Consider the following 57,671-nt stretch of genomic DNA (forward strand, 5'->3'; position numbering starts at 1 on the left):
CGATGCCCGCATCCAGCAGGCGCAAGCGCAGACTGCGGCCTTCCAGGCTCTGTCGCACATCGTCGGGCAATTGGGGCGCCAGCAGGCGGTTCAGCCCCTGCACGAACAGCCAGGACGCCGGATACGGCGGCAGCTTCGACAGCAATTCGGCCAGCGGTTCCGGCAGCCGGTAAGCCAGCGGTCCCTTCGGCAGGCCCGCCCTGGCCTGGGCGGGGGCCGGCACGGGGACGGGCAATCGTTCCAGTTGATCTTGCATGGTGTGTCCTTTCGATGCGTTCAATGAGCGGCGTGCTGTTCCATGCCGGGCTGGCCATGCCAGTAGCCGTCGCAGGCGCCGGCCGGCTGGCAGGCCGCCAGCTGGGCCTGCGCACCGACGCCGCTGACCAGGCCGCGCCGCGCGCGGTCGAAAATGGCGATGACCTGGTCCGTATGCATGGCTTGCGGGCTGAGGCGCGCGACGGACACGCCCATGGCGTGCATGGCGTCGAGTTCGCGCACCAGGTTGTAGACCAGCGCCGACTGTGTCTGCGTGCCGTTGAGCACGAGGAACGGCACTTCGTCGCGCGTGCGCAGCAGCAGGCCATCCGGTTCTTCCAGGCAGCTGTAGCCGCAATCGTCCTTCGGCAGGTTGCGGTTACGCGCCGTGAAGCAGCGCGCGGAAAACGCCAGCGGCATGCGGCCATAGGCAAAGACTTCCGTTTCCAGCCCTTCCGGTTTCTGGCGCTGCATCTCGGCCAGTGCTTCCTGGCCCATTTCCAGCGGCATCACCCAGCGCCGGGCGCCCAGGCGCGCCAGCAATTGCAGGCTGGGACCATTGAACAGGTTCAGGTGCGGGCCGGCGATGAAAGGCGCGCCCTTCGCCATGCAATGCACGGCGCCCATGTCGTTCGCCTCGACCGCATAGCGGCCATTGCCCGTGATGCGGCGCAGGGTCGCCAGTTCGGCGCCCGCCTCGATCAGCGCCTGCGTCGACAGCACCACTTCCTTGCCGGCTGCAGCCAGCATGTCGGCGATATCGAGCCAGTCGGCCAGGCGCAGTTCATGCCGGCGCGAGCACACGGTTTCGCCCAGGTAGACGATATCGACGGCGGTGCCGGCGATCTGCTGGTAAAACTCGAACACGGTGGCGCGCGGCCAGTAGTACAGCAAGGGGCCCAAAGAGAGTTTCAGCATGTTCATCCTTTATTTCCAGGAGCGGTGGTAAGCGCCCAACGTGTGCTGCTGGCCCTCGGCCAGCTTGTCCATGGCCGCCATCCAGCCCGGCTTGACGGCGTAGCGCGCATTGCCTTCGCGGCAGGCGTCGATCGCTTCGCGCCACACGCGCGTCACCTGCGCCACGTAGGCGGGGCTGCGCTGGCGCCCTTCGATCTTCACGGCGCGCACGCCCATGGCGATCAATTGCGGCAGCAGCGCCAGGGTATTCAGGCTGGCCGGCTCCTCGATCGCGTAATACTCTTCGTCGTTGACTTCGAAACGTCCCTTGCACAGGGTCGGGTAGCTGGCGTTCTCGCCCGGCGCGTAACGGTCGATCAGCACGCCGTTCAGGCGCGATTCCAGGCCGTTCGGCGTCTCCAGCCAGCGCACGGCCTTGGCCGGCGAGCACACGCCGTGGGTATTCGGCGCCTCGCCCGTCGCATACGAGGACAGCGCGCAGCGGCCCTCGACCATCACGCACAGGCTGCCGAAGCCGAAGACCTCGATCTCGACATCCGTCTTGGCGATCAATTGCTCGACCTGCGCCATCGACAGCACGCGCGGCAGCACGGCGCGGGCGATGCCGAAGTGTTCATGGTAAAAATTGATGGCCTCGTAATTGGTGGCCGACCCCTGCACGGACAGGTGCAGGCGCAGCTGCGGCTGGTGCTGGGCCGCATACGCCATCAGGCCCGGATCGGCGACGATCATGGCGTCGATGCCGGCCTGCGCGGCGCGGTCGATGGCGCTGCGCCATACGGCCCAGTTGTGCGGCTGCGGATAGGTATTCAAGGCCAGCAAGACCTTGCGTCCATACTGGTGGGCGTAGCGCACGCCCTCGGCGATGGCCTTCTCGTCGAAATTGAGGCCGGCGAAATTGCGCGCGTTGGTGGCGTCGCGAAAACCCAGGTACACGGTGTCGGCGCCATTGTCGACGGCCGCCTTCAGGGCGGGCAGGCTGCCGGCGGGACAGACCAGTTCCAGCGGTCCGGCCACGCGGGTGGCGGTGGTTGCTTCAAGCATCATGATATTCACATTCCTGTGTCGGCTCAGGGTGCAGACTATAGCCCCGCCCATGGCGCCCAGTCCTTGACCCAGGTGAAGGAATGCATGCATGGCCGGCACGCGCGCGAATTGCTTGACCTGGCTGTAAAATGCCCGTCCCGTTACCCGATTCCACCGACCGCCATGCCCCGCAAACCGCTGCTGATCTTCCTGCTGACCCTGTTCCTCACCGTGCTGCAGGTGCAGTGGGCGGCGCCGGCCGACGGCCTTGACGCCGAGACGCTGTCCATCCTGTCGCCCGAGGTGCTGGGCGCGTATCCGGGCGTGCTGCTGCTGTTCCTGCTGGCCGTCTTGGCGCGCCGCGCCATGTCCGTGCCGCGCCAGGCGGCCATCTGCACGGGCCTGCTGGCCGTCTACTGGCTGCTGGCGAACTACGTCACCTTCGACTTGCGCGTCGCCAGCTGGAGCACGTTCTCGCCGCTGGAAATCTGGGCGCACGTGCTGCCTGCCTCCCTCCTCAGCATCGCCGTCTGCGGCGCCGCCTGGTTCGGTCTGAGCTGCTTCATCCTGCGCCAGGGACGCGCGAAAAAGTAAACGGGGGCGCTTTTTTCACCTGCGTCAAGGATTTGACAGGCAACTGCACGCCCCCTTTGACGTCACTACATTTAGTGATTAATCTCCATGAAAACACCGCATGTTGTGTTTATTGGAGATTCCATGTCAACTACAGCACCAGCAAGAACAGCCCCCGGCCAGGTCGATGTCGCCGCGTCCGTCAATGAATATCTGGACCGGCGCGACTGGCGCGTCAACGCCAACGCCAACCAGGGTTATTCCCTGGGCGGCCTGATCCTCAACGTCTCGGGCAAGGTCATCGCCAACTACTGGCTCGACCAGGTGTACCCGCCGGCTGTGGGCGCGGCGCACCGCGAAGCGGCCCTGCACATCCACGACCTCGACATGCTGGCCGGCTATTGCGCCGGCTGGTCGCTGCGCACCCTGTTGCACGAAGGCTTGAATGGCGTGCCGGGCAAGATCGAATCGAGCCCGCCGAAGCATATGTCGAGCGCCATCGGCCAGATCGTCAACTTCCTCGGCACGCTGCAAAACGAATGGGCCGGCGCGCAGGCGTTCAGCTCCTTCGACACCTACATGGCGCCCTTCATCCGCAAGGACAGCCTGCGCTACGAGGACATGCGCCAGTACATGCAGGAGCTGATCTTCAACCTCAACGTGCCATCGCGCTGGGGCACGCAGACGCCGTTCACCAACCTCACCTTCGACTGGGTCTGCCCGGACGACCTGCGCGAGCAGATCCCCGTCATCGCCGGCCAGGAGATGGATTTCAGCTATGGCGAGCTGCAGGCCGAGATGGACATGATCAACCGCGCCTACATCGAGATCATGATGGCGGGCGACGCCAAGGGCCGCGTCTTCACGTTTCCCATCCCGACCTACAACATCACCGAGGACTTCGACTGGCATAGCGAGAACGCCGAACGCCTGTTCGAGATGACGGCCCGCTACGGCCTGCCCTACTTCCAGAATTTCATCAATTCGGAACTCAAGCCGAACATGATCCGCTCCATGTGCTGCCGATTGCAGCTGGACTTGCGCGAACTGCTGAAACGCGGCAACGGCCTGTTCGGCTCGGCCGAGCAGACCGGTTCCCTCGGCGTGGTGACGGTCAACTGCGCGCGCCTGGGCCATTTGTGGCGCGGCGACGAGAAAGCGCTGCTGGCGGACCTGGACCGCCTGCTGGAACTGGGCAAGACCAGCCTGGAAATCAAGCGCACCACCATCGAGGAACTGATGCAGCAAGGCCTGTTCCCCTACACGAAACGCTACCTGGGCACCCTGCGCAACCACTTTTCCACGCTGGGCGTGAACGGCATCAACGAGATGATCCGCAATTTCAGCGGCGACGCCTATGACATCACGGCGCCCGAAGGCCATGCGCTGGCCGTGCGCCTGCTCGACCACGTGCGCGCCCGCATGCTGGCATTCCAGGAAGAGACGGGGCATATGTACAACCTGGAAGCGACGCCGGCCGAGGGCACGACCTACCGCTTCGCCCGCGAAGACCGCAAGCGCTTCCCCGCCATCCTGCAGGCGGGCACGCCGGACAACCCCTATTACACGAATTCCTCGCAGCTGCCCGTCGGCCATACGGACGACCCGTTCGAGGCGCTGGAACTGCAGGACGCGCTGCAGCGCAAGTACACGGGCGGCACGGTGCTGCACCTGTACATGACGGAAGCGCTGTCGGACGCCAACGCCTGCCGCGAACTCGTGAAGCGCGCCCTGAGCCGCTTCTCGCTGCCCTACATCACGGTCACGCCCACGTTTTCCATCTGCCCGCGCCACGGCTACCTGGCCGGCAAGCACGAATTCTGTCCCACCTGCGACGCGGAGCTCATCGCCCGCAAGCAGGCCCACCCTGTTGCATCTCTTGAGGAAACGCCATGAACGCACGTCCCGACTTCACTCCCGCCATCACCCTCGTCGACAGCGAACGCCAGCGCTGCGAAATCTGGACCCGCGTGATGGGCTATCACCGTCCCGTCGCCTCGTTCAACATCGGCAAGCAGGGCGAATTCCACGAGCGCCAGTACTTTACGGAAACGGGCGCCCGGCTTGGCCAGCCCGCCTGCCATGGCGGCTGAACTGAAAGTGGGCGGCCTGACGCCCTTTTCCGCCAGCGACTATCCGGGCAAGCTGGCGGCCGTGGTCTTCGTGCAGGGCTGCCCGTGGCGCTGCGGCTATTGCCACAATCCGCACCTGCAGGCGCGCACGCCGGACGGCGCGATGCCCTGGCGCGACGTCCTGACCTGGCTGCGCCGCCGCGTGGGCCTGGTCGACGCCGTCGTCTTCAGCGGCGGCGAGGCCTGCATGGACCCGGCGCTGGGACGCGCCATCGGCGAGGTCAAGGCGCTGGGCTTCGGCATCGGCCTGCATACGGCCTGCATCTATCCGCAGCGCCTGACCGAGGTGCTGCCCCTGCTCGACTGGGTGGGCTTCGACATCAAGGCGCCGTTTGCCGACTATCGTCATGTGACCCGCGTCGCCGGCAGCGGCGATCCGGCGCGCGCCTGCCTGGACGCCATCCTGGCCAGCGGCGTCGCCTACGAATGCCGCACCACGGCCCACCCGGACCTGCTGCCCGATGAACAGCTGCTGGCCCTGGCCGCCACCCTGGCCGGCAAAGGCGTCAGCAACTACGTGCTGCAGCAGTTCCGCGCCGACGGCTGCCTCGATGCGGCGCTGGCCGGCCGCCCCCTGCACGGCTATCCGGCGGCGCAGACCCTGGCGCAACTGGGCGCCATGTTTCCCCGTTTTACATTCCGTAACCATGGCAATTGAGCCTGCAGCCACATAATTGCTGAAAGCCCCACAAAATTCCCCGTTCTGCAACGCTGAAATGCCCTGCTTGCTGTAATGTATCAACTGCGCCGCGCACCACGCGCGGCCCGTCTGATCCATCACACAGCACTACAGATAAGCGTCATCCATGAACGATTTCACCGCAGCCAGCCCAGGCACCCCCTCCACCCACGCCGACATCCTGTACGGTCCGCCGCGACCGGATTTGCTGCGCGAGGAAGTGCTGGCCGACCTGCTGGAAGCGACGGCGCGCCGCTGCCCGCAGCAAGTCGCCCTGATCGACGGCGCGCGCCGCATCACCTATGCGGAACTCGATGCCCAGGCCGGCCTGGCGGCGGCGCGCCTGGTGGCGGCCGGCGTCCAGCCCGGCGATATCGTGGGGCTGTGGCTGCCGCGCGGCGCCCACCTGCTGCTGATGCAGGCGGCCATCGCCAAGGCGGGCGCCGCCTGGCTGCCCGTCGACGAAGACACGCCCGTCGAGCGTCTGCAAGTGTGCCTCGACGACGCCAATGGGGCCGGCGTCGTCAGCTGCGCGCAATTTGCGCCGCGCCTGGAAGCTGCCGGAGTCCGACGCCCCGTATGGACGGCGGAAAGCCTGCTGGCGCCCGCCACGCCGGGCGAACGCTTGCCCGCGCGCGGCGCCGTGCAGCCCGACCACCCCGCGTATGTGATCTACACGTCCGGTTCCACGGGCAAGCCGAAGGGCATCCTGATCAGCCAGCGCAGCATCTGCCACTTCCTGCGCAGCGAAAACGCCGTGCTCGAAGTGCGGCAGGACGACACCGTCTACCAGGGCTTTTCCGTGGCCTTCGACATGTCGTTCGAGGAAGTCTGGATCGCCTACCTGGTGGGCGCCACCCTGTGGCTGGGCCCCAAGGACATCTCGGGCGACCCGGAAGTGCTGCCGCGCGCGCTGGCGGCCAACCACGTCACCGTGCTGCATGCCGTGCCGACCCTGCTGGCCCTGTTCGCGGAGGACGTGCCGAGCCTGCGCCTGATCAACCTGGGCGGCGAAATGTGCCCGGAATCGCTGGTCGAGCGCTGGTCGCGCCCGGGCCGCGCCATGTTCAACACCTATGGCCCCACCGAGGCCACCGTGTCGTGCAGCCTGGCCCGCCTGCGGCCGGGAGAGCCCGTCACCATCGGCACGCCGCTGCCCAATTACGGCTTGCTGGTGCTGCAGGTGGCCGAGGCGGGAGAAAACCGTCCATTGGCCCTGCTGCCACGCGGCGAGACGGGAGAGCTGTGCATCATCGGCCCCGGCCTGGCCGAGGGTTACCTGGGCCGGCCCGACCTGACGCTGGAAAAATTCCTGCCCAATCCGTGGAGCACCTGTCCCGACGATGCGCGCCTGTACCGCACGGGCGACCTGGCGCGCATCGATCCTGACGGCCAGGTGCTGTGCCTGGGCCGCGCCGACGACCAGGTGAAGATCCGCGGTTTTCGCGTCGAGCTGGGCGAGATCGAAGCCGTGCTGGCACAGCAGCCCGGCGTGGGCACGGTGGCCGTGTTGCTGCGCAAGGACGACGGCATCGACCAGCTGGTGGCCTACATCGTCGGCAGCGACGATGCGCAGGAAGACGCGCTGGCGGCGAAAACCCTGCGCGCAGCCTTGAACCTGCACCTGCCGCCGTACATGGTGCCGGGCCGCTTCGAACTGCTGCCGCTGATGCCGCGCCTCACTTCCGGCAAGATCGACCGCAAAGCGTTGAAAGCCATGCCTTTGTCCGCCCCGCCGCCGGGCGAAGCCGGTGCATCGGACGTGCCGGAAACGCCGGCCGAGGCAGCCCTGTTCGCGGCACTGGCGCAGCTCTTCCCCGGCCAGGCGATACTGCGCCAGCTCGATTTCTTCAGCGACCTCGGTGGCCACTCGTTCCTGGCCGCGCGCCTGGCGTCCAGCCTGCGCGCCAATCCGGCCTACGCGCACATGACGGTGCGCGACATTTACCAGAACCGCCAGATCGGCAAGATCGCCGCCGTGCTCAATGAAGCGCCCGCACTGGCCACGCCGGAAGCCGAGTGGACGCCGCCCTCGACGTGGAAACGCTGGATCTGCGGCGCGGCGCAGGCGGCGGCCGTGCCGGGCCTGGTGACCCTGCGCATGGCGCAATGGCTGGCGCCCTTCTTCACCTACCACTTCTTCACGGGCGACGCGGGCGACACGGTGCCGCGCGCCGTCGCCGCCTCGATCGGCGTCTTCCTGCTGGCGACACTGGCCGAATTTGCCATCGCCATCGGCGGCAAGTGGCTGATCGCCGGACGCCTGAAAGCGGGCAGCTATCCGCTGTGGGGCGTCACGTATTACCGCTGGTGGCTGGCCGACCGCCTGGTCGAATCGGCGCCCACCTACCTGCTCAGCGGCTCGTCGCTGAACAGCTGGTGGCTGCGCGCGCTGGGCGCGAAAGTGGGCAAGGAAGTCGTCATCGGCTCGATGACCCTGCGCGCGCCCGATTTGCTGGACATCGGCGACAACGTCAGCGTGGGTAATGCCGTCAACTTCGAAAACGCCCGGGTCGAACGGGGTCGGCTGCTGCTGGGCCAGATCCGCATCGCCGACGATTGCTGCATCAGCTCCTACGCGATCATGGAGGGCAATACCAGCATGGCTGCCTTCGCCCACCTGGAAGGGCAGTCGGCGCTGGCCGACGGCGTGGCCGTGCCGGCGGGCCGCATCTGGACCGGTTCGCCCGCGCGCGACATCGGCCCCTACGACCCGGCCAGCCAGCCGCCGCGTCCTGCCGTCTCGCGCCTGCGCCTGATGGGCGAAACCGTGTTCTTCTGCTACGGCATGGTGCTCATCGCCGTGCTGTTCTTCATGCCCGTCTTCCCCAGCTTCGTGCTGATCGACTGGTTCGACGAACGCGAAATGATGCCGTGGCTGCAGGGCCGCGACGTGACGACGCAGCTGGCCCGCTACTTTGTGCTGGCCTTCCCCGCCAGCGCCGTGCTGATCGTGCTGACGGCACTGCTGTCGGCGGCCATCCGCTGGGGTGCGCTGCCGCGCCTGAAGCCGGGCAGCTCGCCAGTGCACAGCAATATCTATTGCGCCAAGTGGCTCGTCAGCCACATCCAGGAATCGAGCCTGAACGTGCTGCACGGCATTTACGCCACCGTGTACGCGCCGTACTGGTACCGGCTGCTGGGCGCCAAGGTGGGCAAGGGCGCCGAGATTTCCACGGCGCTGGGCGTGGTGCCCGACATGCTGACCCTGGGCGACGACACCTTCATCGCCGACGCCGTCATGCTCGGCGACGAACAGATCGACGGCGGCTGGATGACCATGCGCCCCACCGTCATCTCGCACCGCAGCTTCGTCGGCAACGGCAGCTACATCCCGGACGGCACCGTCCTGCCCGAGCATGTGCTGATCGGCGTGCACACGCACGCGCCGCGCAACGAACAGATGCACAGCGGCGACACCTGGCTCGGTTCTCCGCCCATGCACCTGCCGGCGCGCGAGCAGGTCAGCGGCTTTGCCGAGCACCTGACCTTCAAGCCATCCATCCTGCGCCGCCTGGGCCGCAGCCTGATCGAAGCGTTCCGCATCGTCGCGCCACACGCGGTGGTGATCGCCGTCGGCTACACGCTGGTGCTCGACGTGATGCCGATCGCCGGCGCCGGACGCTGGGGCGAAGTGGTGGGCGACCTGGCGATTGCCGGCATCGCTTACGGCATCGGCAATTTCGTCGTCGTCCTGCTGTTCAAGTGGCTGCTGCTGGGACGCTACCGCAAGCACGCGGCGCCCATGTGGACGCCGTTCGTGTGGGTATCGGAAGGCGTGACGAATCTGTACGAAGGCATCGCCGTGCCCAACTTCATGCGCTACCTGCGCGGCACGCCGTGGCTGCCGCTGGCCTTCCGCCTGTTCGGCTGCAAGATCGGCCGCGGCGTCTACATGGACACCACCGACATCACGGAATTCGACTGCGTGCACATCGGCGACTACAGCGAATTGAACGCCCTCACCTGTCCCCAGACGCATCTGTTCGAAGACCGCGTGATGAAGATCGACCACGTGGAGATCGGCAAGCGCGTCTACATGGGCCCGCGCAGCTCCGTGCTGTACAGCGCCAGGGTGGGCGACAATGCGCGCCTGGGCCCGCTGACCCTGGTGATGAAGGGCGAACACATCCCCGCCGGCAGCAACTGGGCCGGCTGCCCGGCCGCGCCGCTGCGGACGTGATGGAAGCGACGCAGTACTGGTCCGGGGATGGATTGCTGGTGATCGGCATCCCTGCCCCGACCTCGCGCCCCGAGGCACGACGGCGGTTGCGGCTAGCCGTGCGCGAGGCCGTGGCGCGGTGGCTGAAGCTGGACATCGCCGCCATCGCGCTGGAATCGACGCCAGGCAACCCTCCCCGTTTGCTGCTGGCCGGCCGAACTGCGGGCCTGTCGTTCAGCCATGACGAGGGCATCTCGCTGGCCGCCATCGGCCTGCATGGCGCCGTCGGCATCGACGTCATGCGCGTGCAGGACATTCCCGACTGGGCGAATCTGGCACGCGACTACCTGGGGCCGCTGGTGACGCGGGAACTGGCCGCCTGCCCCGCCGCGCAGCGCCCGCTGCGGCTGGCGCAGGCCTGGACGGCGCGCGAGGCGGCGCTCAAGTGCGCGGGCTTGCCGCTGGCGGAGTGGAACGCGGCCGCGCCAGCTTGCCGCCTGCAGGCGCTGACGTTGCCGGCACCGCATGTGGCGACCCTGGCATACTAATCTTCCTTGCCCCCGGCCGCCCCGCCGACCTGGACGAAAATCAGTTTTACGATAATACTGACGAACAGCCCCAGTAGCCCGATCAATTCCAGCATGGTCTTTCCTTTGCAGTGACAGCAGACCAGTCCACTGTAGCGTGCTTGCGGGACCCAGGCTAATATCAAATCAGGCAGTCAACGATCTCGAAAAGGCATACGATTGATTTCCCTCAAACAGTTCAAGTACTTTGTCGAGATTGTCGATGCGGGCAGCTACTCGCGCGCGGCGGAAAAGCTGTATATCGCCCAGTCGGCCCTGAGCCGGCAAATCAAGGAGCTGGAAAACGAGGTGCAGGCGCTGCTGCTCACGCGCGACGCGCGCCATATCGAGCTCACGCCGGCCGGCCAGGTATTTTATGAACGCGCCAGGCGCATCCTCGAAGATATCGAGGAGACCGTGCGCCAGACGCGCCACGTGGGACAAGGGGCGCAAGGCATCATCCGCCTGCTGCATTCAAGCTCGGTCACGCTCACGCCCGCCATCGGCGCCGTGCTGAACCGGCTGCTGGCGCAGTTTCCCGGCGTCTCGCTCGATATCTCGAAAGGCTCGTCGGAAAACCAGGCGGCCGACATCGAGGAAGGCCGTGCCGACCTGGGCCTAGTGCGCCTGCCCACCCTGCGCAAGCACGCCAACATCGTCGTGCGCGAACTGTACGCGGAAAAGCTGGTGGTGGCCGTGTCGGCGGCGTCGCCGCTGGCGGTGCTGCAGAGCACAACCATTGCCGCCCTGCGCGACGAAGCATTCGTCTCGATCCCGCACAAGGACCGCGGCGGCCTCAGCTACCTGGTGGCGGGCCTGTGCCTGGCGCAGGGCTTCTTTCCGAAGGCGGCGCGCGCCCTGTCGCGCAAGACGTCGCAGCTGAACCTGATCGAAGCCAACATGGGCATCGCCATCGTCCCCGACAGCATGCGCCTGGTGGCGCCGCCCGGCGTGCGTTTTATCGCCCTGCCCGACGACGAGTCGCATTCCGTCGTCGGCCTGATCTCGCCGCGCGCGGCCAGCGGCATGGTGGCCGCGTTCACGGAAGCGTTCGTGCGCGAGATGAACGGGCTGCAGGCGGCGGATTAACCTTCCGCGTACAGCGCCGCATCGGCCTCGCGCACGGCCGCCATCAGCAAGGCCAGTTTCATGACATCGAGCTTGCCGTCGGTGCGCACGCGCGAGCACAGGTCGATGCCGTACGGGCGCACCTGGCGCAGCGCGTCCGTCACATTGGCCGCATCGAGGCCGCCAGCCAGGAAGACGGGACGCGGGCTGGCGCGCACGAAACGCGCGCTGATGCCCCAGTCGTGCGTGCGGCCCGTGCCGCCCAGTTCCGGGACAGGCGCGCCGGGGCGGCCCGAGTCGAGCAAAAAGGCATGCACATGGGGCGCGTAGGCGGGAATCAGCTCCAGCGCCTCGTCTCCCTCCACATGGATCACCTGCACGCGCCGCACGTGGGGCAGCAGGCGCGCCAGTTCGGCGACTTCGCCAGGCTCGACATGGCCGACGATCTGCACGGTGGACGGCTGCGTGGCGCGCACGTGCCCGGCGATGCGCTGCGCCGTCGTTTCGGATGTCAGCAGGAAGGTGGACACGGGCGGCGGCGTCCACGCGGCGATCTGCGCGATGCGCGCATCCGGGATAGGGCCTGGGCCCGATGGCATGGCGCCCACCAGCCCCAGCGCGTCGGCGCCGGCCGCAATCGCCAGTTGCGCCTCGTCGATGGAAGCGATGCAGCAGATCTTGATGCGGGTTCTCATGGTCTTGGGTCGTCAGTATGAATGATCAACATTACAACACAGGGAGAGTGCGCACGCCAAGGCACGCGGTCAAGCGCGCATGCAATTGTGTGCCAGAATGGGGCCATCGCACACTTCCAGAGGAACCCATGGCCGACTACAAGAATCCCAGCTACGTGGCCCGCTCCATGCATCCGCGCTTCGACGAACTGACGTCGCCCGGCGAAGCCGTGCCGTATTCGGGCATCTACCGCTGCGATGGCTGCGCGCATGAAATCGTCTCGACGGAAGGCCACGTCATGCCGCCGCAAAACCACCATCAGCACAGCAGCGAGCAGGGCGCGATCCGCTGGCGCCTGATCGTCAGCCCCCGCTGACGGCGGCGCGCGATTGTGCGTGGATTGTGCGGCGCAGATTGACAGGTGCCGGGCGCCGGCCGATACTTGATTCATCCCGGATCGCCAATAGAACGCCACTGGAACGCCCGCATGCGCATCGTCGATTTTGAAGTCCGCAAGGAGTGCCCGCCGCAGCTGTGCGACTGCGAGCGCGAGCGGCTGCTCGACGATCCGCAGGCGGACGTCACCATCCTGCGCCTGAACCTGACGGAAGAAAAGCGCCTGCTCGCGCATATCGACGGCATTGCCACGTATGCGCAGCTGAAACAGCTGCAGCAGCGCCTGCAAGCCAACCTGGGAGTGGAACTGCAGATTGCGCCGGGCGGCGGCGAAGTGCGCACCGTGCGCGGCTTCCAGATCCGCCTGCTCGAGCGTCCGGGCCTGTGCCGCAAGACGCGCGCCGCCATCCCCGCCGCCGTGCGGCGCTGCCTGGCCGCGCATCCCGAGATCGCGTTTGCAATACTGAACGAAAACGATTTGCTGGGTGGGGTGTGAACCGGGCAGGTCGGATTAGCGGGCACCGCGTAATCCGACACCATTGTTGGCGTATGTGCGAATGTCGGATTACGCTCCGCTAATCCGGCCTACGCCGTCACGCCGGCGCGGATGGGAATGACCTTGCCTTTCGCCTCGCGCGCGCGTAGCTGCCCGCATCCGCCCTCCACGTCCTGCCCGGCCGAATCGCGCAATTTGGTCAGCACGCCGCGCTCGTGCAGGGCGGCGGCGATGGCCCGCGCCTTGTCCCAGCTGGGGCGCCGGAACGGCAGGTCGTCGATGGTGTTATACGGGATCATGTTGAGCACCGCGTACTTGCCCTTCAAGAGTGCGACGATGCCGTCCATCTCGTCGTCGCCATCGTTGACGCCTTCCATCAGGGTCCATTGATATTGCACCGGATAGCCGGTCAGGCGCGCATACGACTCGCCGAAGTCCACCAGTTCGCGCGGCGTGAGCCTGGGGGCGCGCGGCAGCAGCTGTTTGCGCAGTTCCCGCTTCGTGGTGTGCAGCGACAGCGCCAGCGCGGGCTTCACCCGTCCCTGCGGCAGGCGCTCGAAGGCGCGCGGGTCGCCCACGGTGGAAAACACGAGGTTCTTGTGGCCGATATTACCCTCGGTGCCCAGCAACTCGATCGCTTCCATCACATTATTCAGGTTATGCGCCGGTTCGCCCATGCCCATGAAGACGACCTTCTTCACGGGGCGCAGCGTGCGCGCCAGCACCACCTGCGCGACGATCTCGCCGCTCGTCACCTGGCGGATCAGGCCATCGCGGCCCGTCATGCAGAACTGGCAGCCGACGGCGCAGCCGACCTGGCTGGAGACGCACAGGCCGTCGCGCGGCAGCAGCACGCTTTCCACCGTCTGGCCGTCATGCAGTCCCACCAGCAGGCGCGCCGAGCCGTCCGCGCCCGGATGGGTGCTGAGCAGCTTGAGCATGCCCTGCAATTCGAGGTCCAGCGTAGGCAAGGCTAGCCGCACGGGCAGCGGCAGGAAATCCTCGGCGCGGCGCCGGCCTTGGTCATGCGGCTGCGCCTGTATCCAGTCGCGCAGCACGCGCTGTTCGTGCAGGGGCTTGGCGCCGAGCGCGCGCAGGCGCTGGCGGAGGTGGTCGATTTGCATGGCGTCTGAATAAGAAAACGGCGCGCAGGAATGAAGCCCGGCGCGCCGTATTACGGGTAAAAGCGTTAGACTTTTTTGACGAATTCCGTCTTCAGGCTCATCGAGCCGAAGCCGTCGATCTTGCAGTCGATGTCATGGTCGGCATCGACCAGGCGGATGTTCTTGACCTTGGTGCCCATCTTGACGACACCGCCGCCGCCCTTCAGCTTCAAGTCCTTGATGACGCTGACTGTGTCGCCGTCCTGCAGGATATTGCCGGCCGCGTCGCGGTACACCTTGGCGCCCTCTTCCACCGCATCGCCAGCCGTGGCCGACCATTCATGCGCGCATTCAGGGCAGATCAACTGGCTGCCATCTTCGTACGTGAATTCGGATTTGCATTGCGGGCATGGTGGTAATGTGCTCATACTTCTCTCTGTCTGGTGAACAGCACTGTGCTGTAAAAGCCGACAGTATACTGCCTACGCCCCGCATCAGCGTGCTTTTTTAGCCATCATTATCAAGTGCGGCGCACAATTTCGATGGTGCTGTGGACGATTTCCTCGTGGACGCCGATACGCGCGCGCAGCTCGGCGGCCGTCAAGGCCGGATCGCGGCTGACGACGGACAAGGCGCACGAATACAGTTGCTTGCCCACGCGCCAGACGTGCAGGTCGACGATGCGCGGCGTGTCGCCGGCGCTGTCCACCTCCACCGCTTCGCGGATTTCCTGCACCACGGGGTGGTCCATTTCGCGGTCCAGCAAGACCTTGCCCGTCTCCTGCATCAGCTTTTTCGCCCACAGCGCCACCAGCACGGCGCCGATGATGCCCATCACGGGATCGAGCCAGCGCCAGCCATACAGCCAGGCGCCCGCCAGCGCGACGATGGCCAGCACGGACGTGGCGGCATCGGCCAGCACGTGGACATACGCGGCCTTCATGTTCAGGTCTTCGCCATGGTGGTGGCCGTGGTACTCGTGATGCTCATGCCCATGGTGGTGGCCGTGGTCATGGTGGCCGCCGAGTATCAGCGCGCACGCCAGGTTCACCAGCAAGCCAAAGGCGGCCACCGCCATCGCCTCGGGATAGTGGATGGCCTGCGGCGAGAACAGGCGCTCGACGGAAGCGGCCAGCATCAGCACGGCCACGCCCAGCAGCAGGATGGCGCTCGTGTAGCCGGCCAGCACCTCGATCTTCCACGTGCCGAAGGCGAAGCGGGGATCGCGCGCATAGCGGCGCGCCGCCGCATACGCAAACGCGGCCAGGCCGATGGCCAGCGCGTGCGAACTCATATGCCAGCCATCGGCCAGCAAGGCCATGGAGTTGTACCACCAGCCGGCGGCGATTTCCAGCGCCATGGTGGCCAGGGTGATCCACATGACGAGGCGCGCGCGGCTTTCCGCCTTGCCATTGGCGCCGTCAAACACATGCTCGTGCTGCCAGGCGGAGAGGTCTTCCGCCATGTTTTGCTGTTTCATGCCGTTCTTCCTTCCCGTGTCATTTGAGATAGGTGCGCAAAATGCCCGCGATATCGTCGGCGCCCCTGGCCCGCTCGTCGCTGCTGATGTCCGGGCTGGCCACGTGCTCGCGCAGGTGCTCCTCGATGACTTCCGCCATCAGGCCGTTCACGGCGCCGCGCACGGCGGCGATCAGCTGCAGCACCTCGCCGCAGTCGCGCCCCTCTTCCAGGCCCCGCTCCAGGCCTTCCACCTGGCCGCGGATACGCTTCACGCGATTGAGCAGCCTGGTCTTGTTGTGCGATGTGTGTCCCATGATTTCGCCTCGAGAAATACTATAGGGGGGTATACTATCAGAAACCGCTACGGCCGCGGCAAGGCGCAAAAAAAGCCGCGCATCCTGGCGGATGGGCGGCTGCATGGCGACGACGTTTTATGAGGCAGGATCGGCGATCTTTTGCAGCTTGCTGGCTAGCGACGCATCGGACAATTCGCCCAGGTGCGTATCGACCAATCGCCCTTGCGCGTCGTAGAACAGGGTGGTGGGCAGGGCCGAGGAGCCGGCCGCCTTGCCCAGCGCCGCCTCGCTGTCGAGCACCACATTGCGCAGCGCCAGGCCAGCCGGCGCAAGGAAGGCGTGGATGGCGACGGCGTCCTCGCGCTGGTTCGCATACACGAAGGCGATACCGGCATGCGCCTTCTGCGCGGCGGCCAGCACGGGCATCTCGCGCCGGCACGGCGGGCACCAGCTGGCCCACAGGTTGACCACCATGGGCTTGCCGCCGGCCAGCGCCGCCAGGGTCGTTGGCGCGCCGTCGACAGTCTGCAGCGCCACGGCCGGCAGGGCCGTCGGCTTGTCATATGCCAGCCCCAGGCCCGCACTCAGCACGCCCCAGGCCAGCGCGCCCGACGCCACGCTGAGCGCCAGCGGACGGCGCGCGGCCGCCATGGCGGGACGCCGGCAGCGCCACGCGGCCACCAGCAGCGCGCAGGCGATGCCGGCCGGTGCCAGGAAACCGCCGTCGCGGATATTGATGATGGACCAGGGTGCCGCCAGGTACTGTTCATGCCAGCGCAGCACGAAGGCCAGCCGCGCCGCCAGCAGCCCGGCGATCAGCATGTCGGACACGAGGGGGCCGGCATCGGGCATCTGGCGCCGGCGTTGCAGCCAATGCGCCACGCCGTAGGCCACGCACAGCGAAACGATCAGCAGGACCAGGCCTGTGGGCAGGGCCAGGGGGCCGATTTGCAGGGACAGCATGGGCGCTCTCTATCTCGTCGAATGGACGACCATTCTGCCCCATGCGGATTAAGCAGGCGTTAAGCGGCGCGAAATCAGGTGGCCAGCGCTTCCTTGCGCACGAAGTGCATGGCTTGCGGCTGGTCCACCAGCACGCACTGCTTGCCCGTGCGCTTGCAGTGGTCGTGCACGCGCCAATAGGCGTCATGGCTGACGCAGCCCGTCTGGCAAATCACCAGGTCGGCCGCCACCAGGCCCGCTTCCAGCGCCGCCGCATCGTCTGCGCCATCGTCGCCGCCCGCGTGATGCAGGAAGCGTCCGCCGGCCTGCTCGATGGCTTGCTGCGCCACGTTGGCGCCATCCGCATCCTGGCCCGCTTCCGGGTGCAAATAGTTACCCACATACAGCACGGCCTTTTCGCGCACGCCCGCCAGCAGGTCCGCTTGCAGCGCGGCACGGGGCACGGCCGAGGGCGCAGGCACCCACTGCAGGCGCAGCAATTCGCGCATCAGGTCCTGCACCCGCTCGCTGAGCCATTCGACCTTGCGCGCCAGCCGCGCGCGCGTCGGCAAACCCGGCGCGGCGGCAGCCAGCTCGGCCAGTTCCTCGCGCGCCAGCGCCAGCTTCGTGTCGCGGATGACGACCTGTGCCCGCGCGCGCATCAATTCCGCTTCCAGCTGCGCGATGCGCGCCGCCTGCCCGGCCAATTGCGCACTGCAGCGGGCCTGCGCCCGGCCATATTCGCCCATCAGCACGCGATGTTCGTGCGCGATCAAATCCTCGTTACCGTACAAACTGCCCATCATGCCCTCCTTCACACGCGTGGCGCCATTGCGCCGGCCCATCGCCACCCCATTGAGCTGCATTATAAATGAGAATCATTATTATTTGCACATGCACGTGTGCGCAGTAGGGATATGCGAGCGCCGCCGGCGTCAGGCAGCGGGCGAACAGGACAGCATGTGCTGCCAGACGTCATCCTGCACCTGCCGCACGTGCCGCAAGCCGTCCGCGCCGCGATACGTGTCCAGGGCGTTCGGCCACGCGATATCGATGAACAACAGCCGTTGCGGATCAATCAGCAGGGACTGGCCCACATAATTCCCCTTGATCTCGCCCTTGTTCACGGCCAGCAGGCGCGCGCCGCCGGCCAGCGCCCGCTCTTCGAGGACCACGCCGCTGCGTTCGGCCACATCGCGCAGCCAGCGCTCACGCCAGCGCGCCTGTTCCTCGAATTGCCCCGCCGGCGGCCGGTCGAGCTTGACCACGGCCGCCACGGGCCCGCCGATGCCCGCCTGCAGCGAAAAGCCCATGCGTTCCTGCAGTTCGACCGTGTACGCCTCGCCCTTGACCTCGATCCGGTAGCGCCCCGCCCCATCCTGCACCCGCAGGTCGGCCTGGTGATAGGCGGGCCGGACGCAATTGGCATATTGATAGACGAGCACATCGAGGAACGGCGGTGCGACGGGGGCGGACGCCGCCATGGCAGGCGACAGGCTGGCACACAGCGCGGCGGCGGCGCATTTCATCGTATTCATACTTTCTCCGGTTCACGTGGCACGGCAATGACGGCCGGAAACAGGCCCGGCCCGCCATCATGTTGCTTCTACATAATATTTTGCACAATTTTTTATTGGTGGTGGAATTGGCAAGAACGGCACTCTACCTGACGGAGACAAAATCGCCCGCACGGCCTGCGCATGACAGCCCCTGGCGCGCGATTCAATTGAATCGCGCTTGTGAAATCGCTATTTCTAAGGTGTAATCTTATAAGCAAGTCATTGAATTAATTGCAAGTACGCTCATTTCGCCACACGGAGTTCCCATCAATGTCCGAATTGGTCCAAGCAAGCGCGTCGCCGTCACCCGTCGCCAACGGCGTCAGCCAGGCCACGCGCCTGCTGAAGCTGAGCACGCCGCTGGGCCCGGACAAGCTGCTGGCCGAATCCGTGCGTGGCGAAGAAGGCTTGAGCCAGGGATGCGTGTTCCATATCACCGCCCTCTCGCTCGACGCGGCCATTCCGCTCAAGTCGCTGATCGGCCAGCCCGTCCTGCTGGAATTGCTCATCGCCGATGGCGGCTGGCGCCCGTTCCACGGCCACGTCACCGCCGTCGAACTGGCCGGCGCGAACGGCGGCTTTGCCCGCTACAAGCTGACGATGGAGCCGTGGAGCGCCTTTCTCGCGCACGGCCGCGACAGCCGCATCTTCCAGGACATGGCGGTGCCCGACATCCTCGAGGTCCTGTTCCAGCGCTACCAGGGCCAGGGCATGCTGGCGCCGGCCTGGCGCTTCGAGCTACTCGACCGCACGCGCTATCCGAAGCGCAGCATCTGCACGCAGTATCAGGAAAGCGACTGGGCCTTCGCGGAGCGGCTGATGAGCGAGGAAGGCCTGTTTTACCATGTCGAGCACCTGGGCGACGCGGGCAGCGCCAGCCTGGGCAGCCACACCATCGTGATCGCCGACCATAACGGCAGCTTCAAGCCGAATGCCCAGGCCAGCATCGCCTACACCCAGCCCGGCGCCGTCATGCCGCAGGACAGCATCGACCGCTGGCGCATGCATGTGCGCCAGCAAACCAACGGCATCGAGCTGTCGAGCTGGGATTACCGCACGCGCGGCGAGCGTCCCGTCAGCGCTGGCGCCGCCGCCGACGGCATGCCGCTGGTCAGCCGCGACGCGCCTGGCGCCTATGCCTATGCCTCGCGCGAGCAGGGCCAGCGCATCGCCGAGCAGCAGCTGCAGGCGCTGACGGCGGGCAAGGAAGTCTTTGTCGGCGCCGGCACCGTGCGCACCCTGGCGCCGGGCACCACCTTCACGCTCACCGGCCAGGCGCAGACCGATGCGGCGGCCAATGACGACGAACGCAGCTTCCTCGTCGTGCGCACCGTGCACCTGATGCACAACAACCTGGACGCGGAACTGGGCGGCGGCCTGCTGCAGCGCTTTGGCCAGGGCTTGCTGGACATGCTGACCGGCGATGCGGAAACGGGCAGCCTGCAGGCGGCCGGCAAGTCGATCGCCGAGCGCGCGCCCTATCGCAACCGTATCGACGCCATCCGCAGCAAGATACCGTACCGCAGCAGCCGCGCCGACAGCCACGGCCACTTGCTGCATCCGCGCCCCACCGTCTTCGGCCAGCAGACGGCCATCGTCGTGGGGCCGGCCGGCGCGCAGCTGCATACGGACCGCGACCACCGCATCAAGGTGCAGTTCCACTGGCAGCGCGGCGCGCAAAGCCACAGCCGGCTGGCCCATCCTGCCGCCGATGGCCATGCGGGCGCGCCCGGCGACGACAGCGCCGGCACCTGGGTGCGGGTGGCAACGCCGCTGGCGCCCGTCGCCGGGGCCAACTGGGGCAGCAATGCCCTGCCCCGCGTGGGCCAGGAAGTGCTGGTCGACTTCCTGGAGGGCAATATCGACCGCCCCGTCGTGATCGGCACGCTGTACAACGGCCGTGGCCAGGCCGATGCGCAAAGCAACCAGGTCAGCCAAGGCACGGGCGCGGCGACGGGCAATGCACCGGCCTGGTTTCCCGGCCAGACCGGCGCCCACGCCCATCCTGCCGCGCTGTCTGGCATCAAGACCCAGGCGATGCAGGCGAGCCAGGGCGGCGCCGGTGCCTACAGCCAGCTGGTGTTCGACGACAGCCCGGGCCAGGCCCGCGTCGCCCTGCAGCGCCATGCGGGCGTGCACGCGGGCACTGCCGAGCTGAACCTGGGCCATTTGCGCCACCAGAGCGATAACCAGCGGCTGGCGCCGGCCGGTTTCGGCGCCGAGCTGAAAACGGAACACAGCGCCGCCCTGCGCGCGGGAGCGGGCCTGCTGCTGTCGGCGCATGGACGCGATGGCGGCGCCGGCAGCCAGATGGATGCGAAGGAAGCGCTGGAGCAAGTCCGGCAAAGCCTGCAATTACAAACCTCGCTGGCCGAGCAGGCGCACAAGCATCAGGCACTCCAGCTCGCCATCCCGGAGGGCGCCGGCCCGCCCGCAACGGCGGCGCAGACGCAGCCGGACACGGCGCCGGAGGCGGCCACCTTGCCCGCCATCGTGCAAATGGAACACAGCATGACCGTCCTGGGCGCAACGGCCGCCGGCCAGGCGGCGGACCCAGGACAGGGCCAGCAGGCAGCGGGCGGCCAGGGCCAGGCCAGCGCCTACAGCGAAGCGCATCTGCAATTGTCCAGCCCATCGGGCATCGCCGCCACCACGCCCGCCACTGCCGTGCTCGCCGCGGGCGGCAGCGCCAGCGTGACGGCCGGCGCCGACATCAACTTTGCCGCGCAGGGCAACAGCATGTACGCGCTGGGGAAAGGCATCAGCCTGTTTACCTACGGCAAGGCCAGCAACAAGGACAAGCCGAACCAGGAAACGGGCATCCGCCTGCATGCGGCCAGCGGCAAGGTCAGCAGCCAGAGCCAGGCCGACGAAACGCGGCTCACGGCGGACAAGGCCGTCACCGTCACCAGCACGGCCAAGAGCGTCGCCGTGGCGGCCCAGCAGCACGTGCTGATGACGGCCCAGGGCGCCTACATCCGCCTCGAAGGCGGCAACATCATGCTGCACGGCCCCGGAAAAATCGATTTCAAGGCCAGCATGAAGGAATTGACGGGGCCGGCCAGCAGCACCCCCAAATTACCGTTGTTACCGCAGGCTGGGGATGCAAGCAATTTCATGGAATTGAATTATCGCTGGGATGATTTACAGCCCATGGTGGGGGCGCCGTACGTTTTGCTGTTCGACAACGGCACCCGCCTTGAAGGCAAGCTCGATGCCAACGGCTTTGCCCGCCTGGAAAACCTGCCTGATCGCAATGCCGTCGTGATCTATGGCGAAGACGAAAGGGAAGCGGTTCCACGCCACAAGCAGAAACCGAACCAGCTGGCTGGCAGCAAGCCGAAAAGTGACGACGAGGCGCAATCGGTCCTCGAACGTTACCTGGCACAAGAGGCGGCCTATTACAAAGACAATTTCTTTCCGGATGAGCTAGACGACATGGCGGATGACTTTCCTGCAGGCGCCACCGCCAGCACCCTGGAATACGATTTTCACTACGACGATTATCGCTACAAGGACGAAGACAGCAGTGCGGACAAGGCCGCAAGCAAAAGCTACCGCGACTTGCACGATCAGCAAGACGGCGAGTCATGAGCGGCCTCACGCCAGCCGTCCCGGCCAGCACCATCCGTGGCGCCTCGCCAGCCAGCCGCGCGCTCAGGCAGGCCGATGACGGCATCGGTACCTGGCTGAGCGACCTCGTCACCGGCTCCGGTTCCTCTCCCGCGCACATCATCATCACCGGCATACTCGGTGTCGTCCCTGGCGTGGGACAGGCCATGGATGCGCGCGATCTGATCCTTGGCATCATCGTCATCAGCAAATCACCATCCGCCATCGGCGCCTGGGTGGAACTGGCCATCACCCTGGTCGGTTGCGTACCGGCCGTGGGCGATACGCTCAAGGTCGGTTTCAAGCTGATGAACAAGGGGCACAATTTCGGCCGCGTGCTGGAAGCCGTCTCGCCCAAGCTGCGCGGCAACGTCGAAAAATTCATGCGCAAGATCGACTGGAACGTGCTGGCCCATGAAAGCAAGGGGCTCTTCAAGGGCGTGATCGACACCTTCATCGACGGCATTGACAGCTGGGTCGTCAAAGCCGTGGCGGGAAAGTCGGAAGTCAAGCTGTTGATCCAGGAAATGCAGGCAATCCAGAAACGCGGCCCGAAAATGATCGAGGACGCCTTCGCCGAACTGAAAAAACTGCACGGCAAGATGATGGGCCATGACTTGCCGCATAACACGGCCGCCGTCGGCAACGCCACGGGAAAGACCGTGCAGCATGAAGCACGGGAGGTGGGGAAGGATATCGCCGGCAAGGAAGCAAAGGCCGCCAGCAAGGCCGAAAAGAGGCTCGCCGCGAAAAAGAACAAGGATGTCACAGGAAATCAGGCCAAGCCGAATTCCAGCAAGGTCAATACCAAGAAAAAAGGCGAAAAGAAAAAACAGAAATGGCGCACCGGCGTGCCGGCCGAGCACATCACCGATTACTTCGTGAAGAAAAGACATGCGCTGTTCAAGAAGGCAAACAATGCCGGCAAGCTGACGGAAGAGCATAGCGTGCCGCACACCGGACTCGATCACCTGTGGTTCAAGGGCGCCGGCCTTAGCCAGCCTTTCATTGTCGGCGAAACCAAGTCGAGCATCTTCGACTCCTTTCGCCTGATGGCGGCGCTGCCCGCCGATCTGCAGGAAAAATTCAGTTCCCTGAGGGCGGACGAAGCGGCGAATCCCACGCCAAACAATAACAAACCGAATATTTTCGATAACGCGGACCGCGATGCCCATGCGAATCAAAGCGCCAGAATGGGAAACAAGGAAGCGGATGAAAAAGAACTGAGAAAAGGCTTGAACAGGGAAAATAAGGAAACGAAGCTGCCCACGCAAATGAGCCACGCATGGATAGCCCGCTCGCTCAAGCAGGAAAAACTGACGGCTACCGGACTCACCATCAAGCCCTTGATGAAAAAATACGCCACCGGCCAGCTCCTCAACCCCGACGCCAAGCCCCCGTATCTGCGCTGGATCTCGCTGGTCACCGGTCGTCAGTTGAACAAGCATCGGCAGTCAAAGGGAAGCAATCATGAAATCCAGTTGATGCTGGATATTCCAGACAACATATTAAGGAAATAAGCATGCAGACACTGGATGAAAAGACTTTTCTCGCATCCCGCAGGGAATTGCTGTTGTCATACGCCATTTATGTTGAAAGCAAAACCAGCCAGGACGAGGGTTTCGACATGGTGCAGGCAGGTTTGCAACAGCCGGCGGAAGTACTGCAGAATATCCCCCCCGAAAATTTCATGACGGCGACGCGCGAGCGGGCCTGGGACGGCATCGACCAGCTTTCCCTCGCATACAGCGCCGGCCATACCACGGCCGATCTGCGCGCGCTGTATCCCACGATACTGGAATACTGGGAAGAGTATGCCAAATATGACAAGGCTTTCGACGTGCAGGCAAGCGCCGCGGAACAGGGATTTCCCCACTTCGCCCTGCCCGACGTCGCGTACGAACAGGTCAACCGCATGATCTGCCTGGGCATACTCCTGGGTTGGGGCAATTTGCTACCCCGCCTGGCGCCAGTCATCGATTTCAACAACCATGAAAAAGATGGGCTGGTCGAACGCCTGCTGGCATTTTCCATCGCCGGCCGGGATACCGCCTGGCCGGAATGCACGCGCCACCTGCCCTACTTCAAGACGCTCAAGATATTCGCCGCAGAAAAAAATGATCGCCCGGCGTTGATGCAGGACTACCTGGACGAATGGTATTACGCCAGCCGTCGCGAGCCCTACTATGGCAGCCACGAGCGCGACACCTCCTTTTCAGGCTACTGGTCATGGGAAGCGGCGGCCATTACTTGCCTGCTCGATATCGACGACAGCAGCTATCGCGATGCCAAATTCTATCCGGCAGACCTGACGGCCTTCTTCCGGCAGGCACGCATGGACTATGCGCCGGCCGGCAGCGGCCCTGTGCCGGCAAACGAATTGCGCGCCAAGGCCGGCGATCCCTGTCCCAAGGCGGGAACGTGGGAATCGCTCGATATTCCCGCGCGCGCCATGTCGTACGAGCGGGAACAGCCCATGCTCGACCTCGGTTCAGGATATGGATTGACCGTCTGGCGCTATCTGGAGAACTGAGCATGCCCGCCGTTACCGCGACTGGAAGCAGCAGGCAAAGCAAAACCGCCGTCATGGCGGCCATCGCCGGGGCTGGCTGCCTGTTCTTCGCCGTGGCGCCGCCTTCGCATGCCGCCGACACGCCCTTCCCAGGGATTTATTCCGTCATCGATCCCATCACGGGCATGACCCGGGATGTGCTGAAAATCGAACCGTTCATCCACGGCGAATTCAACGTCTTTCCCCGCTTCGCGGGGGAACGGGCGTGGGCCGGCGTCCTTTCCACCAAGGTCATGGGCGCCAGGGATCGCTATCTGGAGCAAGCATTATTTCCCCAAGACAGCAAGGTGCACGCCCTGGCGATCGCCGACATCGGCTACCTCTACCACACGCCCGGCGACAGCTATTCGCGCGACGGCCGCTCGGAGACAGGCTACCTGAGCCATATCTTTGCCATCGGCATCCAGTCCATGCAGCGCCGGCCGCTGCTGGCCGGCCATGCCGAACGCGGCGAGCGCGGCCAGCACGACTACCGGCCCGGGGCCGATGAAGCGAAGATATCGGTCAGCACCCTGAACTACAGCGCCCGTCCCATCCAGGTCGGCGTCAGCGACGCCGGCAATCCCGCGAATGCCGTCGATACGGATCCGCTGAATCCCTACATGAGCAGTGCCGCCAATTGCTGTTTCTACCTGCCGGCCGCATCGCAGCAGCCTCTGCAGGTCAACATCGAATACCGCTGGCTGCCGGACGGCAAGCGGGAAACGCGCACGCTGGCGCTGCCGGCCGGCAATGCCACCGACGAGCTGCTGGTCATCGTGCAAGCCGATGGCAAGCTGGCGCTGGAATTTCGCGCCCCGCACGAATCGCTGTCGATGACCCCGGATGGCGGCGTGAACGCCAGCAATGGCAGGCCGTATCCGGCCCTGCCCGCTGCCGAGCGCAAGGCCGTGCTGGCGGCGGAGCTGGCGCGTCAGCAACGTTTCCTCAAAGACATTAGCAAGAAACTGGAGAAACTGCCCTCGTCGACACCGCTGCAGCGCACGCAGCGGGTGGCAGAACTGGTCGAAGAGCGGCAAGCCACCGTGACCTACCTGGAAGCGTTTTCCGCATGCAAAGCGGCCGTGCGCGAGTGCGACCAGCAAGCCGCCGCGGCGGCCCGCGCCCGATAGCGGCAAGACAAGCCCGCTTGCCTGGCAGCTCAGGCGATGGCTTCTTCCGTCGCCTTGCCATTTCTCGAGATCAGCACGCTGTCATAGCCGCTGTACACCTTGCGGTAACGCAAATAGCCGGCCCGGCCGGACAGGCCATAGCTGGCCCAGCTTGAATCGAATGGTTCGCGTCCCTCCGTCTGCATGCGCGGAATCTTGCCCGTGCGATCAAACTCCTCGACAGCCTTGCGCTGCGCATCGTCCAGGCCATCCTTCATCGGCGTATAGGGCTGCAGGCCCGTTGTCGATTTCATGCCGTAGGCGCGCGCCATCATCTTTTGCCGTTCCTCGTGGGCCAGTGCTCCGCTGACATTCAGTTGCTGCACCCTTTTTCGCTTCGCGCTCCAGGATTGCAACTTCTCGATCAAATCCCCTTCATTGTCAGGATTTCCGGGAATTAACTTAAACCAGGCACGCGAGTCGTGCACGTAATTGTCAAAAAAATGGAGCGTCTCGGCGCCAGGCTGCGGCGCGCTGCCCCACCAGGTCGCGATCTCTTCCCATTCATTGTCGTGGTCATTGTCAAAACCCGGTTCCTGCGCCTTGGGCCTGTAGCCTTTGCCTTTCTCTGCCAGCCAGGTCTCGAACGCCCGAATTTCCTGTTCAAATTCCTGGTTGGCGCTTTGCAGATCGTTCTTGTCGAAGTTCGAGGCGCGGCCAAAGCTGGCCGTCGATTCCAGCGGGGTTTTGCTGGTCGGTCGTCGCGACCTGTGCCACAAGATATGATTCTTGCCCTGTTCGCGCATGATGGCAGTCAAGGTGCCCGTCTTCACCTTGCACGTGGCCAGGTAAGCGTTCAGTGCCGTGATCGTCTCCGGCGCGACCTTGAAACGCTCCTTGGCCACGGCGCTGGCGAATTCCAGCTTCAGGGGCACGCCTGCCAGCCTGGCCGCCCGGTACATATAGATCAGCGGAATGCGCGACAGCATGTCGGCCCCCATCTTGTCCAGACCACGGCCCTGCTCGCCCGGCATGTAGCCGCAACCGAGGTCGGAGTGCACGCCAGGGACGACCACCTCATCGCAATTCGGCGGCAACGCCTGCTTGACGGAGATCGAATCGAGCGGAAAGCTGCGCCGCAATTCATGCGCGGCGACCAGATGCAGGCATGGGATACCCGGGGGGATGCGCAAGCTGTCATCGGTATCGGCCCAGCCGCCATGGCCATCGAACATCTTGCCCAGCAGGCTGTTCCCCAGGGTATTGCCCAGGCCGACGGATGCCACCGTATCGAACAGGCCGAGGAAATTGAATGCCACCTCGAAACCACCGAGCGTCATCACGCCCGCTTTTTTACACAGATGGGCATCGAGCGTGCACATCGACATGAGCCAGTTGACAAAGGCGCGCGCCTGGGTGGCACCGCGCGAAAAACCAAAAATGGAAATGAAGATTTTCTTCACCGTCGCCGGGTCTTTTTGCCTGACATTGCCATATTTATCCGGCATGTGCACGGCGATTGCCGCATGCAGGCGCTTCAGGATTTTTTCAAATTCGAGACGCGTCTTTTCATTCTGCTCGTCATTCGGCATCTCGCGTTCAAACCGCTGGCGCGGTTTCATCAGGCGCCGCCGTGCCCTGTCGAGCACGATTCTATTCAGGATCGACTTTGTTTCATCGGGCGATAACAGGGGTTTCTTCAAAAAATAGCGGTGTATATTATTAATCGCCTGCAGCAGCGCCCACAGAATGCGCGCTTCGCCGCCATAACCGGCGGCCGCGCCCCGCGTCAGTTGCAAACCCTTGCCGCTGTCGCCGATCTGCTCGAACGGCGACGCCACGCCGGGAATATACACCTTGAAAAAATGCGAATACGCTGCCTTTTCGTGTACCCAATCGGTGGCATCGGGCAGCACCGTCGGCGTGCTCAGGCCGGGAAAACAGTCATACAGGCGGGCGACGTTCGAGTGATTCTTCCCGGCGTCGGCCTGAATATAATTATTTTTCGTGCCGTCAAAGAAAAAACCAAAAAAGAGATTGGTTTTGCAGGTTGCGCAGGGAGGCTTGACGACAGACTTCTCGATCTCCTCCGCTGTCTTGCGTATTTTTCTCGATTCAATAGCAGAAAACAAGGTATCGAAATCGGCAGCCTTGGAAAACTCCGCGGGGACAGGCTCGATCAATCTGAAACTCATGGACGCTCCTTTTTTAACTGTTCCAATTTGCTTCGGCTGCCAGCCAGCAAACGGGCATAGTCCGCGCGCAAATACGCGTGAAAGCGCGTATCGTCAGGTCCCGTATAGTCGCTGAACGCTTTCGGGTCTGATTTCCGCTCAGACTCCCACACTTCCCTGGCATGCTTGAGCGGCGCCAGGCGCATCTGTTCAAGCAGCTTTTCCCACAATTCGACGCCGCCCTCTTCATGCTGAATGTAGGCATCCCATTTCTCTCGCCGATATTCCAGCGACGGCAGCGGCCAGCCCTTGACCTTCCCTGGCCAGCTGGCGTGATCGGGCTGGTAGTCGCTGGAAATGATCGCCAGCTTTCCATCGGCGCCGCGCAGCACCCACAGCTCGCCCGGCTTGCCGTCGGCATACGCGGGAACTTCGAGCACCTGCGTCTGCTTCACTTCCGGCACGCTGCCATCAGCCTTCCGGGGCAGCCAGTAGGTGGCGTCCACCTGCACCTGAATGCCGGCTCGCCAGCGCCGGGGCAAGTCGTAGCAGCACATCGTGCCGCCGGCGGCATACGGGTCGATCGTTTCGCCACCGCCCGCATTGTCCTTGTTGGCGGGATCGACGATGGCGTAACGAAAGACGTCTCCGCTGTAATTGACGCCGTGTATGCTGACCGGCACGTTCTTGTCGGCGCAAGCGCTCAGCATGGGCAGCAACAGCACGCCCATTGCCAACGCGCGCCAGCCCGCGCCAGCGGCTGTTCGAACGATCATCATGCGTCCCCCTGCGCTTGCATGCTGGTTTCAGGCGGCCGCGCGGCATCGGGCACTGCGCCACTCTGCAGCCAACGCTCGCACCAGTCGGCCTTTTCATAGTAATCGAGCGGTTCGCCCTGGATGGCGGCCAGGGCTTGCGCCACGCCACGGTAGGCGCCATGGCGGTCATGGCTGTGGTCGTGCCCGCGTTCATGCAGCATGGCGAGGATTTCATCGGCTTCGCTGTCGCCGATCAGGCTGGCAAACTGCTGCTCGCTCAGCGCCACGGGCCGTTCCGCCAGCGCGCTGTCCAGCCCGGGCACCGGCAACTGCCGCCAGTTGCCGTCGCGGGCGATGTAGGACCAGCTGACGGCGGGCCCAGCCAGCTGCGCCTGCTGCACCGGTGTCAGCGCGGCATAGATGGCCGGCAGCCGGCGCGTGTCGGGGAAACGAAAATTGAAGCGCTGGCCTTCGCCTTCGATGACGCACCAGGCGGCCAGCCTTTCGGCCAGTGCCGCCTGGCTTTCCCGCGTGGCGATGGCACTCAGCATGGGCCAGCCGCTGCAGCGCTGCAGCCAGGACGCCTCGGCCATGCCCATGCCCAGGCCGGGATACGCCAGCAGCAGCGGCGATACGTCGCGCGTGGCGTCATTGCAACCTGGCAAGCTTTCAAACAGCAGGGCCGGCGACAGCGTGGCCAGCTTGCGCTGCAGCCCCGGCAGGAAGACGCCGTCGAGCAAGAGATACAGCCGCGCGTTTGCCGGCGCCGCCTCGCGCGCCAAGGTGTCGCACTGCGCCAGCCAGCCATCCGTGTAAGGGGCAATCAGCATCGTCTATCCTGCCATGGTGAAAGCGGAGCCGGCCATCAGGGACTTTTTCAGGCATTCCACGCATATGCTGCTGGGCAAACCGGGCATCGCATACGCCATGCTTTCCGGGCCGATAAAACTTTTCTTGCCGGCATGGATCGTGATCTTGCCCGGACACTGGATGGTGATGTTGCCGCCCTCGATAGTGATATTCGCCCCGCCCGCCGTCGACAAACGGATGCTTTTCGCCGCCGCCCAGTCGATGTGCGCCGTGGCGCTGATCACATTGACTTCGTCGCGCGCCTGCACCTTGAGCACGTCGGCCTGCGCCTGCAGGTCGATGGCCTGCTTGGCGGCGATCATCTGCAGGCCGATATTGTTCTCGCCCGCCTTGACGACGCCGCCCAGGGTGCCGATGGCCTGGCCGGCATGCACGCGCAGCTGGCCGCCGCCGACGAACTGCGTATCGAGTCCGCTCATCAGCGACACGGTTTCGCCGTTCGCCAACTGGATATCCTTGCCGGCCAGCACGCCAAGCCCGGCCCGGGCAGCGATGGCAATGATGGCGTCGCTGCTGTGCGGCAGCTTGTCGTCGCCGGGAGTCGTGGGCTTGGCGGCCGCGTCGCGCCTGGCGGCTGTCGTATTGTCCTGGCTGAGCATGCCCGACGCCGTCGTCAGGAATGCCTTCAGCGGCGCCGCCTTGTCGTCCAGTACGCTGGCATCCGGCTTGGCCGCGCCCAGATGGCTGGCATAGGCCACGGTCTGGTGCGTGACGGCGGCGGCGCTGAACGTTTCGCCCAGCTTGGCCGCCTGCTTGAGCAATACCATGCCAGGCGCATTGTCGCCGGCCGGGTCGCGCGCCTGCACGTCATGGTTGACGAGGTAGCTGGAGACCAGCAAGCCCGCGCCCGCACGCACGGCGCCATAGTGATCCGTGCGCAACTCGGCGCCCGTGCCGCGCAGGCTGCCCCGGTAATTGTCTGCCGCGTGGATCAGGTGGCCAAGATTGAGCTCGCTTGCGCCATGGCTGCTTTTGAGCTGGATGCGGCCCTGCTGGTCCGTATCGTCGAACAGCAGCTGGTTATAGCCGCTGGCGCCAAATTCCTTGCTGCGGATGCCCCATTGGGCCGTGCCGTTGCGGTGGCCCGCAGTGCCGCCCGCCGCGCCATGCCACAGCGGACTGTTGCCACCGGCCACGTTGCCCTGCGCCGATGGGGCGTGGTCGTGCGCCGCCTCGAACACGCCGGCGGCGCTCGCGTTCGCGCTGGCGGCACCGCCCGGCGTCGGCGCCAGGCCGCCCTCGCCCTGGCCGTTGTACAGCGCGCCGACGATGATGGGACGGTCGATATCGTTTTCCAGGAATTGCACCAGCACTTCCTGGCCGATGCGCGGCAGGAACTGGCTGCCCATGCCGCCACCGGCCGAGCGCTGCGCCACGCGCACCCAGCAAGTCGCACTGCCGTCCTGCTGCCAGTGAAAGCGGATGCGCACCCGGCCCAGCCTGTCGCAGTAAATCTCGCTGGCGCCGCCGGCCGCATTGCCGCCATCGGCGCCCACCACGATCGCGCTCTGGCTGCCCAAGGCCGTGGGTTTCGGATGGTGGCGCACGTCGCCGCCGTCCTGTGCCGGGCGCCATGGCGTATCGGCCGGGATCGCTTCAATATGGTTGGCATAGCCGCTCTCGGCCGCCTGCGCGATCACCTGTCCGAAATGTGCGATGTCGCGCGGCGCCAGCGCCTGGTCGGCCAGGCCTTCCTGCAGCAAGGCGGGAATGGGGCCGAACAGCTCAGCCAGCCCCTCGCGGGCCGGCGCCGGCAAATTATTGACGCCCACGCTGCACACGCGCAACACGACCAGCGCGGGCGCCGCGCCGCCCTCCTGCTGCAATGGACCTTGCGTCAGCGTAAAACGGGTGCCGGCACGCAAGGTGCGCACGGTGGAGCGCGCATCCCAGCGTTCGCTGCGCGCTTCGATGGCCTGCATCTGCAGCAAGGCATAGCGCGCGGCCTGGGCGGCATCGGCATAGAAATACTGGCCCGGCGCATCATAGCTTTCCAGCACCATGGCGTTCTTGCCACCGGGCGCCAGCCGCGTCGGCACGCTGGCGCTGACGGCTTTCTTGGCCTTGTAATCGTAGCTGAGGACGGTCGCAACCGAGGTGCTCAGCGCCCGCCCACGGCTGATCGCCTGGACCGCATCGGCCTGTTCCATGGCCCGCGCGCCATGGAAACGCAAGCCGCCGCCGGCAGCGCTGCTGGCGTCTTCCGGCACGGCGCTCAGCGCGCTGCTGTCGGCGAACAGCACCAGGCAGTGGCCGCCATCCTGTTCTTCGAAACGCCATGCCAGTCCTTCTTCGGCCAGCAGACGGCTGACGAAGGCCAGGTCCGATTCGCGGTACTGGCAGCAATAGCTGCGCGGCGACGCCTCCTGCATGAACGGCCCCGTGTCATCGCTCCAGCGCCAGACGGCCTGCGGCGCATAGGCGTCGAAGACACTGTCGACGATCTCGATCACGCTCTTGTCTTGCCACACGCGGCTATTGCGCGCCTGGCTCAGCAGCCACAGCCATGGAGTCAGGCGCAGCCGGAAACGGGCCAGTCCCCCTTCGCTGCCCAGCATGGCCGCCTCGCTGACATGGCCGCTGAATGCGGCACGGCTGCCATCGGCCAGGCTGACCTGCAAGGTGGCAGGCTGGCCCAGCAGCGGCGCCAGCGCCAGATTGGCGTTGGTGGACAGTACGATGACGTCGCGCGCGCCCACCCCGTGCAAGCGCTCGTCGGACGCAAACGCTTCCACCAGCAATGCGTCCCCCGCATCGCCGCCCTCGCCGCCCAGGACCAGCTCGTACAGCCGCGTCACGCTGCTGAAACCGGCCAGCGACGCGCCGACCTGCGCGGCCTGGTCGGCGCGCGCGCCGCTCATGCGCCGGCCCTCGCGGCGGACCTGGCCGCCTTGCATTGCGCATTGCCGGCGCCACGGCCCCTGCACACGCGTTCGCGGCAGGCGTCGGCGGCCGTCCGTTTCAACCTGGCGCATTGCTGAAGCTGGGATTGCAGGCTGGCGACGGGCGGTGCGGGAACAGGAGCAACTTGCGCGTGGGCCACGAGGGCCGCCAGCAAGGCGATGTCGCTTTCTTCCTCGCGGCTGGCAGCTGGCGCCGTCTCGGCCTTGGCGGCCGGCTTTTTCGCCGGCGGATGAGATGCTTTAGGGACACTCCTGGCTGGCGTTTGGGCCGGCCGCGCCGCAGGCGCCGAGGGCGTTTCCAGGGCCTTGCTCAGCACATCGCCGGCAGGCGTGGCGGCGCTACGGGCGGGAGCGGCCGTCAGCATGTCATTCAGGCTTTGCCGCGGCGCCGGGTCGATGGCGGCCGGTGCCTCGTCATGAATGCGGGCGACGGCGGGCGGCACTTCCGGGACAGTCGCGGCGGCGGCCGGCAAGGCCGCGACCACCGGCGCCTGTGCGTCCGCTCCGCGCTGCCCCAGCCAGACACCGGCCGCCAGCAGCAACAGGGCGGCAGCCGCCCCGGCCCCATAGCGTACCGCCAGCCGGCCACCCGTCGCGCCGCCTGCGACAGCCCCGCCCTTGCCGCCTTGCAGCGTGGTCAGGATACGGTTACGGTCGGCCTCGGCCTGCTGCGCTGGCGTCAATAGGCTGGGCCGGGCCGAGGCCCTGGGGCTGTCGTCGTGAGGTCGCAAAATGTGAGCTCCTGTAATATTTGCAAGACTTTACGCTATTCAACAAAATGATGACGCGTGCCATAAAATCAACAGTGCGCACCCCCGCACAATTGAAATGCACAGCCCGTTAATTAGCAGTTTTGTAAGATATACTCCCGAGCAATATCCGTGTCCATGCACCGGCATCGCGCCGCGGATAGCACAAACTCTGCAGCCAAACATTCTTTTGATTGAGGTGCGCGTGTTTCTACTCGCGGTAGCACTGTATTTCATACTGGCATGCCTGGTCAGCTGGCTGGCGCTGTTTCCGGCCGGGCGCGATTTCGTCATGCAAGCAATGTATGGCGCGGAGCAACGCCTTGCCGCGTACGTCAGCCGCTTCACCAGACAGCGGCAGGCGGGCCTGGCCAGCGTGCGCCAGGGCGGGACGGCGGCGCTCGGCCACACGGCCGCCTTCCTGCGGCGCCACTACCTGCTGTGCCTGGCGGGCATGGCGGTGATCAGCCTGCCGACGGCACTAGTCCTCATGACGGACAGCAAGCGCATGCTGGGCGCCTACGACGTCTCCACGCGTGAAATGAATGCCCAGGTCGCCAGCCTGCTGCAGGGCGAGCAACTGGTGCCGCCCGTCGACCTCCCGCCGCTCGTGTTTGCCACCGAAGAAGTGCGGCTGGAGCGGCCCTTGCTGATATCTGCCAGCCGCAACTGGACACTGTTGAATACGGAATACGCGCAGCGTTTATTGCTTGTCTTTAAAATAATGAAGGAAAAGCATGGCTACGACATGGCGCTGCTGGAGGGCTATCGCAGTCCGGAGCGGCAAAACACCCTGGCGGCCATGGGGCCCAGCGTAAGCAACGCGGCCGCCTTCCAGAGCTGGCACCAGTATGGTCTGGCCGCCGATTGCGCGTTTTTGCGCGACGGCAAGCTGGTCATCTCGGAAAAGGATGCGTGGGCCATGCGCGGCTATCAGTTGTATGGCGAAGTGGCCGAATCGGTCGGCATGACGTGGGGCGGTCGCTGGAAAATGATGGATTTCGGACATACCGAGCTGCGTTTGCCCGGTGTGATGAAAAAAGCTGACAGGAGCGCATATGGCGGGTCCGGTAATCAGATTGGGCGATAAAACCTCGCACGGCGGCACCGTGCTCGAAGCGTCGACCGTGAGCGACAGCGGCGGCATCGGCATCGCACGCGTGGGCGACAAGGTTGCCTGTCCCCTGCCGGGCCACGGCGTCTGTCCCATCGTCAGCGGCGACCCGAGCCTGGTCGTCGATGGCCGGCCCGTGGCCCGCCATGGCGACAAGACCAGCTGCGGCGCGGTGCTGATCGCCAGCCAGCAAGCAACCACGGACCAGGCATGAGCGCGCGCCGGCACGAGGAACAGCGCTGATGCGCGCGTGGCTGCGGCGCTGCCTGCTGGTGCTGGCCGTGTTCGCGCTGTGCTGGGGCGGCGCCATCTGGTACTGGCGCGCCGGCACGCGCGTGCCGACGGCGGGCGACCTGGCCGGCGCCATGCTGTTGCTGCCGCTGTCGCTGTTGCTGGCCTTCTGGCTGGGCAAAAAGCTGCTGGCCAGGCTGGCGGCCAGGCCCGCCATGGCGGCGGCCGTCGCGGCGACGCCACAGGCCGACGCCGCGCCCACGGCAGCGCCGCCGGCGCCGCTGCATATCGTCGCGGCCGCCCTGCGCATGCCGGGCGGCGCCACGCCCGAGGAACTGACTACGGCCATGCAGGCGAGGCAGGCCCGTCCCGCGCTTGACCCGGAATTGCTCGATGAAAACGGCTACCCTTTGCTGTGCGGAAAAGTGGCCGGGGTACAGGAAGACACGCAGCAGCAAACCCTGGCCGCCTGGCTGCGCCAGCATCCGCAGCCAGGATTGGATGCAGAACGCTTCCCCTTCAATCCTGAGGATGTGCGCGCGCTGGCCCTGGGCGCCGAAGTGCTGGCCGACCTGATGTACGCAGCCATGCGGCATCCGCTGCTGCCCGCATGGTTGATGGTGCCCGCCTCGGCCCGCGCGGCCATGGCGCTGCCCACGCTGCAACTGCACCTGCTGCTGCCGGCGGCGTGGAGCCCCGCCCAGTCGCAGGCGGGCAGCGCCTGGCTGCACCGGCTGCTGCTGGAGCAGGGCTGGCCGCCCGAAAAGCTGGCCTTGCCGACGCTGTCCGCCACACCGCAACCGGCCCCGTTCGCGCTGCTCGCGCAGATTGCCGCGCGCGCGGCGCAGGACGGGCAACCTGTCCTGGCCATCGTACTGGCCTGCAACTCCTACATCGGCGAGATGAGCGTGCACGACTGGGCCAGCAGGGAGCAGCTGTTCAGCGCCGGACACGCCGACGGACAGATACCAGGGGAAGGCGCGGCCGGCCTGCTGCTGGCGAACTCGGCCGAAGCGGCGCAGCTGGAAGCACCGGCGTCCGTACTGCTGCACCGCGGAGCCGCGCAGGCGCGCGACAGCGCCGCCGGGCCGCGCAAGCAGGGCGAGCCGGGTTTGCTGGCAAGCCTCACCACGCAGGCGCTGGCCAGCGCCGCCGTGGCCAGCGCCGACATCACGCTGGTGAGCGCCGATACGGACCAGCGCGCCGGCCGCATGCTCGAACTGATGAATTGCACCAGCGCCCTGCTGCCTGAACTCGATCTCGGCACCCAGGTGTTGAGCGTCGCCGCGGCGTGCGGCCATGCCGGTCCCGTCGCCACCCTGGCGGCGCTGGCACTGGCGCAGCACGCGGCGGCCAGCGGCGGCCAGGTCTTATGCCTCAGCAACCTCGATCCACTGCACTACGGCGCCATCGTCGTCGGCCCGCCCGCCGGCAACGGCGACGCCGCCGGCTGACGCTGACACCTTCCACCCACGCACATTAACGGCTTGCTCACTACACTATGATGCAACGATTTTGGCACCTCCTCACTACCCGCTTCAGCCTGCTCATCCTGGGCGGCGTGGCTTTCGTCCTGCTGCTCCTGGTGTGCACCGTCATCTTCGAATGGCCTTACCTGCCCGTGCTGGCGGTCCTGGCCGCGGCGGCGCTGCTGGTCGCCATCGCGTGGTGGTGGCGCCAGCGGCGGCGGCGGCGCGACGGCGCCAGCTTCAGCAACATGCTGGAACAGCAGGCGGCTGGCGCCGCGCCGAAGGCGGGAGCGGTGCAGCGCGAGGAAACCGAAGCCATCCGCAAACGCATGCTCGAAGCGATCGGCACCATCAAGACTTCCAGGCTGGGCCAGCTGTCGGGCGACGCAGCCCTGTATGAATTGCCCTGGTATATGATCATCGGCAACCCCGCCGCCGGCAAGAGCACGGCCATCGCCAATTCCGGCCTGCAATTCCCCTTTGTCGACAGCAAGATCGTGCAAGGCCTGGGCGGCACCCGCAATTGCGACTGGTTCTTCACCACCGACGGCATCCTGCTCGACACGGCAGGCCGCTACTCCGTCAACGACGAAGACCGCGCCGAATGGTTCGGCTTTCTCGGCCTGCTGAAAAAGCACCGCAAGCGGGCGCCCATCAACGGCATCATCATCGCCGTCAGCATCGCCGAACTGACGGGCAGCCGGCCCGAATTCGCCATCGAACTGGCGAAGAACCTGCGCCAGCGCGTGCAGGAACTGACGGAAAAGCTGGAAGTCCACGCCCCCGTGTACGTGGTATTCACCAAGGCCGACCTGATCACGGGCTTCACCGAATTCTTCCAGGATGCCGAACGCAGCGAGCGCGACAAGGTCTGGGGCGCCACCCTGCCCTACAGCGTGAGCAGTTCGAAACAGGACGTGCTGGAACAGTTCGACCAGCGCTTCGACGAACTGTACGATGGTTTGAAGGACCTCAGCCTGGCCAGCATGGCCCTGCTGGGCCGCGAGCGCATGCCGCCCGGCGTGTTTACGTTTCCGCTGGAATTCAGCTCGATCAAGGGGCCGCTGCGCACCTTCATTGCCACCCTGTTCGAGGAAAACCCGTTCCAGTTCAAGCCCGTGTTCCGTGGCTTCTATTTCACCAGCGCCTTGCAGGAAGGCGTGTCGGTCTCGGCCTCGTCGGAACGGGTGGCGCAGCGCTTCGACCTCAAGCTGCAGCCGCAGGAACAGGCGGCGGTACAGGACCAGCACGGCTACTTCCTGCTCAACCTGTTCCGCAAGGTCATCTTCGCCGACAAGGACCTGGTGGCCCAGTACGCCAGCCCGCGCAAGACCCGGCTGCGCTACGCCACCTTCTTTGCCGCCATCGCGCTGGCCGGCCTCGCGCTGGGCGGCTGGAGCTGGTCCTACCTGGCCAACCGCCAGCTGGCGGCCAATGTGCAGGCCGACCTGGACCAGGCCATCAAGGTGCAGGACAAGCGCCTGGACCTGCATTCGCGCTTCGAGGCGCTGGAAATCCTGCAGGACCGCATCGAACAGCTGGAAGCGTACCGCAGCAAGCGCCCGCTGGCCCTCAGCCTGGGCCTGTACCAGGGCGACTTCCTCGAGCGCAAGCTGCGCGAAGAATATTTTTCCGGCGTGCGCGAAGTCATGCTCAAGCCGGTGACGCAATCGCTGGAAGCGTTCTTATCGGAAGTCAATGCGGGCGCCGGCCGCCTGCAGCCGATGGCCGGCACGCCGCCAGCGGCCGCCGTGCCGGCAGCAACGCCCGCTGTCGCCGCCGCCCCGGCTGCGGCTGCGGCTGCCACCGCGGCGCCTCCCGCCACACCGGCCGTCCAGCAATTCAAGGATGCCGCGCCGGCGAACGTGGAAGACGCCTACAACGGCTTGAAGACGTATCTGATGCTGAGCGACAAGTCGCGTGCCGAGGCCAGCCACCTGAACGACCAGCTGACGCGCTACTGGCGCGGCTGGCTCGACGCCAACCGGGGCAGCATGCCGCGCGAACAGATGATACGCAGCGCCGAGCGCATGATCTCGTTCTACCTGGCGCAGATCAATGATCCGTCGTGGCCGCAGATCGACAGCAAGCTGGCCCTCGTCGACCAGTCGCGCGACAGCCTGCGCCGCGTCGTGCGCGGCATGCCGGCGCGCGACCGCGTGTATGCCGACGTCAAGGCGCGCGCCGCCACGCGCTTCCCGTCGATGACGGTGGCCCGCATCGTTGGCGAGCAGGACAAGGAACTGGTGCTGGGCAGCTACGCCATCCCCGGCACGTTTACCCGCGACGCCTGGGAGAAATACATCCAGCAAGCGTTCCAGGAAGCGGCCAACCGCGAATTGCAAAGCGCCGACTGGGTGCTGAAAACGGCGTCGAAGGACGACCTGACCCTGGAAGGCAGCCCCGAGCAGATCCAGAAAGCCCTGGTCGAACTGTACAAGAACGACTATGCGAAGGAATGGCAGAAATTCCTCCAGGGCGTCAGCATCCGCGAATTGAACGGCTTCGACAACGCGGCGCAAGCCATGAACCGCCTCGGCGACCCGCAATCGTCGCCCATCAACAAGCTGATCGAGACGGTGTACCAGGAAACCTCGTGGGACAATCCCTCGCTGCTGGGCCAGGGCTTGCAGCGGGCGCAGCGCGGGATGATGGACTGGTTCAAGGAAACGGTGCTGCGCCAGAAACCGGCCGTGGCCGGCGGCCAGGCCGGCAGCGCCCTGCCGATGGGGCCCGTCGGCCGCGAATTTTCCGGCGTGGCCCGCCTGGTCGTCGCCCGGGACAAGGATGCCTCGCCGATGCGCGGCTACCTGGCCACGCTGTCCAAGCTGCGCGTGCGCCTCAACCAGATCAAGAACCAGGGCGACACGGGGCCGGGCGCCAAGCAGCTGATGCAGCAAACGCTGGACGGCAGCGGTTCGGAACTGGCCGATGCCCTGAAATATGTCGACGAACAGATGCTGACGGGCATGAGCGATCCGCAAAAGCAGGCCATCCGGCCGCTGCTGGTGCGCCCGCTGATGCAAACCTTCGCCGTCATCGTCAAGCCCACCGAAACGGAAATCAACAAGGTCTGGCTGGCGCAGGTGCTCGAACCGTTCCAGAAAACGCTGGCGGCGAAATACCCGTTCGCGCCCGATTCGCGCACCGAGGCGAGCAACGCCGACATCGGCCAGGTCTTCGGCCCGGAAGGCGCCATCGCCAAGTTCTTCAATACCGCCATCGGACCGCTGGTGGTGCGCCGCGGCGACAGCATCAGCGCCAGGACGTGGGCGTCGATGGGCATCAGCCTGGCGCCGCCCGTGGTGGCCAGCCTGCCGGGCTGGATCGCGCCGCTCAGCGCGAATGGCGTGGCGACGGCGGCCGGCGCCGCCGAAGCGCAGACGCGCTTCGACTTGCAGGCGCTGAGTGCGCCGGGCGCCAGCGAATACACGATCGAGATCGATGGCCAGGCGCTGCGCTGGCGCGGCCAGCCGCAGCCGTGGATACACATGGTCTGGCCCAACCCGCAAGGCGTGCCCGGTTCGCGCATCAGCGCCATCACGCCGGAAGGGCGCAACGTGGTGCTGCTGAATGAGCCCGGCCATTTCGGCCTGAAGAAAATGATCGATTCGGCCAAGCGCACGCGCAAGGAAGGCGGCGTATTCGAACTGAGCTGGGAAAACAGCGGCGTCACCGTGACGGCCAACCTGAAGATCGTCACCACGCCGGCAGCGGCGGCGGCCCCCGCCGGCGGCCAGGGTTTCCGCGGCCTGAAGCTGCCGGAAACGGTGGTCAACAGCGTCCCCGACACGGGCGCCGCACTGGCCGGGAATACGCCATGAGCCGCCCGACACCCACCGCGATCGGCTATTTCGGCAAGATCCCCAGCCGTGGCGACTTCGTCAAGAGCGGCGACAATCCCGCGCTGCTGAAGATGCTCGACGACTGGCTCGCCAACGCCATGGACCTGATGAGCGCCGACGCGCGCTGGAAGCTCACGTATGACGCGCTGGCGCCGCTGCATTTCGCCTTCATCGGCCCGCGCCGCGGACGCGCCATCGCCGGCCACATCGCCGCCAGCAGCGACGCCTCGTCGCGCCGTTTCCCGTTCCTGATGATGAGCGCAATGGAAGTGGGCAACCCGGCCGGCTTCGTGCCCACCAGCCCGCTGGTGCTGTCGCGCCTGTGGAACCGGCTCGATGCGCTCAGCGGCGGCCTGCGCGGCGCCGAAGCGGCTGCCGCGCTGCAGGCGGCAGCCGGCGCCAGCATCGAGCTGGACTTGCGCAGCAGCGCCTATGACGCCGCCTTCGACGACTTCCTCGACCTGCAGACGGTCGGCGCCCTCGACGCGCTGCTGGCGCCGACGGGCTTTGGCGGCTCGGTGCGGCAAGTGCTGCTGGCATTGGGCATGCTGCTGCAGCCCGTCATGGCCAGCAGTTCCAGCCGGCTGGAAAAAAGCCTGGAACTGCCGCTGCCGGACGACCCGCTGTACCGCAACCTGGTGGCGGCGTTCTGGATGCACCTGATCGCGCCCTTCCTGGCGCGCGCCGACTTCGAACTGGCGCTGTTCCTCACCCGCATCCGCGGCCGCCACGCGCTGGTGCTGGGCTTTTGCGGCGCCTCGGCACAGACGCTGCACGCCATCATGGAGCCGCAGGCGGCGCTGGAGCACCATATCGCCTTCGACGACCTGGCCTGGGTCGAGGAACACGTGGGCGCCGACTACGCCATCAAGAAGGTTTCAACCTACCTCGCGCAGGCAAACCTGTCACTCAAATCGGCGCACGACTCGTTTCGCGCCGCCTTCATCGGGACCTGATCATGCGCCAACTCCGGATTGCCCTCCTCGCCTGCCTGGCGCTTGCCGCGTCCGGCGCCCGCGCCCAGGCGGCCGCCGCCCCTGCCGCCATGCCCGCGATACCGGCGGCCGCCACGCCGCAGCCTGGCCAGGTGCTGGCCAGCGGCACGGTGCCCGACGAGGCGTCCAAGGCCGCCGTGCTGGCCCGCCTGCGCGACCTGTATGGCGCCGACAAGGTGGTCGACCAGATCGCCGTCGGCCAGGTCGCGCTGCCGGCCAACTGGAACGCCTACGTGCAAAAACTGCTGACGCCCGACCTGAAGCAGATCCGCCGTGGCCAGCTGACGATCGACGGCAGCGTCGTCAGCGTGCGCGGCGAAGTGGCCAACGAGGCGCAGCGGCAAAAGATCGCCAGCGATATCGCCACCAGCCTCAATCCCACCTACACCGTCAACAATGGCTTGCGCGTCTCCGCGGCGGACCAGAATATCCTCGACAGCACGCTGGCCAACCGCACCATCGAGTTCGAAAGCGGCAAGACCACGCTGACGCCGTCCGGCCGCGCCATCCTCGACGAAATGGGCGCGGCGCTGCAAAAACTGGCGGGACGCAAGGTCGACATCATCGGCCACACGGACAACCAGGGGCTGCGCGCCAGCAATCAGCACCTGAGCCAGGCGCGCGCCGAGGCGGTCAAGGCCTATCTGGCGGCCAAGGGCATCGATGGCGACTTGCTGAGTGCCTCGGGCCAGGGGCCGGACCGGCCCATCGCCAGCAACGACAGCATCGACGGCCGCGCGCGCAACCGCCGCATCGAATTTCGCATGGTCCAGTAAGACCTGGCCGCCACACCCGCCAAGCCATCCGCCACCATTTTCGGGAATACCATGATTTCAGCCGACCAGCTTCTCCTTCCCATCAGCGCCGTACAACCGTGCGGCATCGACCTCTCCTTTTCCGCCGACCTCGATGCGATCAGCCAGGCGCGCAAGTTCGACGATCCCTCGCTCGACCAGGGCGAATGGGTCACCGACCTGAAGGAAGCCGACTGGGATTTCGTGCAGCGCCGCTGCGCCGCGCTGCTGGCCGAAAAAAGCAAGGACTTGCGGCTGGCCGCCTGGCTGGCCGAAGCGAGCGCCAGGCAAGACCATTTGCAGGGGCTGGGCCAGGGCTACCGCCTGCTGGCCGGCCTGTGCCGGCAATACTGGGACCTGGGCCTGTATCCGCAAGCCGATGACGGCGACCACGAGCAGCGCATCGGCAACCTGAGCTGGATTCTCGCGCGCACGCCGGCCCTGGTGCGCGCCATGGCCTTGACGGACAGGCAGTCCGGCGGCTGGTCGAGCATCGACTTCGACGCGGCGCGCAAGCGGGCCGCCAGCAACCAGGATGGCGTCAACGGCGTGAAACTGGCGGACATGGAGGCTGCGCGGCGCAACAATTCGGCGCAGTTCCGCGCCGCCTTCGCCGCCGACGCCCAGTTCTGCCTGGACGCGCTGGCGGAACTCGAGCAGGCCGCCGATGCGCGCCTGGGCCGGGACAGTCCCGGCTTTTCGCTGGCGCGCGAAGCGCTGCAAGCCATGCAGCGCGCGCTGCCCCCGGCCGCCGTCGCTGCCCCGGGCGCGGCAGCGGCCGTGCCTCCTGCCAGCGTCCAGGCGCCTGGCGCCGGCATGCCGCCGCTGCCTGCGGCGGCGCCGGGCGAGATCCACAGCCGCGCCCAGGCCCTGGCGCAGCTGCGCCAGGTGGCGCTGTACTTCCGCCAGACGGAACCCCACAGCCCCGTCTCGTATTTCGCCGACAAGGCGGCCGACGCCGGCGAGCAGACGCTGCACGAATGGCTGCGCGGCGTGGTCAAGGACAGCGCCTCGCTCGCGCATATCGAGGAACTGCTGGGCGTTGCGCCGCCCGCCGGCCAGTAAGCACCCAGGGCCAGCAGGCGGCCCGCTGGGGCCTACCTGATCGTGTACTTGAACTGACCCTGCTTGCCCGCGCTGACCTTGATCTTGCTGATCGCCAGCCCCTCCGCCATTCTCGCCAGCACGGATTCGGCAATTTCCGGCAGCAGGCTGCCGTTGAGGATATGGTCGACGTTGCGCGCCCCCGAATCGACTTCGGTGCAGCGCGCCAGCACGGCCTCCACCAGCGTCTCGTCGTAGCTGAATTCGGCCTGGTGGTTGGCGCCGACGCGCGCGGCGATCCTGCGCAGCTTGAGATCGATGATCCTGGCCAGCACGTCGTCGCCGATCGGATAGTAGGGAATCACCTTCAGGCGCCCCAGGAAAGCCGGCTTGAACACCTTCAGCAGCTGCGGGCGGATGGCCAGTTCCAGCTGCTCCGGCGTGGGCACATCCTCGGGCGCCAGGTTCAGGCATGCCTGCATCATGGTGGCCGACGCCACGTTCGAGGTGAGGATGATGATGGTATTCTTGAAATCGATCTCGCGCCCCTCGGCATCGTCCATCACGCCCTTGTCGAACACCTGGAAGAACAGCTCCATGACGTCGGGATGCGCCTTTTCCACTTCGTCGAGCAGCAGCACGCTGTACGGATTGCGCCGCACGGCCTCGGTCAGCACCCCGCCTTCGCCATAGCCGACATAGCCGGGCGGCGAGCCTTTCAGGCCGGACACGCTGTGCGCCTCCTGGTATTCGCTCATGTTGATGGTGATGAGCTTGCGCTCGCCGCCATACAGGGCGTCGGCCAGCGCCAGCGCCGTTTCCGTCTTGCCGATGCCGGACGGACCGACGAACAGGAACACGCCCTTGGGCTTGTCGGGATCGTCGAGGTTGGCGCGCGAGGTGCGCACGCGCTGCGCCACCGCCTCGATCGCATGGGGCTGGCCCAGCACGCGCTCTTCCAGCAGGTCCTTCAGCTTCAACACGGTGCGGATGTCATCCTTGACCATTTTCCCCAGCGGGATGCCGGTCCAGCCGGCGACGATTTCCGCCACCACGTGGCCATCGACCTGCACCGGCACCATCGGCGTCTCGCCCTGCAATGCGCGCAATTGCTGCAGCAGCGCCTGCAGGTCGCCGGCCTGGCTGGCGTCCGGCCTGGCCGCACCGGCGTCCTCGAGTTCCTGGCGCGCCGCCCGCACTTTTTCGCTGAGTGCCTTTTCCGTTTCCCAGCGTGCCGCCAGCGCCCCGTGTTCGCCGGCGGCGGCGCCGCGCGCCGCGCGCAACGCCTTCAGGCGCGCCGCATGGCTGGCGCCGCCGCTTTCCTCGCGCGCCAGGGCCGACGCCTCCGCATCGATGCGTTCGAGCTGGCGCGCCAGGCTGTCGAGCAGCGCCGGCGTGGCGCGCTGTCCCAGCGCCACCCTGGCGCAGGCCGTATCGAGCACGCTGATCGCCTTGTCCGGCAGCTGGCGTCCCATGATGTAGCGGTGCGACAGGCGCACGGCCTCGGTGATCGCCTCGTCGAAGATGCGCACGTTGAAATGCTTTTCCATCAGCGGCGCCATGCCGCGCAACATCGCGCACGCCAGTTCCTCGCTCGGTTCCTCGATCTTGACCACCTGGAAACGGCGCGCCAGCGCGGCATCCTTCTCAAAATATTTCTTGTACTCGCCCCAGGTGGTGGCGGCGATGGTGCGCAGCTCGCCCCGCGCCAGCGCCGGTTTCAGCAGGTTGGCGGCGTCGTTCTGCCCGGCGCTGCCGCCCGCGCCTATCATCGTGTGCGCCTCGTCGATGAAGAGGATGATCGCATGCGGGCTTTTACTCACTTCGCCGATGACGTTTTTCAGGCGGTTCTCGAACTCGCCCTTGACGCTGGCGCCGGCCTGCAGCAGTCCCATGTCCAGCGTGTGGATTTCCACGCCCTGCAGGATGTCCGGCACGTCGCCCTGCACGATGCGCAGCGCCAGTCCTTCGACCACCGCCGTCTTGCCGACGCCCGCCTCGCCCGTCAGGATCGGGTTGTTCTGGCGCCGCCGCATCAGGATGTCGATGGCCTGGCGGATTTCCAGGTCGCGCCCGATCACCGGATCGATCTTGCCGTCGCGCGCGCGCGCCGTCAGGTTCACCGTGAACTGGTCCAGCGCCGGCGTCTTCGATGCCGCCGCGCGGCCTTGCAGTTCGCTCACAGGGTCGCCGCCCGCGCCGTCGGCCGCCGTTTCGCCAGCGGCGGCTCCCGCAAGCTCCTGCGAACCCTCGGTCAGCGACTCCAGCTTGTGTTTGAGCTCGTCGAGCTTGAACTGCTGGAACAGGGCCGAGCCGCGGTACGCGAGCTGCGCCAGTTCCGGCTCGGTCAGCAGCGCCTGCAGCAGGTGCGCGCTGCGGATGCTTGCCTGGTGTCCGGCCCGCAGGTCGAGCGAGGCGATCAGCCAGGCGTGCTCGAACAGTTTCGGCAGCCGCGGCGAAAACACGGGCGTGCGCGCGTTCCCCGTCTGCAGCCGGCCTACCTCGGCCCGCAGGTCCGCTTCCAGCATGCCGACGCTGATGCCGCTGCGGCGCGCGATCAGCACGAAATCGCTGCGCGGCTGTTCCAGCAAGGCCAGGAATACGTGCTCCAGGTCGACCTCGTACTGTCCCAGGCCGACGCAGATACTGGCGGCGCGCGTGGCGGCAATGCGGCAGGTGTCATTCAGCTTGCTGATCAGCGTCTTCAGGTTGATGCTCATGGGGAAGCGGTCCTTGTGTCGGGTTGGAAGGGAGGCGGAATCGGTGTTACGGTTCAGGCAAGCGCGTGCAATTCGTAGCGGACGTCGGCGCGGTCCTGCGCTTCGCCGCCCGTGATGAGGAAACTGTCCCAGCCCAGCCTGCCGCCGCCGCGCGGCTCGTCCAGGCGCACGCCCTGCACGTCGCTGGCGCGCAGCACCAGCTGCACCTCGTACTCGAGGCACAGGCTGGTGAACATGGCGAGCATTTTCTCCAGCGCCCGCGCGGCCGCGCCGCCGGGCAGGAAGGCGTCGAAATGCGCGCGCGCCAGCGGGCCGATGGTCAGCCGCATGCGCAGGTCGCGCTGCCACACGCGCCCGCCCACCAGCGCGGTGGCGCCCAGCACGGCGTTATTCGCGCCCAGGGTGCTTTGCTGCTCGCGCGGCACGTCGTACCAGCAGCCGATGAACTGGCTGACCGTGACGCGCTGGCCGAAATATTCGGACAGCACCTGGCCCATCATCACGGCCGAAGGCGGCCGGTGGCGCATGGCGGCGGCAAAAAAGCCCACCGATTCGTCCAGCACGCCATCGCCGGACAGGCGCTCGCGCAGCGAAGCGTGGCCCAGCCCCGCCAGCGACAGCAGCAGCGGCAGGAACTGGTCCTTGCCGTCCAGCTGGTACTTCAGCTCGAGCCGGTACTTGCGCCAGGCTTCGTAAAACAGGGCCAGGGCGCGGTTCGAAAACGTGTCGAGGAAGGCGCGCGGCCCCTCGTCCCTGGACTCGAACTGGTGGCTGGCGATGCGTTCCGTGTAGTGCGCCGGCAGCGCGCCGGCGACGCCGAGAAAACCCATGAAGGCGGGCGTGATGCGCACATACTTGAGCTGCGCACTGCGCAGCGCCGCACCCAGCGCGCCGGCATCGGTCGCCAACCCGCGCGGCTCCGGCCGCAGCGCTTCGATCTGGCTGGGGGCGAAGTCGAGCGAGACGGAATTCTGGAAGCGCAGGAAGTTGGCCACCGCCCCTTCGTGCGGCATGCCGTTGCGCCGCAGCCAGAGTTCCAGCAGCCGCACCGCCTGGAAGTACTGGAAACGGTACGGTTGCGCAAACAGGCGCTCGATTACACTAGGCTCGAATCGCCGCTTCGTGGTTTGCATCGCAACAGCTCCTCTCCCGATTTCTTCGCCACCAGCACCAGTTGCGTGAAGCTGTTCGCATGCACATACAGCCCCAGGAAACAGTCGATGACCTGGGCGAAGGCATGGATGCCGCTGCCGACGAACGCCTCCTCGTCCAGCGTCAGCCGCACTTCGATGCCGCGCACCAGGCAGGCGAAGGGATTACCGGGCAGCCAGGCATTGACGGCCTTGTGGGCAATCGCCGTCAGGCCGCGGATCTGCCGCTGCGAGGTCGGCGAGCGCGGCAAGTCATACAGGGCCAGCATCTCCTGGAAGGCTTCCAGGCCGCTGCCGGCCAGCGACAGGTGGTTCAGCGACAGGTGCGAGATCAGGCGCCAGTGGGCGCCCCGCCCCCGTTCGAATCGGTGCGACTCGGTGGGCTTGCGCAGCAGGCTGATGCTGCGCACGCTGGAGCCGCCCTCGAGGAACAGGTCGCCGCCGTGCAAGCCATAGGTCAGCTGCGCCGGCAGGTCGCGGTTGGTGCAGCTCAGTTCCAGGCTGAGCGTATCCGTTTCCACGGCGGCCGGATCGAAGTCGATATCGACGATCGAGATCTCCGTTTCATGGCCGGGACTCTTGTGGGCGATGACTTCGTCGCGCCGCATCACCCAGTAATGTCCGTCCCTGGCCGGCGTTTCGCCGTGGCGCAGCGAATAGAACGGCCGGAATTCGACCACCGACTCGCCTTGCGGCGTCTGCCGCACCAGCTTGACCGCCTCGATGGCGTGCACCTCGAACGCATACGCGCGGCGCGCGTCGGCCAGCACCGGGTAGCTGGCGGCAGTATGCGTGATGCGTATCGGCTCGCCGCGCTGGCGGAACAGGTTGACCACCGGCGTGCAACCGAGCAGCAGGTTATGCGTCGCCATGGTGCCCAGCAGGCGCGCCGTATTCGAGTCGGTGCGCAAGCCGCTCAGGGCCAGGTGCAGGGTAACGCGGCGGCATCCGGCCGGCAGCACGGCGCACAGCGCGCCCAGGTCGATGTCGAAGAAATTGAATTTTTCGGGAAAACAGAAATACTCGGTCAGCAGCCGGTACGCCGGATGCGAGCGGGCCGCGAACGGGATCAGCGCATCGTCTTCGGCGAAACCGGCGCTGCTGACGGGATTGACGGCCAGCGCGATCCAGCGGCCGCTGTCGTCCGCCTCGGCGTATGCCTGCACGGTGCGCATGAACAGCGCATCGCGCAGCGCGGCGCAAAACGAGGGCTGGCCGTCGATGAAGACGCGCAGCGATGGCAGACCCAGCTGGGCCAGCGAGATCTGCCCGGCAGTCGATTCGAGGCGCATGCTCACGCCCGAGGTGGCGCCGGATGGCAGCTGCGCCTGCTCCGGCGCGGCGATGATGGGGGAAAACGCCGCATGCGTGAGCGCCAGCGGCGCCACGGTGACGGCATACGCGGTGCGGAAGGTGCAGGCCACGCCCTTCACGGGACGCGTCGTCAGTTCCGTGCCGCGGGCGATTTCGGTGGCCGCCGTCAGCTGCGCCGCTGCGGCCGCATAATCCATGCGGGCGATCGAACAGCTGGGGAAAGGCCGCAGATAATGCGGATACAGCACCTCGAACAGGGCTTCGGTGAATTCGGGATAGTCGTCGTCGAGGCGCTTCGAGATACGCGAATTGAGCAGCGCGAAGGACTGGATCATGCGCTCGATATGCGGGTCTTCGCACACTTCGCCGCCCATCAGCAAACGCCCGGCGATCTTCGGATAGCGTTCGGAAAACTCGCGCGAATAGCGGCGCAGGAATCCCAGCTCCCGCTCGTAGTACGGTAACAGTTCTTCCAAGGTCAGGCTCCCGTCTGCGCCGCGCGGCGCCCCTTGCTGATGGTGTAGTGCAGGCTGGAAGGCTGCAGGATGGCGTCGAAATTGACGGGTTCGTGCGCCGCGTGCACCACCAGCAGCGCGCTGATGGCGAAATTGAGGCGGTTGATCGAACCTTCCTGGATTTCCAGCGAAGCGCGCACATTGCGCAGGCGCGGCTCGTGGCGGGCGATGGCCTTTTCCAGGCACTGGCAGATATGCGCGCGGTCATCGGTGCTCGACAGGCTCAGGCCGGCGAAATCGTTCAAGCCATAGGTGATGATGGACTTGCCGCATTCGGGGAACTTTTTCAGCAGCGCCTCGGGCAGCACCGTGCGCGTGTTGAGCAGCGCCTCCAGGTCGCGCGCCACGGTATCCTTCAGGTCCTCGAGCGAAAGGCGCGAGATGGTGCCGCTGGAAGCGCCATGGACGGGCGTGTCCATCAGGCGGTCGAACAGGCCCGGCGTAAAACCTTTCATAGGCATCCCGCATCAAGAGGTGGGAAGGGCCCGCAACCCGCGGCCTGGACAGCCAGCGGCGGGTACGGCAGGCATGCGCGCGAGCGCGCGGTACGGCGCTGTCAGACTGTCTTGTTGGCCGACAGGTCCCAGCCGCCGGAGGTATTGCCGCCCGAACCGCCGCCGACTTTTTGCTGCGTGTATTTCCACTTGACCTTGGAATACTTGAGCGACAAGTCTTCGCCGAGAATGTCGCCGGCGGCCACCGAGGGAGCCACGCTGCTGATCATCACGTTCTCGAGTTCGATTTCAAAGTACTTGATGCGCTCGCCCTGGCCATCGGCGCGCAGAAACTCGAGCTTGGCTTTCGGTATGGTTTTGCCTGAGGAGCAGGTCTGCAGCAGCAAGGGACTGGCCAGGTCGGCCATCTTGGCGATGACGATGTCCTTGTGCTCCGTGCGTTCGGCCGTATGGCCGCCGCCCGTCGATGCCGTCGCCGACTTCGGTTGCAATACCTGCCACTGGACCGACTTGCATTCGATCCAATCTTTATGGCTGTTGTCCGTGGATTCGCCTTTGATGCCGTCAATTTGCAAGTAAACGTCGATTGCCATGTTATTCCTTTCAAGGGTAGGAAGAAAAATGCCTTACGATTTGGTCGACTGCGGAAGCTCCGCGACCAAACGGAGTGAAACGGATAATTCGTCGAGCTGGAAATGCGGGCGCAGGAAGGACACGGCGCGGTACACGCCGGGACGGCCCGGCACTTCGGCCACCTGCACGGACGCTTCGCGCAGCGGGAACTGGGCTTTCTGTTCCTGGCTGGCGTTATCGTCGAGCAACACATACTGCATCAGCCAGCGGTTCAGGAAATCCTCGACGTTGGAGGCGGCGGCGAAGCTGCCGATCTTGTCGCGCATCATGGCCTTCATGTAGTGGGCGATGCGCGACACGGCAAAGATGTATTGCAGCTGGGCCGACAGCACCGCGTTCGCATTGGCCGAATCGGTGTTGTATTTTTTCGCCTTCTGCGCCGATTGGGCGCCGAAGAACGCGGCGTAGTCCGTGTTCTTGCAATGCACGAGCGAGATGAAGCCCAGGTCGCTCAATTCCTTTTCGCGGCGGTCCGTGATGGCGATCTCGGCCGGGCATTTCAAGGCCACTTCCCCTTCGTCCGTCTTGAAGGTATGCGTCGGCAAGTCTTCCACCAGCCCGCCGCCCTCCACGCCCCGGATGGCCGCGCACCAGCCGTAGTCCTCGAAGGCGGCCGTGAGCTTGGTGCCGAAGGCATAGGCGGCGTTGCACCACAGGTACTTCTGGTGGTCGGTGCCGTCCACGTCCTCGACGAAATTGAAGCCTTCCACGGTGGCGCCATCGGCCGGGTTGAATGGCAGGCGCCCCAGGAAACGGGGCAAGGTCAGGCCCACATAGCGGGCATCTTCCGATTCGCGCAGCGATTTCCACTTCGCGTATTCGACCGTGTCGAAGACCTTGGCCAGGTCGCGCGGCTTGCCCAGGTCGCTGTAGCTTTCCAGGCCAAACAGTTCCGGCGAGGCGGCCGAGATGAACGGCGCGTGGGCAGCGGCGGCCACGTGCGACATCTGCTCGATGAAATACATGTCTTCCGGCTGCCGGCTGAATTCGAAGTCGCCCAGCAAGGTGCCGAACGGGGCGCCGCCAAACGTGCCGAATTCCTCTTCGTACACCTTCTTGAACATGGTCGACTGGTCGAATTCCAGCGCGCTCTGGAAATCCTTGACCAGCTCGCGCTTGGTCGCGTTCATCATCTTGATCTTCAGGTTCGTGCCGGTCGACGTGTTCTTGACCAGGTAATGCAGGCCGGTCCAGCTGCTTTCCAGCTTCTGGAATTCGGGCGCATGCATGATCGCGCTCAGCTGCTGGGAAATCAGCCGGTCCAGCTCGGCCACGCGGGCATCGATGGTCGCCGCCAGGTTGTTCGACACCACCACCGTGCCGTCCATGACCTGGCTGACCAGTTCGGAAATGAGGTCCTTGGCGCGGGCATGCTCGACGCTGGACTTGGCCACCTTGCTCTGTTCCACGATCTGGTCGAGCAAGTCGATCTCGGTGCTGGCGGAGGCGGTCAATGAGGGAGTCATCTGTGCGGACATATCAGTCTTTCCTGACGTGGGAGTGTTGTTCCAGCTGGGCCAGCTTCTCGGTACTGTTGAGCACATCGTTGAGGATGTCTTCCAGCTTGTCGTTGCCGGCCAGCTTGTTGCGCAGGTCGGCCAGCTTGGTGCGCGCCTCGAGCAGCTTGCGCAACGGCTCCACCTGCTCCACCACCGCCTCGGGACGGAAGTCGCTCATCGAATGAAACTTGAGTTCGATGCCGAACTGGCCGCCAGCGTCGCTCAGCTCGTTGGGCACGCGGAAGGTCGCGCGCGGTTCGATGCCCTTCAGCACGGCATCGAAGTTGTCGCGGTCGATGTCGACGAACTTGCGGTCCTTCAGGCGCTTCTGTTCCAGTTCGGAATTGCCGCCGAAGTCGCCCACCACGCCGACCACGAAGGGCAGCTCCTTGTTCTCGATCGCGTCGCCGATCTCGACGTCATACGTCATCTGCACGCGCGGCGGGCGTACCTTTTGCAGGCGCTTCTGGACACTATCTTTCTTCGACATGACATCCCCTTCGAAAAGAATCGGCAACATCGGCGATGCGCCTGTTGAACTGCGGCGTTTGGCTAGTCACTGCTCACTTGAGCGCATTGAATGGATTGGCGCTGCCCTCGTCGGCGCTGCGCTTGCCTTGCTGCTTGCGCGCCGGACGCGCCGGCGCCTTTTCCGGCGGCGGCACGAGGACGCTTTCGCCCAGGCTCTCGCGCAGCAGCTTGGCCAGGTCCTGCGATTCGGCACGCAACGGGCCGGACAGGTTGTTCTGGCGGCTCAAGTCGGCCAGCGCCCGCGTCGACAGGCGCAGCCCGCTGATGGCGATCACGCTGTTGGCCAGCTTGTCGGCCGGATCGCGCACCAGCACTTCCTGCGCATTCAGGATGGCCTCGCCATACTGGCCCGCCTCGTAGCGCGTCTGCGCCATGCGTACCCACGGCTGCTTGTCGGCCGGGAAAGCGACGGCGGCCTGTTGCCACAGCCCCAAGGCCGCCTCGTTACTGCCGCTACTGGCCGCCTGCGCCGCCCTGGACATCATCTCGTCCATCGTGGGCGGCGCCATGACGGCCGGCTTGGCCGCGGGCGTGGTGTCGCAGGCACTCAGTGTCAAGGCACATGCAATTGCTGCGAGCAGCGAAACCGATCGTGTCATATGGTGCTTTCCCTCACAAAAAAGACGCGTTGACGATCAAAATAAAGTTGTAATTTATAGTTGCTAATTATTTATTTTTCGGAGCCTAACATGATTTGAATATTTATCGCGCTCAATAGAAAATACGCGAAAACTCACTATTCATGCGGCTTTCCGGGCAGCGTGCGCTATGGAAACGTACCGTACGCGCCCTTCCTCAAGATAATGTTATGGTGCTTTCAGTTGCGAAAAAAGCACCACCTTGTGCGATGCAAAGGGTGGATGATTTCAGCGGCAAGAACACGGTAGCGGCATGCCGGCGCGGACGGGTCAACCGGTCTCCGCGCCTCACTTGGTCAGGCAAAAGGGCAATCCATGAGCGTTGCAAACAAACTGTTGTGGGGCGAAGGCCTGTTCTTGCGGCCCCAGCATTTTCAGCAGCAAGACCAGTATCACGAACACCGCCTGCATGAGAGCGTCAAGGCGCTGCATCCATACGCATGGGGCGTGAGCCAGCTGCAGATAGACCGTGATGCGCTCGGCAACCATACCTTGCGGCTGCTGGAGCTGTCGCTGATCTTCCAGGACGGCGAAATCTACAACGCGGCCGGCGCCGACGAGCTGCCCGAGGCGATCGACCTTGGCAACCTGCCGCCGTCGCAGCAGTCCGTGACGTTTTACGCCGCCCTGCCCGCGTTCAAGCAATTCGGCGGCAACTTTGCCTCGGCCGGCCAGCCCAACAGCGCGGCACGCTACGGCCAGGCCAATCTCAGCACGCCGGACCTGTACACGCAGGCCGCGCAGGCCGAACTCACCTACCTGAAGAAATCGCTGCGCCTGGTGGCGGAATCGGATCCGCGCGACTCCTACGTGAGCTTCCCGCTGCTGCGCCTGCGACGCCTGTCGACGGGCGGCTTCGAGCAGGACCCGGCCTTCGTGCCGCCCAGCCTGTCGATCCGCAGCGCACCGCTGCTGTTCCTGCAGCTGCGCCGCCTGATCGACGCGCTGCAAGCCAAGGTCAATGCCCTGTATGGCCACCATCGCGAGCCGAGCAAGAGCGTGATCGAGTTCCGCTCCGGCGACATGTCCTCGTTCTGGCTGCTGCATACGGCCAGTTCGGCCTTTGCCTCGCTCAGTCATTACTTCCACCATCCGGCCCTGCATCCCGAGCGCCTGTACGAGCAGTTGCTGGGCCTGGCCGGCGCGCTGATGACGTTTTCGAAAACCCATGCGCTGGCCGACCTGCCGGCGTACCGGCACGCCGATCCCGGGCCGCCGTTTGCGCAGCTGCACGCGATCATCCGCGAATTGCTCGACACGGTGATCTCGTCGAAGTATTTTGCGATCGCGCTCAGCGAAACCAAGCCGTCCTACCATCACGGCAAGCTCGATTCGGAAAAAATCGACGGCAAGACCGCGTTTTACCTGGGCGTCTCGGCCGACATGCCGGGCATGGAGCTGGTCGACGTGGTGCCGCTGCGCTTCAAGGTGGGCGCGCCCGACGACGTGGAAAAGTTCGTGCTGTCGGCCTTGCCCGGCGTGCGCCTGCAGCATGCGCCGCAGGTGCCGGCCGCCGTGCCGGTCCGCCCGGATGCGTACTACTTCACCATCGAGGCCAAGGGCCAGATGTACGAGCGCATGCTGCAGGCGCAATCGGTCCTGATTTATGTCCCCTCCGGCATGCGCGACCTGAAGCTCGAGCTGGTCGCCGTCACCTCCTGACATAGAAATGACACGATGAACCTCTCCGCTCCCCCTTCCCTGATGTCCGGCAGCCAGGCTGCCTATTCGGCCAGCGTGCTTGCCGGTCCCGGCACCGAACACACGCTGATGGACCTGATGTACGACGGCTTTTACGCGCTGTTCATGCTGAAGAACGGCAGCGGCCCGCAGGACAATGCCGATTTCATCGCCAAGATGACGCAGTTCCTGGACGAATTCGGCCGCGGCGCAAAGAAACAGGGTGCCTCGGCCGACGATATCGACGCGGCCAAGTACGCGTTCTGCGCGGCCGTCGACGAAATCATCCTGCGTTCGCCCTACAGCATCCGCGACGAATGGGCGCGGCGCCCCTTGCAGCTGGTGCTGTTCGGCGACCAGCTGGCCGGCGAGAATTTCTTCATCCGCCTCGAAGCGCTGCGCGCGCGCGGCAGCGCCCACCTGCAGGCGCTCGAAGTGTTCCACATGTGCCTGCTATTGGGTTTCCAGGGCCGCTACATCCTCGAAGGCCCGGAAAAGCTCAATTACCTGACGGCGCGCCTGGGCGATGAAATCGCCCAGATGAAGGGCAAGAAGACGGGCTTCGCGCCGCATGCGGAACGGCCGGACCAGATCATCCACAAGCTGCGCAACAATGTGCCGCTGTGGGTGCTGTGCTCCGTGTTCGCGCTGATCTGCGCGCTCGGCTACCTGGGCTTGCGCACCACGCTGGCGAAAAATACCGAGGAGCAGATGCATGCCTACCAGGATATCGTCAAACTGGCGCCGCGCGTGGCCAACCTGAGCATCACCTTGCCGTGATGGGCGACACGCCACAGGGCGACGGCGGCGCGCCGCAGGGACAGTTCGGCACCGGCTTGAGCCAGCATGCGCGGCTGATCGCGCTGGCGACGGCCCAGCCATCGGAGCAGGCGCAATCGCTGATGGCGGAGCAGTTCGACGGCAGCGAAGCCGTCAACGAACTGTTCCGCTTCGACGTCGACGCCCTCAGCACCGCCGCGTCGCTCGACCTGGCCTCGTTCATCGGCGAGGAAATGACGCTCACCTTGCTGCAGCCCGACGGCAGCCAGCGCGCCTGGCACGGCCTGTGCACGGATTGCGCCTGGCTCGGTGCCGATGGCGGCGTGGCGCGCTACCGGCTGCGCCTGGAACCGGCGCTGGCCCTGCTGCACCTGCGCCGCGACTGCTATATTTTCCAGGACAAGAACGCGCGCGACATCGTCAGCGAGCTGCTGGCCGACTATCCGCAAGTGCGCTACCGCTTCGACATCAGCCAGCCGCTGGCCACGCGCGCAGTCTGGACCCAGTACCGCGAAAGCGACTTCGCTTTCCTGGCGCGGGTACTGGCCTTCGAGGGCTTGAACTGGCGCTTCGAGCATGAGCAGCCGGGCGGCGCGCAGGACGGCGGTGCAGGCCAGGGACAGTCCAGGCACACGCTGGTGATCTTCGACAGCAAGGCCGGCGCGCCCGACACGCCTGGCGGGGCCGAGCTGCGCTTTCACGGCGTGCGCGCCAGCGACAGCGATGACGCCATCGACAGCTTCGGCGCGCGCCGCCAGGTGCAATCGAACGCCGTCGGCATCAGCAGCTGGGACCCGCAGCAAGTGACGGCGCCGGCCGCCGAACACGCCTCCAGCCTCGATGCGGGCACGCTGCCGCAGCTGGCCGTGTATGACGGCGCCGGCGAGCGGCGCCATGCCGACCGGGCCGCGGCCAGTCCGCACGGCGCACGCATGCTGCAGGCGCTGGAGCTGGAAAACAAGCAGTTTGACGGCGCCGGTGCCGTGCGCCGGCTGGCCGCCGGCCACGCCTTCCGCCTGCTGCAGCACGCACAGTACGCCGATGGCGCCAACCAGTTCAGCGTGCTGTGGGTGGAGCACCAGGCGCGCAACACTGCCGGCCCGGCCGGCGGCGGCTTGACGGGCGCGCTGTCGCGCCTGGCCAGGGTCGCCAGCCTCGATGGCGTGGCCGACTGGATCGCCGGCCAGGTCGAGGCCGGCACCTACCGCAACCGCTTCGGCTGCGTGCGCAGCAGCGTGGCCATCGTGCCGCGTGCCACGGCGGAAAGAGCGCAAGCCGTGGCGCTGGGGCCGCAGACGGCGCTGGTGGTCGGCCTGGCCGACAGCGTGGCCACCACGGGCCGCGACCACCAGGTGCGCATCCAGTTTGCCTGGCAGCGCGGCGCCGCCGCCAATCCGGGCGGCCTGGCGCACAACACGGACCGGCAAGGCAACGCGCCGGGCAATGAAGCGTCCGGCACCTGGGTGCGCGTGGCCGAGGCGCTGGCCGGCCCGAACTGGGGTTCGCAATTCACGCCGCGCATCGGCACGGAAGTGCTGGTCGACTTCATCGAAGGCGACATGGACCGCCCGCTGGTGGTGGCCCAGCTGTACACGGGCAGCGACACGCCGCCCTACGCGGCCGGCGTCGACGCCGATGTCAACCATGCCGGCGTGCTGTCGGGTATCCACAGCAGCAACTTCGACGGCGCCGGCTACAACCAGTGGGTGCTCGACGATACGCCGGGCCAGCTGCGCACCCGGCTGGCGTCGAGCAGCGCCGCCACCGAACTCAATCTGGGCTACCTGGTCCAGCAAGGCGCCGCGTCCGCGCAACGCGGCGCCTATCGCGGCCACGGCTTCGAATTGCGCACGGACGCGTGGGCCATGCTGCGCGCCGGCGAAGGCTTGCTGCTCTCGGCCACGGCGCGCGCGCGGCAGGGCAGCGGCGTCGCATCGACCCAGCTCGACACCCGGGAAGCGCTGGACCTGCTGCGCGGCGCCTATGAGCTGAACAAGGCAACGGCCGCGGCGGCGGGCCAGCAGCATGCGCTGGTGAGCAAGGATGCCAACCAGGCGCAGCTGGACCTGGCCAGCCAGATCGACCCGAAACAGGATGGCAAATACCAGGGCAGCGTGGGCGGCCACGAAGCCTTCAAGGCCGGCAACGGCGCCCGCGCGCCCGACACCGCCCAGCCCGTGGAACGCTACGCCAAGCCGCTGGTACTGATGGAAGGGCCGAACAACATCAACTGGGCCACGCCCGCCTCGACCGTGCTGTTCGCGGGCCAGCACCTGCATGCGACGGCGCAGACGGACCTGCACCTGGCGGCCGGCCATACGGTGGCTTCGGTGGCGGCCAATGCCGCCACCCTGTTCAGCCAGGACGGCGGCATCTCGGCCATTGCGGGCAACGGTCCCGTCTCGCTGCAAGCCCATACCGACCAGCTGGAGATTTTGGCCGACAAGGCCATCACGGTGATCTCCGTGAGCGACGTCATCGAGATCAAGGCCAACCAGAAAATCACCGTGCAGGCGGGACAATCGTCGATCACGCTCGAAGGCGGCGACATCACCTTCAAGTGCCCGGGCAACTTCACCGTCAAGGGTGGCCAGCATCTCTTCAACGGCGGCGCCAGCGCGGCCGCCGGCCTGCCGCCGCTGCCGGACAGCCGCCTGAAACTGTTCGACGAAGGCTTCGTGCTGAAGGACCGCGACACGGGCGAACTGATGCCGCGCCAGCCCTACCGCGTGAAGCGCGCCGACGGCACGTACGAAACGGGCATGACGGACGCCAGGGGCTTGACGCACGTGGTCGCCGCGGCCGCCGTCGAGGCGCTGGTGATCGAATTGCTGAAATCGCCGGGCCAGGCGCCCGAGGCGGCGGAAGATCCCGCGCCGGCGCCACCCGCCCCGGCAAAAACGCCGGCCGGCCGCGCTCCCGCGCCAGGCACGACGGGTAAGGCGCCGCAGCGCGTCCCGCCGGCCAGACCCGAACCGAAATTCAAGGATAGCGCCACATCGAGCACCAGCCCGGTCGACAACAAGCAGCGCAAGGAAGTGCTGATCAAGCGGCCCGCCTGCTGGATCGCGGACTATGAAAAGGAGATCGACGTCTCCAGCGTCCCGCGCTACAACAACACCTTCGGCACCAGCGGCGCGCCGCATAACTATTTCGACACCGTGCGCTACAAGATCTACGTGCCCGTGAAATCGAACACCAGCATCATCGCCGAATTGCGCGTCAAG

The 57,671-nt window shown here is 65.9% G+C and carries 47 protein-coding genes (2 of these 47 running past the window's edge); 23 read left to right on the forward strand and 24 right to left on the reverse strand.

The annotated features are described in order from the left end of the window. The 3 genes in view from O0880_RS22840 to O0880_RS22850 are tightly spaced (at most 20 nt apart) and all read right to left on the reverse strand, a layout consistent with a single transcriptional unit that may run on beyond the window. A protein-coding gene (locus tag O0880_RS22840) for an SCP2 sterol-binding domain-containing protein (protein WP_289888937.1) crosses the window boundary here: on the reverse strand, positions 1 to 256 show its beginning. It extends 290 nt beyond the left edge of the window; the window shows 256 of its 546 coding nt (coding positions 1–256); it begins with the start codon at positions 254 to 256; its stop codon lies beyond the left edge, outside the window. 20 nt (positions 257 to 276) lie between these two features. Beyond that, positions 277 to 1,173, reverse strand: coding sequence for a U32 family peptidase (locus O0880_RS22845; protein WP_071326559.1), 897 nt, complete (start codon positions 1,171 to 1,173; stop codon positions 277 to 279). A gap of 9 nt (positions 1,174 to 1,182) precedes the next feature. Next, complete coding sequence (locus O0880_RS22850; protein ID WP_289889133.1) at positions 1,183 to 2,217, reverse strand: peptidase U32 family protein; 1,035 nt, start codon at positions 2,215 to 2,217, stop codon at positions 1,183 to 1,185. Positions 2,218 to 2,304: 87 nt separating this feature from the next. Between O0880_RS22850 and O0880_RS22855 the strand changes: the two genes are divergently transcribed. From O0880_RS22855 to O0880_RS22885, 7 genes are all read left to right on the forward strand, one after another. Then, positions 2,305 to 2,793 (forward strand): hypothetical protein, encoded by a 489-nt coding sequence (locus O0880_RS22855; RefSeq protein ID WP_289888940.1) that lies wholly within the window; start codon positions 2,305 to 2,307, stop codon positions 2,791 to 2,793. Between the two features lie 123 nt (positions 2,794 to 2,916). Beyond that, the gene (locus O0880_RS22860) at positions 2,917 to 4,668 is read left to right on the forward strand and encodes a ribonucleoside triphosphate reductase (RefSeq protein WP_289888941.1); all 1,752 of its coding nucleotides are present in this window, start codon (positions 2,917 to 2,919) and stop codon (positions 4,666 to 4,668) included. Beyond that, the gene (gene nrdD, locus O0880_RS22865) at positions 4,665 to 4,865 is read left to right on the forward strand and encodes an anaerobic ribonucleoside-triphosphate reductase (RefSeq protein WP_071324339.1); all 201 of its coding nucleotides are present in this window, start codon (positions 4,665 to 4,667) and stop codon (positions 4,863 to 4,865) included. Before O0880_RS22860 ends, nrdD begins: the two co-directional genes overlap by 4 nt. After that, complete coding sequence (locus tag O0880_RS22870) at positions 4,855 to 5,562, forward strand: anaerobic ribonucleoside-triphosphate reductase activating protein (RefSeq protein ID WP_071324340.1); 708 nt, start codon at positions 4,855 to 4,857, stop codon at positions 5,560 to 5,562. Before nrdD ends, O0880_RS22870 begins: the two co-directional genes overlap by 11 nt. Before the next feature lie 148 nt (positions 5,563 to 5,710). After that, positions 5,711 to 9,766: a Pls/PosA family non-ribosomal peptide synthetase gene (locus tag O0880_RS22875; protein WP_289888942.1), complete on the forward strand. Its 4,056-nt coding sequence runs from the start codon at positions 5,711 to 5,713 to the stop codon at positions 9,764 to 9,766. Further along, positions 9,766 to 10,293: a 4'-phosphopantetheinyl transferase superfamily protein gene (locus O0880_RS22880; RefSeq protein ID WP_289888943.1), complete on the forward strand. Its 528-nt coding sequence runs from the start codon at positions 9,766 to 9,768 to the stop codon at positions 10,291 to 10,293. Before O0880_RS22875 ends, O0880_RS22880 begins: the two co-directional genes overlap by 1 nt. 198 nt (positions 10,294 to 10,491) lie before the next feature. Continuing rightward, positions 10,492 to 11,400, forward strand: coding sequence for a LysR family transcriptional regulator (locus tag O0880_RS22885; RefSeq protein WP_289888944.1), 909 nt, complete (start codon positions 10,492 to 10,494; stop codon positions 11,398 to 11,400). Here the strand turns inward: O0880_RS22885 and O0880_RS22890 are convergent. Beyond that, the gene (locus O0880_RS22890; protein ID WP_289888946.1) at positions 11,397 to 12,074 is read right to left on the reverse strand and encodes a phosphoribosylanthranilate isomerase; all 678 of its coding nucleotides are present in this window, start codon (positions 12,072 to 12,074) and stop codon (positions 11,397 to 11,399) included. The genes O0880_RS22885 and O0880_RS22890 overlap by 4 nt on opposite strands. A gap of 128 nt (positions 12,075 to 12,202) precedes the next feature. Here O0880_RS22890 and O0880_RS22895 point away from each other — a divergent pair, with 128 nt between their 5' ends. Both O0880_RS22895 and O0880_RS22900 read left to right on the forward strand, forming a co-directional pair. Beyond that, positions 12,203 to 12,430: a hypothetical protein gene (locus tag O0880_RS22895; RefSeq protein WP_070218305.1), complete on the forward strand. Its 228-nt coding sequence runs from the start codon at positions 12,203 to 12,205 to the stop codon at positions 12,428 to 12,430. Between the two features lie 111 nt (positions 12,431 to 12,541). Then, on the forward strand, positions 12,542 to 12,946 hold the full coding sequence (locus O0880_RS22900) for a hypothetical protein (RefSeq protein ID WP_289888948.1): 405 nt from the start codon (positions 12,542 to 12,544) through the stop codon (positions 12,944 to 12,946). A gap of 89 nt (positions 12,947 to 13,035) precedes the next feature. On the opposite strand, the gene O0880_RS22905 is transcribed toward O0880_RS22900, so the two are convergent. The 7 genes from O0880_RS22905 to O0880_RS22935 all read right to left on the reverse strand — a co-directional run bounded on the left by O0880_RS22905 (position 13,036) and on the right by O0880_RS22935 (position 18,286). After that, positions 13,036 to 14,070, reverse strand: coding sequence for an RNA methyltransferase (locus O0880_RS22905; protein WP_289888950.1), 1,035 nt, complete (start codon positions 14,068 to 14,070; stop codon positions 13,036 to 13,038). Positions 14,071 to 14,135: 65 nt separating this feature from the next. Then, positions 14,136 to 14,477: a zinc ribbon domain-containing protein YjdM gene (locus tag O0880_RS22910; protein WP_289888951.1), complete on the reverse strand. Its 342-nt coding sequence runs from the start codon at positions 14,475 to 14,477 to the stop codon at positions 14,136 to 14,138. Positions 14,478 to 14,569: 92 nt separating this feature from the next. Continuing rightward, a complete protein-coding gene (gene dmeF / locus O0880_RS22915; protein ID WP_289888953.1) occupies positions 14,570 to 15,529 on the reverse strand; it encodes a CDF family Co(II)/Ni(II) efflux transporter DmeF in 960 nt (319 codons plus the stop codon). A gap of 19 nt (positions 15,530 to 15,548) precedes the next feature. Further along, positions 15,549 to 15,824: a metal/formaldehyde-sensitive transcriptional repressor gene (locus tag O0880_RS22920; protein WP_289888955.1), complete on the reverse strand. Its 276-nt coding sequence runs from the start codon at positions 15,822 to 15,824 to the stop codon at positions 15,549 to 15,551. Positions 15,825 to 15,941: 117 nt separating this feature from the next. Further along, complete coding sequence (locus tag O0880_RS22925) at positions 15,942 to 16,769, reverse strand: TlpA disulfide reductase family protein (RefSeq protein WP_289888956.1); 828 nt, start codon at positions 16,767 to 16,769, stop codon at positions 15,942 to 15,944. A gap of 74 nt (positions 16,770 to 16,843) precedes the next feature. Beyond that, on the reverse strand, positions 16,844 to 17,554 hold the full coding sequence (locus O0880_RS22930; RefSeq protein WP_289888957.1) for a DUF2325 domain-containing protein: 711 nt from the start codon (positions 17,552 to 17,554) through the stop codon (positions 16,844 to 16,846). Between the two features lie 129 nt (positions 17,555 to 17,683). Then, a complete protein-coding gene (locus O0880_RS22935; RefSeq protein WP_289888958.1) occupies positions 17,684 to 18,286 on the reverse strand; it encodes a hypothetical protein in 603 nt (200 codons plus the stop codon). 291 nt (positions 18,287 to 18,577) lie between these two features. Between O0880_RS22935 and tssI (O0880_RS22940) the strand changes: the two genes are divergently transcribed. Genes tssI (O0880_RS22940) through O0880_RS22955 form a run of 4 tightly spaced genes read left to right on the forward strand, consistent with a single transcriptional unit; the run spans position 18,578 to position 25,603 of the window. Beyond that, on the forward strand, positions 18,578 to 21,901 hold the full coding sequence (gene tssI, locus O0880_RS22940) for a type VI secretion system Vgr family protein (protein ID WP_289888959.1): 3,324 nt from the start codon (positions 18,578 to 18,580) through the stop codon (positions 21,899 to 21,901). Continuing rightward, positions 21,898 to 23,439, forward strand: a complete 1,542-nt coding sequence (locus tag O0880_RS22945) for a hypothetical protein (RefSeq protein ID WP_289888960.1) — start codon at positions 21,898 to 21,900, stop codon at positions 23,437 to 23,439. Before tssI (O0880_RS22940) ends, O0880_RS22945 begins: the two co-directional genes overlap by 4 nt. Positions 23,440 to 23,441: 2 nt before the next feature. Then, a complete protein-coding gene (locus O0880_RS22950; protein ID WP_289888962.1) occupies positions 23,442 to 24,452 on the forward strand; it encodes a PoNe immunity protein domain-containing protein in 1,011 nt (336 codons plus the stop codon). A 2-nt stretch (positions 24,453 to 24,454) separates the two neighbouring features. Beyond that, complete coding sequence (locus O0880_RS22955) at positions 24,455 to 25,603, forward strand: hypothetical protein (protein WP_289888963.1); 1,149 nt, start codon at positions 24,455 to 24,457, stop codon at positions 25,601 to 25,603. Between the two features lie 29 nt (positions 25,604 to 25,632). Here the strand turns inward: O0880_RS22955 and O0880_RS22960 are convergent, their stop codons facing one another. From O0880_RS22960 to O0880_RS22980, 5 genes are read right to left on the reverse strand one after another with little or no spacing between them, the layout of a single operon-like run. Continuing rightward, positions 25,633 to 27,777, reverse strand: coding sequence for a DUF2235 domain-containing protein (locus O0880_RS22960; protein WP_289888964.1), 2,145 nt, complete (start codon positions 27,775 to 27,777; stop codon positions 25,633 to 25,635). Further along, entirely contained in the window at positions 27,774 to 28,535 is a 762-nt protein-coding gene (locus O0880_RS22965; RefSeq protein ID WP_289888966.1) for a DUF3304 domain-containing protein, read from the reverse strand. Before O0880_RS22965 ends, O0880_RS22960 begins: the two co-directional genes overlap by 4 nt. Next, complete coding sequence (locus O0880_RS22970; protein WP_289888967.1) at positions 28,532 to 29,344, reverse strand: DUF4123 domain-containing protein; 813 nt, start codon at positions 29,342 to 29,344, stop codon at positions 28,532 to 28,534. Before O0880_RS22970 ends, O0880_RS22965 begins: the two co-directional genes overlap by 4 nt. Before the next feature lie 3 nt (positions 29,345 to 29,347). Beyond that, on the reverse strand, positions 29,348 to 32,245 hold the full coding sequence (locus O0880_RS22975) for a type VI secretion system Vgr family protein (RefSeq protein WP_289888969.1): 2,898 nt from the start codon (positions 32,243 to 32,245) through the stop codon (positions 29,348 to 29,350). Beyond that, a complete protein-coding gene (locus O0880_RS22980) occupies positions 32,242 to 33,018 on the reverse strand; it encodes a hypothetical protein (protein ID WP_289888970.1) in 777 nt (258 codons plus the stop codon). Before O0880_RS22980 ends, O0880_RS22975 begins: the two co-directional genes overlap by 4 nt. 223 nt (positions 33,019 to 33,241) lie before the next feature. Here O0880_RS22980 and O0880_RS22985 point away from each other — a divergent pair, with 223 nt between their 5' ends. From O0880_RS22985 to tssA, 7 genes are read left to right on the forward strand one after another with little or no spacing between them, the layout of a single operon-like run. After that, a complete protein-coding gene (locus O0880_RS22985; RefSeq protein WP_071326565.1) occupies positions 33,242 to 34,126 on the forward strand; it encodes a M15 family metallopeptidase in 885 nt (294 codons plus the stop codon). Further along, positions 34,095 to 34,364: a PAAR domain-containing protein gene (locus tag O0880_RS22990; RefSeq protein WP_071324359.1), complete on the forward strand. Its 270-nt coding sequence runs from the start codon at positions 34,095 to 34,097 to the stop codon at positions 34,362 to 34,364. The genes O0880_RS22985 and O0880_RS22990 overlap by 32 nt, the downstream gene beginning before the upstream one ends. Positions 34,365 to 34,392: 28 nt before the next feature. After that, positions 34,393 to 35,835, forward strand: coding sequence for a hypothetical protein (locus O0880_RS22995; protein ID WP_289888971.1), 1,443 nt, complete (start codon positions 34,393 to 34,395; stop codon positions 35,833 to 35,835). Positions 35,836 to 35,885: 50 nt separating this feature from the next. Next, positions 35,886 to 39,674, forward strand: a complete 3,789-nt coding sequence (gene tssM, locus O0880_RS23000) for a type VI secretion system membrane subunit TssM (protein ID WP_289889134.1) — start codon at positions 35,886 to 35,888, stop codon at positions 39,672 to 39,674. Then, on the forward strand, positions 39,671 to 40,651 hold the full coding sequence (gene tagF, locus O0880_RS23005) for a type VI secretion system-associated protein TagF (RefSeq protein ID WP_289888972.1): 981 nt from the start codon (positions 39,671 to 39,673) through the stop codon (positions 40,649 to 40,651). The genes tssM and tagF overlap by 4 nt, the downstream gene beginning before the upstream one ends. Before the next feature lie 2 nt (positions 40,652 to 40,653). Next, the gene (locus O0880_RS23010; RefSeq protein WP_071324362.1) at positions 40,654 to 41,466 is read left to right on the forward strand and encodes an OmpA family protein; all 813 of its coding nucleotides are present in this window, start codon (positions 40,654 to 40,656) and stop codon (positions 41,464 to 41,466) included. Between the two features lie 51 nt (positions 41,467 to 41,517). Further along, positions 41,518 to 42,549 carry a type VI secretion system protein TssA gene (tssA, locus tag O0880_RS23015; protein WP_289888973.1) on the forward strand — a complete coding sequence of 344 codons (1,032 nt, stop codon included), beginning with the start codon at positions 41,518 to 41,520 and terminating at the stop codon, positions 42,547 to 42,549. Positions 42,550 to 42,581: 32 nt separating this feature from the next. Here the strand turns inward: tssA and tssH are convergent, their stop codons facing one another. From tssH to O0880_RS23055, 8 genes are all read right to left on the reverse strand, one after another. After that, positions 42,582 to 45,248 (reverse strand): type VI secretion system ATPase TssH, encoded by a 2,667-nt coding sequence (gene tssH / locus O0880_RS23020; protein ID WP_289888974.1) that lies wholly within the window; start codon positions 45,246 to 45,248, stop codon positions 42,582 to 42,584. A 53-nt stretch (positions 45,249 to 45,301) separates the two neighbouring features. After that, the gene (tssG, locus tag O0880_RS23025) at positions 45,302 to 46,381 is read right to left on the reverse strand and encodes a type VI secretion system baseplate subunit TssG (protein ID WP_289888975.1); all 1,080 of its coding nucleotides are present in this window, start codon (positions 46,379 to 46,381) and stop codon (positions 45,302 to 45,304) included. Next, positions 46,345 to 48,189: a type VI secretion system baseplate subunit TssF gene (gene tssF, locus O0880_RS23030; protein ID WP_071324366.1), complete on the reverse strand. Its 1,845-nt coding sequence runs from the start codon at positions 48,187 to 48,189 to the stop codon at positions 46,345 to 46,347. The genes tssG and tssF overlap by 37 nt, the downstream gene beginning before the upstream one ends. A gap of 2 nt (positions 48,190 to 48,191) precedes the next feature. Then, positions 48,192 to 48,683 carry a type VI secretion system baseplate subunit TssE gene (gene tssE, locus O0880_RS23035; RefSeq protein ID WP_152259427.1) on the reverse strand — a complete coding sequence of 164 codons (492 nt, stop codon included), beginning with the start codon at positions 48,681 to 48,683 and terminating at the stop codon, positions 48,192 to 48,194. 101 nt (positions 48,684 to 48,784) lie between these two features. After that, positions 48,785 to 49,276 carry a type VI secretion system tube protein Hcp gene (locus tag O0880_RS23040; protein WP_071324368.1) on the reverse strand — a complete coding sequence of 164 codons (492 nt, stop codon included), beginning with the start codon at positions 49,274 to 49,276 and terminating at the stop codon, positions 48,785 to 48,787. 33 nt (positions 49,277 to 49,309) lie between these two features. Then, the gene (gene tssC, locus O0880_RS23045) at positions 49,310 to 50,794 is read right to left on the reverse strand and encodes a type VI secretion system contractile sheath large subunit (protein WP_289888977.1); all 1,485 of its coding nucleotides are present in this window, start codon (positions 50,792 to 50,794) and stop codon (positions 49,310 to 49,312) included. Position 50,795: 1 nt separating this feature from the next. After that, positions 50,796 to 51,305 (reverse strand): type VI secretion system contractile sheath small subunit, encoded by a 510-nt coding sequence (gene tssB / locus O0880_RS23050; protein WP_071326567.1) that lies wholly within the window; start codon positions 51,303 to 51,305, stop codon positions 50,796 to 50,798. A 73-nt stretch (positions 51,306 to 51,378) separates the two neighbouring features. Next, on the reverse strand, positions 51,379 to 51,903 hold the full coding sequence (locus tag O0880_RS23055; protein WP_289888981.1) for a hypothetical protein: 525 nt from the start codon (positions 51,901 to 51,903) through the stop codon (positions 51,379 to 51,381). A gap of 396 nt (positions 51,904 to 52,299) precedes the next feature. Here O0880_RS23055 and tssK point away from each other — a divergent pair, with 396 nt between their 5' ends. The 3 genes in view from tssK to tssI (O0880_RS23070) are tightly spaced (at most 15 nt apart) and all read left to right on the forward strand, a layout consistent with a single transcriptional unit that may run on beyond the window. Next, the gene (gene tssK / locus O0880_RS23060; protein WP_071324371.1) at positions 52,300 to 53,646 is read left to right on the forward strand and encodes a type VI secretion system baseplate subunit TssK; all 1,347 of its coding nucleotides are present in this window, start codon (positions 52,300 to 52,302) and stop codon (positions 53,644 to 53,646) included. Between the two features lie 15 nt (positions 53,647 to 53,661). Then, positions 53,662 to 54,444 carry a type IVB secretion system protein IcmH/DotU gene (gene icmH / locus O0880_RS23065; RefSeq protein WP_071324372.1) on the forward strand — a complete coding sequence of 261 codons (783 nt, stop codon included), beginning with the start codon at positions 53,662 to 53,664 and terminating at the stop codon, positions 54,442 to 54,444. Continuing rightward, positions 54,444 to 57,671, forward strand: partial view of a type VI secretion system tip protein TssI/VgrG gene (tssI, locus tag O0880_RS23070; protein WP_289889135.1) — the 5' portion only. 618 nt of this gene lie beyond the right edge of the window; 3,228 of the gene's 3,846 nt are visible here — the first part of the coding sequence; its start codon is at positions 54,444 to 54,446; the stop codon falls past the right edge of the window. Before icmH ends, tssI (O0880_RS23070) begins: the two co-directional genes overlap by 1 nt.

It is taken from the genome of Janthinobacterium sp. SUN118, assembly GCF_030397695.1.
Taxonomy (GTDB): Bacteria; Pseudomonadota; Gammaproteobacteria; order Burkholderiales; family Burkholderiaceae_D; genus Janthinobacterium.

Excerpts from the sequence above, each read along its gene's own strand:
- O0880_RS22845 (WP_071326559.1), bottom strand. The coding sequence starts at position 1,173 with ATGCTGAAACTCTCTTTGGGCCCCTTGCTGTACTACTGGCCGCGCGCC.
- O0880_RS22850 (WP_289889133.1), bottom strand. The coding sequence starts at position 2,217 with ATGCTTGAAGCAACCACCGCCACCCGCGTGGCCGGACCGCTGGAACTG.
- O0880_RS22855 (WP_289888940.1), top strand. The coding sequence starts at position 2,305 with ATGCATGGCCGGCACGCGCGCGAATTGCTTGACCTGGCTGTAAAATGC.
- O0880_RS22860 (WP_289888941.1), top strand. The coding sequence starts at position 2,917 with ATGTCAACTACAGCACCAGCAAGAACAGCCCCCGGCCAGGTCGATGTC.
- nrdD (WP_071324339.1), top strand. The coding sequence starts at position 4,665 with ATGAACGCACGTCCCGACTTCACTCCCGCCATCACCCTCGTCGACAGC.
- O0880_RS22870 (WP_071324340.1), top strand. The coding sequence starts at position 4,855 with ATGGCGGCTGAACTGAAAGTGGGCGGCCTGACGCCCTTTTCCGCCAGC.
- O0880_RS22875 (WP_289888942.1), top strand. The coding sequence starts at position 5,711 with ATGAACGATTTCACCGCAGCCAGCCCAGGCACCCCCTCCACCCACGCC.
- O0880_RS22880 (WP_289888943.1), top strand. The coding sequence starts at position 9,766 with ATGGAAGCGACGCAGTACTGGTCCGGGGATGGATTGCTGGTGATCGGC.
- O0880_RS22890 (WP_289888946.1), bottom strand. The coding sequence starts at position 12,074 with ATGAGAACCCGCATCAAGATCTGCTGCATCGCTTCCATCGACGAGGCG.
- O0880_RS22895 (WP_070218305.1), top strand. The coding sequence starts at position 12,203 with ATGGCCGACTACAAGAATCCCAGCTACGTGGCCCGCTCCATGCATCCG.
- O0880_RS22900 (WP_289888948.1), top strand. The coding sequence starts at position 12,542 with ATGCGCATCGTCGATTTTGAAGTCCGCAAGGAGTGCCCGCCGCAGCTG.
- O0880_RS22905 (WP_289888950.1), bottom strand. The coding sequence starts at position 14,070 with ATGCAAATCGACCACCTCCGCCAGCGCCTGCGCGCGCTCGGCGCCAAG.
- O0880_RS22910 (WP_289888951.1), bottom strand. The coding sequence starts at position 14,477 with ATGAGCACATTACCACCATGCCCGCAATGCAAATCCGAATTCACGTAC.
- dmeF (WP_289888953.1), bottom strand. The coding sequence starts at position 15,529 with ATGAAACAGCAAAACATGGCGGAAGACCTCTCCGCCTGGCAGCACGAG.
- O0880_RS22920 (WP_289888955.1), bottom strand. The coding sequence starts at position 15,824 with ATGGGACACACATCGCACAACAAGACCAGGCTGCTCAATCGCGTGAAG.
- O0880_RS22925 (WP_289888956.1), bottom strand. The coding sequence starts at position 16,769 with ATGCTGTCCCTGCAAATCGGCCCCCTGGCCCTGCCCACAGGCCTGGTC.
- O0880_RS22930 (WP_289888957.1), bottom strand. The coding sequence starts at position 17,554 with ATGATGGGCAGTTTGTACGGTAACGAGGATTTGATCGCGCACGAACAT.
- O0880_RS22935 (WP_289888958.1), bottom strand. The coding sequence starts at position 18,286 with ATGAATACGATGAAATGCGCCGCCGCCGCGCTGTGTGCCAGCCTGTCG.
- tssI (WP_289888959.1), top strand. The coding sequence starts at position 18,578 with ATGTCCGAATTGGTCCAAGCAAGCGCGTCGCCGTCACCCGTCGCCAAC.
- O0880_RS22945 (WP_289888960.1), top strand. The coding sequence starts at position 21,898 with ATGAGCGGCCTCACGCCAGCCGTCCCGGCCAGCACCATCCGTGGCGCC.
- O0880_RS22950 (WP_289888962.1), top strand. The coding sequence starts at position 23,442 with ATGCAGACACTGGATGAAAAGACTTTTCTCGCATCCCGCAGGGAATTG.
- O0880_RS22955 (WP_289888963.1), top strand. The coding sequence starts at position 24,455 with ATGCCCGCCGTTACCGCGACTGGAAGCAGCAGGCAAAGCAAAACCGCC.
- O0880_RS22960 (WP_289888964.1), bottom strand. The coding sequence starts at position 27,777 with ATGAGTTTCAGATTGATCGAGCCTGTCCCCGCGGAGTTTTCCAAGGCT.
- O0880_RS22965 (WP_289888966.1), bottom strand. The coding sequence starts at position 28,535 with ATGATGATCGTTCGAACAGCCGCTGGCGCGGGCTGGCGCGCGTTGGCA.
- O0880_RS22970 (WP_289888967.1), bottom strand. The coding sequence starts at position 29,344 with ATGCTGATTGCCCCTTACACGGATGGCTGGCTGGCGCAGTGCGACACC.
- O0880_RS22975 (WP_289888969.1), bottom strand. The coding sequence starts at position 32,245 with ATGAGCGGCGCGCGCGCCGACCAGGCCGCGCAGGTCGGCGCGTCGCTG.
- O0880_RS22990 (WP_071324359.1), top strand. The coding sequence starts at position 34,095 with ATGGCGGGTCCGGTAATCAGATTGGGCGATAAAACCTCGCACGGCGGC.
- O0880_RS22995 (WP_289888971.1), top strand. The coding sequence starts at position 34,393 with ATGCGCGCGTGGCTGCGGCGCTGCCTGCTGGTGCTGGCCGTGTTCGCG.
- tssM (WP_289889134.1), top strand. The coding sequence starts at position 35,886 with ATGCAACGATTTTGGCACCTCCTCACTACCCGCTTCAGCCTGCTCATC.
- tagF (WP_289888972.1), top strand. The coding sequence starts at position 39,671 with ATGAGCCGCCCGACACCCACCGCGATCGGCTATTTCGGCAAGATCCCC.
- O0880_RS23010 (WP_071324362.1), top strand. The coding sequence starts at position 40,654 with ATGCGCCAACTCCGGATTGCCCTCCTCGCCTGCCTGGCGCTTGCCGCG.
- tssA (WP_289888973.1), top strand. The coding sequence starts at position 41,518 with ATGATTTCAGCCGACCAGCTTCTCCTTCCCATCAGCGCCGTACAACCG.
- tssH (WP_289888974.1), bottom strand. The coding sequence starts at position 45,248 with ATGAGCATCAACCTGAAGACGCTGATCAGCAAGCTGAATGACACCTGC.
- tssG (WP_289888975.1), bottom strand. The coding sequence starts at position 46,381 with ATGCAAACCACGAAGCGGCGATTCGAGCCTAGTGTAATCGAGCGCCTG.
- tssE (WP_152259427.1), bottom strand. The coding sequence starts at position 48,683 with ATGAAAGGTTTTACGCCGGGCCTGTTCGACCGCCTGATGGACACGCCC.
- O0880_RS23040 (WP_071324368.1), bottom strand. The coding sequence starts at position 49,276 with ATGGCAATCGACGTTTACTTGCAAATTGACGGCATCAAAGGCGAATCC.
- tssC (WP_289888977.1), bottom strand. The coding sequence starts at position 50,794 with ATGTCCGCACAGATGACTCCCTCATTGACCGCCTCCGCCAGCACCGAG.
- tssB (WP_071326567.1), bottom strand. The coding sequence starts at position 51,305 with ATGTCGAAGAAAGATAGTGTCCAGAAGCGCCTGCAAAAGGTACGCCCG.
- tssK (WP_071324371.1), top strand. The coding sequence starts at position 52,300 with ATGAGCGTTGCAAACAAACTGTTGTGGGGCGAAGGCCTGTTCTTGCGG.
- icmH (WP_071324372.1), top strand. The coding sequence starts at position 53,662 with ATGAACCTCTCCGCTCCCCCTTCCCTGATGTCCGGCAGCCAGGCTGCC.